The 55,574-nt window shown below is 64.9% G+C and carries 57 protein-coding genes (2 of these 57 cut by a window edge); 24 read left to right on the top strand and 33 right to left on the bottom strand.

All coding sequences use genetic code 11. The features are described 5' to 3' along the window. Positions 1-193 carry the final stretch of a 2OG-Fe(II) oxygenase gene (locus NYR55_RS00535; protein ID WP_260019308.1) on the top strand. It extends 485 nt beyond the left edge of the window, so 193 of the gene's 678 nt are visible here — the last part of the coding sequence; its start codon lies beyond the left edge, outside the window; it ends in the stop codon at positions 191-193. 51 nt (positions 194-244) lie between these two features. Here the strand turns inward: NYR55_RS00535 and NYR55_RS00530 are convergent, their stop codons facing one another. The 6 genes from NYR55_RS00530 to NYR55_RS00505 are packed head-to-tail and all read right to left on the bottom strand — an operon-like array spanning position 245 to position 8,367. Beyond that, a complete protein-coding gene (locus NYR55_RS00530; RefSeq protein WP_260019307.1) occupies positions 245-1,630 on the bottom strand; it encodes a trehalose-6-phosphate synthase in 1,386 nt (461 codons plus the stop codon). Beyond that, positions 1,627-3,429 carry a glycoside hydrolase family 15 protein gene (locus NYR55_RS00525; protein ID WP_260019306.1) on the bottom strand — a complete coding sequence of 601 codons (1,803 nt, stop codon included), beginning with the start codon at positions 3,427-3,429 and terminating at the stop codon, positions 1,627-1,629. Before NYR55_RS00525 ends, NYR55_RS00530 begins: the two co-directional genes overlap by 4 nt. Continuing rightward, positions 3,426-4,196, bottom strand: a complete 771-nt coding sequence (gene otsB / locus NYR55_RS00520) for a trehalose-phosphatase (protein ID WP_260019305.1) — start codon at positions 4,194-4,196, stop codon at positions 3,426-3,428. Before otsB ends, NYR55_RS00525 begins: the two co-directional genes overlap by 4 nt. Before the next feature lie 57 nt (positions 4,197-4,253). Next, on the bottom strand, positions 4,254-5,720 hold the full coding sequence (locus NYR55_RS00515; RefSeq protein ID WP_260019304.1) for an NAD(P)/FAD-dependent oxidoreductase: 1,467 nt from the start codon (positions 5,718-5,720) through the stop codon (positions 4,254-4,256). Positions 5,721-5,774: 54 nt separating this feature from the next. Next, on the bottom strand, positions 5,775-7,871 hold the full coding sequence (locus NYR55_RS00510; RefSeq protein WP_260019303.1) for a malate synthase G: 2,097 nt from the start codon (positions 7,869-7,871) through the stop codon (positions 5,775-5,777). A 43-nt stretch (positions 7,872-7,914) separates the two neighbouring features. Next, a complete protein-coding gene (locus NYR55_RS00505) occupies positions 7,915-8,367 on the bottom strand; it encodes a MarR family transcriptional regulator (RefSeq protein ID WP_260019302.1) in 453 nt (150 codons plus the stop codon). A gap of 56 nt (positions 8,368-8,423) precedes the next feature. Between NYR55_RS00505 and hppD the strand changes: the two genes are divergently transcribed. The 4 genes from hppD to NYR55_RS00485 are packed head-to-tail and all read left to right on the top strand — an operon-like array spanning position 8,424 to position 12,158. Next, positions 8,424-9,485 (top strand): 4-hydroxyphenylpyruvate dioxygenase, encoded by a 1,062-nt coding sequence (hppD, locus tag NYR55_RS00500; RefSeq protein WP_260019301.1) that lies wholly within the window; start codon positions 8,424-8,426, stop codon positions 9,483-9,485. Positions 9,486-9,529: 44 nt separating this feature from the next. After that, positions 9,530-10,816, top strand: a complete 1,287-nt coding sequence (gene hmgA / locus NYR55_RS00495; protein WP_260019300.1) for a homogentisate 1,2-dioxygenase — start codon at positions 9,530-9,532, stop codon at positions 10,814-10,816. A 47-nt stretch (positions 10,817-10,863) separates the two neighbouring features. Further along, positions 10,864-11,553, top strand: a complete 690-nt coding sequence (gene gntA / locus NYR55_RS00490) for a guanitoxin biosynthesis heme-dependent pre-guanitoxin N-hydroxylase GntA (RefSeq protein ID WP_260019299.1) — start codon at positions 10,864-10,866, stop codon at positions 11,551-11,553. Beyond that, entirely contained in the window at positions 11,550-12,158 is a 609-nt protein-coding gene (locus NYR55_RS00485; RefSeq protein WP_260019298.1) for an urea carboxylase-associated family protein, read from the top strand. Before gntA ends, NYR55_RS00485 begins: the two co-directional genes overlap by 4 nt. A 146-nt stretch (positions 12,159-12,304) precedes the next feature. On the opposite strand, the gene NYR55_RS00480 is transcribed toward NYR55_RS00485, so the two are convergent. From NYR55_RS00480 to NYR55_RS00470, 3 genes are read right to left on the bottom strand one after another with little or no spacing between them, the layout of a single operon-like run. Next, positions 12,305-13,720 carry a coniferyl aldehyde dehydrogenase gene (locus tag NYR55_RS00480; RefSeq protein WP_260019297.1) on the bottom strand — a complete coding sequence of 472 codons (1,416 nt, stop codon included), beginning with the start codon at positions 13,718-13,720 and terminating at the stop codon, positions 12,305-12,307. A gap of 33 nt (positions 13,721-13,753) precedes the next feature. After that, positions 13,754-14,512 (bottom strand): A24 family peptidase, encoded by a 759-nt coding sequence (locus tag NYR55_RS00475; RefSeq protein ID WP_260019296.1) that lies wholly within the window; start codon positions 14,510-14,512, stop codon positions 13,754-13,756. Further along, positions 14,499-14,762: a hypothetical protein gene (locus NYR55_RS00470; RefSeq protein ID WP_260019295.1), complete on the bottom strand. Its 264-nt coding sequence runs from the start codon at positions 14,760-14,762 to the stop codon at positions 14,499-14,501. Before NYR55_RS00470 ends, NYR55_RS00475 begins: the two co-directional genes overlap by 14 nt. 121 nt (positions 14,763-14,883) lie before the next feature. Here NYR55_RS00470 and NYR55_RS00465 point away from each other — a divergent pair, with 121 nt between their 5' ends. Further along, positions 14,884-16,071 (top strand): acetyl-CoA C-acyltransferase, encoded by a 1,188-nt coding sequence (locus NYR55_RS00465; protein WP_260019294.1) that lies wholly within the window; start codon positions 14,884-14,886, stop codon positions 16,069-16,071. Between the two features lie 42 nt (positions 16,072-16,113). Here the strand turns inward: NYR55_RS00465 and NYR55_RS00460 are convergent, their stop codons facing one another. From NYR55_RS00460 to NYR55_RS00445, 4 genes are all read right to left on the bottom strand, one after another. Continuing rightward, on the bottom strand, positions 16,114-16,578 hold the full coding sequence (locus NYR55_RS00460) for an SH3 domain-containing protein (protein WP_260019293.1): 465 nt from the start codon (positions 16,576-16,578) through the stop codon (positions 16,114-16,116). Positions 16,579-16,631: 53 nt separating this feature from the next. Continuing rightward, positions 16,632-18,035 carry a nitronate monooxygenase gene (locus tag NYR55_RS00455; protein WP_260019292.1) on the bottom strand — a complete coding sequence of 468 codons (1,404 nt, stop codon included), beginning with the start codon at positions 18,033-18,035 and terminating at the stop codon, positions 16,632-16,634. A 111-nt stretch (positions 18,036-18,146) separates the two neighbouring features. Continuing rightward, on the bottom strand, positions 18,147-19,286 hold the full coding sequence (locus NYR55_RS00450; protein ID WP_260019291.1) for a glycosyltransferase family 4 protein: 1,140 nt from the start codon (positions 19,284-19,286) through the stop codon (positions 18,147-18,149). A gap of 8 nt (positions 19,287-19,294) precedes the next feature. Beyond that, complete coding sequence (locus NYR55_RS00445) at positions 19,295-20,203, bottom strand: alpha/beta hydrolase (protein WP_260019290.1); 909 nt, start codon at positions 20,201-20,203, stop codon at positions 19,295-19,297. A gap of 18 nt (positions 20,204-20,221) precedes the next feature. Here NYR55_RS00445 and NYR55_RS00440 point away from each other — a divergent pair, with 18 nt between their 5' ends. From NYR55_RS00440 to NYR55_RS00410, 7 genes are all read left to right on the top strand, one after another. After that, entirely contained in the window at positions 20,222-21,616 is a 1,395-nt protein-coding gene (locus tag NYR55_RS00440) for a protein adenylyltransferase SelO family protein (RefSeq protein ID WP_260019289.1), read from the top strand. Between the two features lie 85 nt (positions 21,617-21,701). Then, positions 21,702-23,114: a succinylglutamate-semialdehyde dehydrogenase gene (gene astD / locus NYR55_RS00435; RefSeq protein WP_260019288.1), complete on the top strand. Its 1,413-nt coding sequence runs from the start codon at positions 21,702-21,704 to the stop codon at positions 23,112-23,114. A 73-nt stretch (positions 23,115-23,187) separates the two neighbouring features. Beyond that, complete coding sequence (gene cobA, locus NYR55_RS00430) at positions 23,188-23,988, top strand: uroporphyrinogen-III C-methyltransferase (RefSeq protein ID WP_260019287.1); 801 nt, start codon at positions 23,188-23,190, stop codon at positions 23,986-23,988. Then, complete coding sequence (locus NYR55_RS00425; RefSeq protein WP_260019286.1) at positions 23,985-24,278, top strand: DUF2849 domain-containing protein; 294 nt, start codon at positions 23,985-23,987, stop codon at positions 24,276-24,278. Before cobA ends, NYR55_RS00425 begins: the two co-directional genes overlap by 4 nt. 41 nt (positions 24,279-24,319) lie before the next feature. Then, a complete protein-coding gene (locus tag NYR55_RS00420) occupies positions 24,320-25,951 on the top strand; it encodes a nitrite/sulfite reductase (protein ID WP_260019285.1) in 1,632 nt (543 codons plus the stop codon). Then, on the top strand, positions 25,944-26,369 hold the full coding sequence (locus tag NYR55_RS00415) for a DUF934 domain-containing protein (RefSeq protein WP_260019284.1): 426 nt from the start codon (positions 25,944-25,946) through the stop codon (positions 26,367-26,369). Before NYR55_RS00420 ends, NYR55_RS00415 begins: the two co-directional genes overlap by 8 nt. Beyond that, the gene (locus tag NYR55_RS00410) at positions 26,362-27,144 is read left to right on the top strand and encodes a phosphoadenylyl-sulfate reductase (protein ID WP_260019283.1); all 783 of its coding nucleotides are present in this window, start codon (positions 26,362-26,364) and stop codon (positions 27,142-27,144) included. The genes NYR55_RS00415 and NYR55_RS00410 overlap by 8 nt, the downstream gene beginning before the upstream one ends. Before the next feature lie 24 nt (positions 27,145-27,168). Here the strand turns inward: NYR55_RS00410 and NYR55_RS00405 are convergent, their stop codons facing one another. After that, positions 27,169-28,659, bottom strand: coding sequence for a replicative DNA helicase (locus NYR55_RS00405; RefSeq protein WP_260019282.1), 1,491 nt, complete (start codon positions 28,657-28,659; stop codon positions 27,169-27,171). 109 nt (positions 28,660-28,768) lie between these two features. On the opposite strand from NYR55_RS00405, the gene NYR55_RS00400 reads away from it, so the two are divergent. The 4 genes from NYR55_RS00400 to dcd are packed head-to-tail and all read left to right on the top strand — an operon-like array spanning position 28,769 to position 30,979. Then, positions 28,769-29,251, top strand: coding sequence for a UPF0262 family protein (locus tag NYR55_RS00400; RefSeq protein WP_260019281.1), 483 nt, complete (start codon positions 28,769-28,771; stop codon positions 29,249-29,251). 5 nt (positions 29,252-29,256) lie between these two features. Next, positions 29,257-29,949 carry a GH25 family lysozyme gene (locus tag NYR55_RS00395; RefSeq protein WP_260019280.1) on the top strand — a complete coding sequence of 231 codons (693 nt, stop codon included), beginning with the start codon at positions 29,257-29,259 and terminating at the stop codon, positions 29,947-29,949. Between the two features lie 8 nt (positions 29,950-29,957). Beyond that, complete coding sequence (locus tag NYR55_RS00390; protein ID WP_260019279.1) at positions 29,958-30,428, top strand: cytidine deaminase; 471 nt, start codon at positions 29,958-29,960, stop codon at positions 30,426-30,428. Beyond that, the gene (gene dcd, locus NYR55_RS00385) at positions 30,425-30,979 is read left to right on the top strand and encodes a dCTP deaminase (RefSeq protein ID WP_260019278.1); all 555 of its coding nucleotides are present in this window, start codon (positions 30,425-30,427) and stop codon (positions 30,977-30,979) included. Before NYR55_RS00390 ends, dcd begins: the two co-directional genes overlap by 4 nt. 54 nt (positions 30,980-31,033) lie before the next feature. On the opposite strand, the gene NYR55_RS00380 is transcribed toward dcd, so the two are convergent. From NYR55_RS00380 to NYR55_RS00360, 5 genes are all read right to left on the bottom strand, one after another. Then, on the bottom strand, positions 31,034-31,408 hold the full coding sequence (locus NYR55_RS00380; RefSeq protein WP_260019277.1) for a tetratricopeptide repeat protein: 375 nt from the start codon (positions 31,406-31,408) through the stop codon (positions 31,034-31,036). Positions 31,409-31,726: 318 nt separating this feature from the next. Further along, a complete protein-coding gene (locus NYR55_RS00375; RefSeq protein ID WP_260019276.1) occupies positions 31,727-32,158 on the bottom strand; it encodes a biopolymer transporter ExbD in 432 nt (143 codons plus the stop codon). A gap of 12 nt (positions 32,159-32,170) precedes the next feature. Further along, the gene (locus tag NYR55_RS00370; RefSeq protein ID WP_260019275.1) at positions 32,171-32,650 is read right to left on the bottom strand and encodes a biopolymer transporter ExbD; all 480 of its coding nucleotides are present in this window, start codon (positions 32,648-32,650) and stop codon (positions 32,171-32,173) included. 91 nt (positions 32,651-32,741) lie between these two features. Next, a complete protein-coding gene (locus NYR55_RS00365) occupies positions 32,742-33,503 on the bottom strand; it encodes a MotA/TolQ/ExbB proton channel family protein (RefSeq protein ID WP_260019274.1) in 762 nt (253 codons plus the stop codon). 76 nt (positions 33,504-33,579) lie between these two features. Next, the gene (locus NYR55_RS00360) at positions 33,580-34,260 is read right to left on the bottom strand and encodes an energy transducer TonB (RefSeq protein WP_260019273.1); all 681 of its coding nucleotides are present in this window, start codon (positions 34,258-34,260) and stop codon (positions 33,580-33,582) included. A 443-nt stretch (positions 34,261-34,703) separates the two neighbouring features. Here NYR55_RS00360 and NYR55_RS00355 point away from each other — a divergent pair, with 443 nt between their 5' ends. Further along, on the top strand, positions 34,704-35,345 hold the full coding sequence (locus tag NYR55_RS00355) for a hypothetical protein (protein WP_260019272.1): 642 nt from the start codon (positions 34,704-34,706) through the stop codon (positions 35,343-35,345). A gap of 23 nt (positions 35,346-35,368) precedes the next feature. Here NYR55_RS00355 and NYR55_RS00350 read toward each other — a convergent pair whose 3' ends face one another. The 3 genes from NYR55_RS00350 to NYR55_RS00340 all read right to left on the bottom strand — a co-directional run bounded on the left by NYR55_RS00350 (position 35,369) and on the right by NYR55_RS00340 (position 37,219). Beyond that, on the bottom strand, positions 35,369-36,139 hold the full coding sequence (locus NYR55_RS00350) for an SDR family oxidoreductase (protein ID WP_260019271.1): 771 nt from the start codon (positions 36,137-36,139) through the stop codon (positions 35,369-35,371). Then, positions 36,136-36,504 (bottom strand): dihydroneopterin aldolase, encoded by a 369-nt coding sequence (locus tag NYR55_RS00345; RefSeq protein WP_260019270.1) that lies wholly within the window; start codon positions 36,502-36,504, stop codon positions 36,136-36,138. The genes NYR55_RS00350 and NYR55_RS00345 overlap by 4 nt, the downstream gene beginning before the upstream one ends. 82 nt (positions 36,505-36,586) lie before the next feature. Continuing rightward, positions 36,587-37,219, bottom strand: a complete 633-nt coding sequence (locus NYR55_RS00340; protein WP_260019269.1) for a glutathione S-transferase family protein — start codon at positions 37,217-37,219, stop codon at positions 36,587-36,589. Between the two features lie 98 nt (positions 37,220-37,317). Here NYR55_RS00340 and NYR55_RS00335 point away from each other — a divergent pair, with 98 nt between their 5' ends. From NYR55_RS00335 to NYR55_RS00320, 4 genes are read left to right on the top strand one after another with little or no spacing between them, the layout of a single operon-like run. After that, positions 37,318-37,842: an N-acetyltransferase gene (locus NYR55_RS00335; protein ID WP_260019268.1), complete on the top strand. Its 525-nt coding sequence runs from the start codon at positions 37,318-37,320 to the stop codon at positions 37,840-37,842. 39 nt (positions 37,843-37,881) lie between these two features. Further along, a complete protein-coding gene (locus NYR55_RS00330; RefSeq protein ID WP_260019267.1) occupies positions 37,882-38,445 on the top strand; it encodes a DUF1285 domain-containing protein in 564 nt (187 codons plus the stop codon). Then, on the top strand, positions 38,442-39,053 hold the full coding sequence (locus NYR55_RS00325; RefSeq protein ID WP_260019266.1) for a CoA pyrophosphatase: 612 nt from the start codon (positions 38,442-38,444) through the stop codon (positions 39,051-39,053). The genes NYR55_RS00330 and NYR55_RS00325 overlap by 4 nt, the downstream gene beginning before the upstream one ends. After that, the gene (locus tag NYR55_RS00320) at positions 39,050-40,285 is read left to right on the top strand and encodes a CCA tRNA nucleotidyltransferase (RefSeq protein ID WP_260019265.1); all 1,236 of its coding nucleotides are present in this window, start codon (positions 39,050-39,052) and stop codon (positions 40,283-40,285) included. Before NYR55_RS00325 ends, NYR55_RS00320 begins: the two co-directional genes overlap by 4 nt. Here the strand turns inward: NYR55_RS00320 and NYR55_RS00315 are convergent. From NYR55_RS00315 to NYR55_RS00305, 3 genes are all read right to left on the bottom strand, one after another. Further along, positions 40,225-41,802 carry a bifunctional diguanylate cyclase/phosphodiesterase gene (locus NYR55_RS00315; protein WP_260019264.1) on the bottom strand — a complete coding sequence of 526 codons (1,578 nt, stop codon included), beginning with the start codon at positions 41,800-41,802 and terminating at the stop codon, positions 40,225-40,227. The two genes, NYR55_RS00320 and NYR55_RS00315, sit on opposite strands and share 61 nt — an antisense overlap. A gap of 183 nt (positions 41,803-41,985) precedes the next feature. Beyond that, a complete protein-coding gene (gene parC / locus NYR55_RS00310; protein ID WP_260019263.1) occupies positions 41,986-44,220 on the bottom strand; it encodes a DNA topoisomerase IV subunit A in 2,235 nt (744 codons plus the stop codon). 53 nt (positions 44,221-44,273) lie between these two features. After that, positions 44,274-45,485 (bottom strand): bifunctional alpha/beta hydrolase/OsmC family protein, encoded by a 1,212-nt coding sequence (locus tag NYR55_RS00305; protein WP_260019262.1) that lies wholly within the window; start codon positions 45,483-45,485, stop codon positions 44,274-44,276. 249 nt (positions 45,486-45,734) lie between these two features. On the opposite strand from NYR55_RS00305, the gene NYR55_RS00300 reads away from it, so the two are divergent. Beyond that, complete coding sequence (locus NYR55_RS00300; RefSeq protein ID WP_260019261.1) at positions 45,735-45,947, top strand: helix-turn-helix transcriptional regulator; 213 nt, start codon at positions 45,735-45,737, stop codon at positions 45,945-45,947. A gap of 144 nt (positions 45,948-46,091) precedes the next feature. Continuing rightward, positions 46,092-47,012 carry a TraB/GumN family protein gene (locus tag NYR55_RS00295; protein WP_260019260.1) on the top strand — a complete coding sequence of 307 codons (921 nt, stop codon included), beginning with the start codon at positions 46,092-46,094 and terminating at the stop codon, positions 47,010-47,012. A 56-nt stretch (positions 47,013-47,068) separates the two neighbouring features. Here the strand turns inward: NYR55_RS00295 and NYR55_RS00290 are convergent, their stop codons facing one another. From NYR55_RS00290 to NYR55_RS00255, 8 genes are all read right to left on the bottom strand, one after another. Further along, entirely contained in the window at positions 47,069-47,797 is a 729-nt protein-coding gene (locus NYR55_RS00290; protein WP_260019259.1) for a metallophosphoesterase, read from the bottom strand. Continuing rightward, positions 47,794-48,633: a diacylglycerol kinase family protein gene (locus tag NYR55_RS00285; RefSeq protein WP_260019258.1), complete on the bottom strand. Its 840-nt coding sequence runs from the start codon at positions 48,631-48,633 to the stop codon at positions 47,794-47,796. The genes NYR55_RS00290 and NYR55_RS00285 overlap by 4 nt, the downstream gene beginning before the upstream one ends. 51 nt (positions 48,634-48,684) lie before the next feature. Next, on the bottom strand, positions 48,685-49,929 hold the full coding sequence (locus NYR55_RS00280) for an FAD-dependent oxidoreductase (protein ID WP_260019257.1): 1,245 nt from the start codon (positions 49,927-49,929) through the stop codon (positions 48,685-48,687). A 51-nt stretch (positions 49,930-49,980) separates the two neighbouring features. Then, positions 49,981-51,954: an acetyl/propionyl/methylcrotonyl-CoA carboxylase subunit alpha gene (locus tag NYR55_RS00275; RefSeq protein WP_260019256.1), complete on the bottom strand. Its 1,974-nt coding sequence runs from the start codon at positions 51,952-51,954 to the stop codon at positions 49,981-49,983. Between the two features lie 169 nt (positions 51,955-52,123). Further along, positions 52,124-52,603, bottom strand: coding sequence for a DUF559 domain-containing protein (locus tag NYR55_RS00270; protein ID WP_260019255.1), 480 nt, complete (start codon positions 52,601-52,603; stop codon positions 52,124-52,126). Next, positions 52,600-54,219: a carboxyl transferase domain-containing protein gene (locus NYR55_RS00265; protein ID WP_260019254.1), complete on the bottom strand. Its 1,620-nt coding sequence runs from the start codon at positions 54,217-54,219 to the stop codon at positions 52,600-52,602. The genes NYR55_RS00270 and NYR55_RS00265 overlap by 4 nt, the downstream gene beginning before the upstream one ends. After that, positions 54,216-55,325 (bottom strand): acyl-CoA dehydrogenase family protein, encoded by a 1,110-nt coding sequence (locus tag NYR55_RS00260; RefSeq protein WP_279338695.1) that lies wholly within the window; start codon positions 55,323-55,325, stop codon positions 54,216-54,218. Before NYR55_RS00260 ends, NYR55_RS00265 begins: the two co-directional genes overlap by 4 nt. 160 nt (positions 55,326-55,485) lie before the next feature. Then, positions 55,486-55,574 carry the 3' portion of a transglutaminase family protein gene (locus tag NYR55_RS00255; protein WP_260019252.1) on the bottom strand. The gene runs 727 nt beyond the window's last position, so the window shows 89 of its 816 coding nt (coding positions 728-816); its start codon lies off the right edge, out of view; its stop codon occupies positions 55,486-55,488.

The raw sequence follows: 55,574 nt of genomic DNA, 5'->3' as shown, positions 1-55,574 counted from the left end.
GGAAGGGGGCGCGACCTGGTTTCCGCTGGCCGGGGTCAAGTTTCGGCCGAAGCGAGGGTTCCTGCTCGCATGGAACAACATGCTCGCCGATGGCAGTCCCAACTACGACACCCTGCATGAGGGGATGGCGGTGACACAGGGCACCAAATACATCATCACGAAATGGTTTCGCGAAGGGCCGTGGATCCGCTGACCGCGTGATTACGACATCCATCATCGCTTTGCGGTGAAAACCGGACCGGGATCAGGCGACGACCGGTTCCTGGACCAGAGCATCGGTAAACCGCTTGCGCCACCACAGCACATCCTCGCGCTCCACATTGTCCATCATGGACCGCCAGCGCGCCTGACGCTCCTCCAGCGGCATCCGCAGCGCACGCAGCAGCGCGTCCGACATTTCATCCGCGCTGAACGGATTGACCAGCACCGCCCCCTCGCCAAGCTGCGCGGCGGCACCCGCAAAGCGCGACAGGATCAGGACGCCGGGATCGTCGGCGTTCTGGGCTGCGACATATTCCTTCGCCACCAGGTTCATGCCGTCGCGCAGCGGCGTAACCAGCCCGATCCGCGCCGCGCGGTAAATGCCGGCCAGCACGTCGCGGGGATACCCCTGATTGACGTAGCGGATCGGTACCCAGTCCATATCGGCATAGGCCCCATTGATGTGACCGGCCAGCCCCTCCAGCGAGGCTCGTATTTTCCGATAGCTCTCGACCGCACCCCGCGACGGGGGCGCGATCTGCAGCAGGAACACTTCCTTGCGCTCCTCCGGATGGTCGGCAAGGAACCGCTCATAGCCGAGAAACCGTTCCTCCAGCCCCTTGGAATAATCGAGGCGGTCGACCCCGACGATCAGGTCGCGGCCAACGGCGCTGTCCTTCATCCGGCGATAGGTCAGGCGGGCATTGGTCGTCTGCGCGGCCGCAACAAACTCACGCGTGTCGATGCCGATGGGACAGGTCATCACCCGGACGTGCCGGTCGCCAAGGGTCAGCAGGTCCCCGTCCAGTTTCGCGCCAAGATCGCGGACGGCAAAATCGACAAAGCTGTCCAGCCATTCCTCGGTGTGAAAGCCGATCAGGTCATAGGCGAACATCGTCCGGCCCAGATCCGCCGCCTCCGGCATGGTGTTCAACAGGCGGCGGGGCGGCCATGGGATGTGCAGGAAAAAGCCGATCCGGTTGGTACAGCCGCGATCGCGCAGCATCTGGCCCAGCGGGAACAGATGGTAATCCTGAACCCAGACCAAGTCCGATTTGTCGATCAGCGGCCGGACGGTTTCGGCAAATCGATCATTGACCCGCTGATACCCGCCGGCAAAGCCCCGCTCATATTCGGCAAGGTCGATGCGGTAGTGGAACAGCGGCCATAGCGTTCGGTTGGCATAGCCGTTGTAATATTCCTCGATATCCTGCGGCTCCAGGTCCACCGTCGCGCTGGTGACGCCTTGTGCCCGCTGAAAATGGATATGCCCGTTGAAGCTGTCCGTCGTCTCCCCGGACCAGCCGAACCAGATGCCGCCCATTTCGCGCAGCGCCGCCGACAACGCCACCGCCAGACCGCCCTGAGCCCCGTTCTGACCGTCACGCGGCGCCGAAACGCGGTTCGAAATGACGATCAGGCGGCTCATCTTATGGCACTCCATGGTTTGCTGAGCAGAACAGCGCAGTTGATCATGCCGACCAGCGAGTAGGTTTGCGGGTAATTGCCCCACAGTTCGCCAGTTGCCGGATCGATATCCTCGGACAGCAGGCCGGCGGCGGTGCGGCGGCTGAGCATTTCGTCGAACAATGCCCGTGCATCGGCATCGCGGCCGGTGAAGTGCAGCGCCTCGATCAGCCAGAAGGTGCAGACGTTGAACGCCGTTTCGGGCAGGCCGAAATCATCCTCCGTGTCATAGCGCAGCATATGGCTGCCCCGGCGCAGGCCCTGCTCCACGGCGGTCAGCGTGTCCTGAAAGCGGGTATCGTCCGGCGTCAGGAAGCGCAGGTCCAGAAGCTGGATCAGGCTGGCGTCGAGGTCATCGCCGCTGAACGTCGCCGACATGCGCCGCGTGTCCGGACGCCACGCCGCGCCCTCGATCGTTGCGCGCATCGTATCGGCCCGCCCGGCCCAGAAGGCCGCACGATCATCAAGGCCCAGCCGCTCCGCCGCCTTGGCCAGCCGGTCGCACGCCGCCCAGCACATGGCGGCGGAATAGGTGTGGACCGACTGGCGGGTGCGCAGTTCCCACAGGCCCGCATCCGGTTGATCATAGACGGCAAAGGCGCGTTCGCCGACCCGTTCCAGCGCGGCGAAATCTTCCTCGCCCGCCATCCGGAACAGGCGCTGGTCGAAAAATGCCTGCACGTTGGACAGGACGATCTGGCCATAGGCGTCGTGCTGAACCTGTTCATAGGCCTGATTGCCGACGCGCACCGGCCCCATGCCGCGATAGCCGGACAGGCGGGGTGCCTCTGCCTCGATCAGCGTCTTTTCGCCGAGCAGGCCATAGAGCGGCTGGATCGCACCGCCCTTGGCATCATCGACGATGTTGCGCAGATAGCCGAGATACCCCTCCAGCACGTCCAGCGCGCCGACGCGGTTCAGCGCCTGTACCGTGTAATAGGCGTCGCGGATCCAGCAATAGCGATAGTCCCAGTTGCGCTGCGATCCGGCATGTTCCGGGATCGACGTGGTCAGCGCGGCGACGATCGCCCCGGTTTCCTCATATTGGCAGAGCTTCAGCGTGATCGCGGACCGGATGACGACATCCTGCCATTCCAGCGGGGTGGCAAGGCCGCGTGCCCAATGCTGCCAATGATGGGTCGTATAGGCGAGCATTTCGTCCATCGTGGTCGCAATGTCGCCCGAAAAACTCTCATCCGGACCGAGGAAGAAGTGCAACGGGCGCTCGACCCGATACCAGCGTTCCTCCTGCGTCAGCCCAACAGGGGCGTTGGTGGACAGGCGCATCGTCTGTCCGGCCAGCAGGTAGCGGATATGGTTCGATCCGCTGGTCGTGATCACCGCGCTGTCGCCCCAGTCGCGCGTCGGGCGCAGCCGGACGCGGATGCGCGGGCTTCCCGTCAGCGGGCGGACGATGCGGGCAAAGGATACGGGGCGATAAGTCCGCCCCAGCCGTTCGAACCGGGGGCAGAAATCAAGGATTTCGATGGCGTTGCCCGCCTGATCCCGTAACCGGCTGCGCAGGATGGCGGTGTTGCGGACATAAGCCTGTTCGACCTCAGCACAGTCTTCCAAGTCGATGGCCCACAGGCCGATCGCATCGTCCGATGCGGGATCCCGCCCGTCGATCAGGGAACTGAACAGCGGGTCACCGTCAAAGCGCGGCGCACAGCCCCAGACGAGCCGAGCCTGCCGGTCGATCAGCGCGGCGACCTGACAATTACCAATGGGCCACAGGTCCAGCGTTGTCCGATCCATCATTTCGCCTGATCCAGTGCGTCCAGCCAGGCATGGACCGCATCAACATCGGGCAGGCGATAGCTGGCCGAGGTTGGACGCGCCTCTCCGACCAGCACAGCGCCGCCGCCAAGGTCACGGGCGGCGATAAACGCCGGCTCGTCAGTCACGTCATCGCCGACGAACCAGGGAAGCGCGCCGGCAAAGACCGGATCGTCCATGAACCGGCGCAGCGCCGTCCCCTTGTCCGCCCCGCGCGGGCGAAGTTCGAACACCATCTTGCCCCGCTGCACCTTCAGCCGGTGGACAGAGGCAAGGCATTCGACCAGTTGCTCGGCCTCGTCCGCCTGTTCGGGTGCGCCGCGATAATGGATGCCGACGCCGAGCGGCTTGCGCTCGACCAGCATGCCCGGCCGCTGTCCGGCAAAGACCTCAAGCTCGCACAGCGCCTCGTCCAGCGTATCAGGGCGCGTCACCGCCGTGATCGTGCCGTCACTGTTGCGAAGCTCCAGCCCGTGGCTGCCGCTGGCGGCGATCATGCCCAACCCCAACAGCGAATCGATCGTGGCGAGCGAACGCCCGCTGATGATGGCAAGCCGTCCGTCCAGCCGTTCGGCGAGACGGGCCAGCAGCAACGGTAACGCGTCAGGCACAACCACCGCATCCGGCCGATCCGCAATGGGGATCAGCGTACCATCCAGGTCCAGGAACAGCGCAAACGGCCCGTCGGGCGACGGGGGCGGCACGAGGTTGGTAAGATTATGCGCGTTTTCCGCCAAAGGTTCATGCATGCAACGATTGCCTCCCACCCCCCAACGAACAGGGGCTGGTTGCGTTGCACCAAAAGTTCAGGTGGCGGCGGGTGCCGGGACCGGATTGGAAAATTCCATCTCGCGGTCCACCGACCCGTATTTCAGCGCGAGCAGGTCGAGCAGATAATTCTGGTGCAGCCGCCACGGCTTGCGCGTCCCCTGTTTAGGAAACTGCGCCATGGCGCGCTGAACGTAACCGGATGTGAAATCCAGAAATGGCGCCTCGCCCGTCGCCTCTGCCGAGACGCGCGGCGTTGCCTGCCGCATTCCGCGCGCGCGCATGGCATTCAACAGGCGGCAGACATAGGCCGCTGTAAGGTCGGCCTTCAGCGTCCAGCTCGCATTGGTATAGCCGAAACAGATCGCCAGATTGGGCACGTCCGACAGCATCATGCCCTTGTAATTCAGCGTATCGGGCAGGTTCAGCGGCACACCGTCCACGCTGACCGCAATGCCGCCCATCAGCTTCAGTTCCAGCCCCGTTGCCGTCACCACGATATCGGCGGGCAGCATCCGCCCGTCGGTCAGGCGGATGCCATCCGCCGCGAACCGATCGATCCGGCCGGTCACCACCTCTGCCAGCCCCTCGCCCAGCGCCGTGAACAGGTCGGCATCCGGGACCAGACAGACCCGCTGATCCCACGGTTTGTAGCTGGGGGTGAAATGCGTCTCGACATCATAGCCCGCGGGCAGCGCATCGCGGACCATGCCGATCAGCCGGTCGGCAAACTGACGCGGCCGGGCACGGGCCAGCTTGTAGAAAACCTGTTGCAACAGGACGTTGCGCCAGCGGGTGATGCCATAGGCGAGCTTTAGCGGCAGATGATCGCGCATCCAGTTGGCAAGCACATCCTCAGACGGGCGCGACGCCATATAGGTGGGCGATCGCTGCAACATCGTGACATGGCCCGCCTGTTTGGCGAGTTCCGGCACCAGGGTCACTGCGGTTGCCCCGCTGCCGATCACCACGATCCGCTTGCCCGCATAATCCAGTGCCTCCGGCCAGAATTGCGGGTGGATCACCTGTCCAGCAAAGTCCGCCTGTCCCGGAAAATCGGGGGTGTGGCCGCGCGCATAGTCGTAATAGCCCGACCCAAGGAACAGGAAGCTGCATTCGATCAAAGATTGCGCCCCGTCCTGTTCGACGGTCACCCGCCAAAGCGCATCAGGCGTCGACCAGTCGGCGGCCATGACCCGCGTGCCCGTGCGGATATGTCCGTCCAGCCCCTCGTCCCGCACCGTGTCGTGCAGATAGCGCAGAATGGACGGACCATCGGCAATCGCCTTGCTGTCCGTCCATGGGCGAAAGGAATAGCCGAGCGTGAACATGTCGCTGTCCGACCGGATGCCGGGATAGCGGAACAGGTCCCACGTGCCGCCAATCCGATCCCGTCCCTCCAGGATCACGAAGCTGCGATCCGGGCAGCGATGTTTCAGGTGAACGCCAGCGCCGATGCCGGAAATACCGGCACCCACCACGACCACGTCGAACCGCTCGGCCATCGGCACTCCTCTTTCCCGGCATGGAGGCTAGACCATGGCTTACTGACAATCCAGTCAGTAAGCACCTGCCTTGACCCGCAGGCGCCAGGCATGAAGCAGCGGCTCGGTATAGCCATTGGGCTGCGCCATGCCATCAAACACCAGCGCGCGTGCGGCGCGAAAGGCGGCGCTGTCCGGCGTCAGCGGCCGGTACAACGGATCGGCCCCATTCTGGGCATCCACCTTGGCCGCCATGCGGATCAGCGCGGAATCGACCTGATCCGGCGTGGCGACACCGTGGTGCAGCCAGTTCGCCATGTGCTGGGCACTGATGCGCAGGGTCGCCCGGTCCTCCATCAGGCCAATATCGTTGATGTCCGGCACCTTTGAACAGCCAACCCCCTGATCGATCCAGCGAACGACATAGCCAAGGATCCCCTGAGCATTGTTGTCGAGTTCCCGCCCCACTTCCTCGGCCGTCCAGTTGCGCCCCGCAGCGACCGGGATGGTCAACAGCCCGTCCAGGCCGGGGATGGCCTCGCCCGCGATGTCCCGATGCCGCGCAAACACGTCGACCGCATGATAGTGCATGGCGTGCAGCGTGGCGGCGGTGGGCGAAGGGACCCAGGCGGTGTTGGCGCCGCTCATCGGATGGCCGATCTTCTGTTCGATCATGTCCGCCATACGATCGGGCGCGGCCCACATCCCCTTGCCGATCTGCGCCCGGCCCGACAGGCCGCAGGCAAGGCCGATGCGGACATTGCGGTCCTCATACGCCTTGATCCATGCGCTTGCCTTCATCTCCGCCTTGGGGATCATCGCGCTGGCGTGCATCGCGGTGTGCATTTCGTCCCCCGTGCGATCGAGGAACCCGGTGTTGATGAACACGATCCGGTCGCGGACGGCATGGATGCACGCGGCCAGGTTGGCGCTGGTCCGCCGCTCTTCATCCATCACCCCCACCTTGATCGTATGGCGCGGCAGGGCGAGCAGATCCTCGACCGCGTCGAACAGGGCGTTGGTGAACGCACATTCGGCGGGACCGTGCATCTTCGGCTTGACGATATAGACACTGCCCGTGCGGCTGTTGCGATGCTGGCCCAGCCCGCGCAGGTCGAACAGCGCGATGGTGCTGGTGATGATCGCGTCCAGCATCCCCTCCGGCGCCTCGCTGCCATCGGGCAGATGCACGGCGGGCGTCGTCATCAGGTGGCCGACATTGCGCACGAACAGAAGGGCGCGGCCCGGCAGCCGATAGGGCGCACCATCCGGCGCGGCATAATCGCGGTCGGGATGGAGCCGCCGGGTCAGGCTGCGCCCGCCCTTGTCGAACGTTTCCGACAGATCGCCGCGCATCAGGCCCAGCCAGTTGGCATAGCCCAGCCGCTTGTCGGCCGCGTCCACGGCGGCAACCGAATCCTCCAGGTCGATGATCGCAGTCAGCGCCGATTCCAGGACCACATCGGCGATGCGGGCCGGATCGGTCGCGCCGATGGGATGGCCGCGGTCGATCACCACCTCGATATGCAGGCCATGGTGACTGAACAGCAGATTGTCGCCCGCCGACCCGACAAACTGGCCCGGATCGGCCAGCGGCAGCGTGCCGCCCGACCAGTCTGCCCAGCTCAGCCCGGTCAGCGGCACCGCCTGATCCAGCAACGCCTTTGCCCGCGCAATCACTTGCGCGCCGCGGTCCACATCATATCCGCCCGGCCTTGCGCCGCCCGGAACCGCGTCCGTTCCGTAAAGCGCATCGTACAGGCTGCCCCAGCGTGCGTTGGCGGCATTCAGCACGAACCGGGCATTGAGCGCGGGGACGACAAGCTGCGGCCCGGCCATCGTCGCGATTTCTGCGTCCACATTAGTGGTGCCGATGGCAAAGGGGACGGGTTCATCCACCAGATAGCCGATCTGACGCAAGAACGCCTGATAGGCGGCCATGTCGGCAATCGGTCCGGGATGGTTGCGGTGCCATTCGTCCAGAGCGGCCTGAATCCGGTCCCGCTCCGCCAGCAGCGCCCGGTTTTCGGGAACGAACCGGGCAAGGATCGCCGCAACGCCCGACCACCAGCCATCGGCGTCCAGTCCCAAGGGGGCCAGCACCTCGTCCTCCAGAAACCCGGCCAGCGCGGCATCGATCGACAAGCCCGCGCGCACGACGGCATCGGTCATTCGCATTCCCCCATTATCGGGCCGTGATCGGTTCTGGCGGGATTCAGCTGTGGCCCGTGCCGATCCGCTCTGCCGCCTGCTCTAACCGCACCAGATAACCGGTCAATCGCTCGCGTTCGGCATCAGAGAAACCGGCCATCAATTCCGCCTCCATCGCCAGCGCCTTTGGTGCGATCTCGTCGTAAAGCTGCCGGCCGGACGCACTGAGCGACAAAAGCTGCGACCGCTGGTCCGCGGGATTGGCGGTTCGCGTCACCAGCCCGCGTTCGACCAGCGTCAGCGCGGCGCGGCTGACCGTCATCTTGTCCATCCGCGTGCGCACGCCCAGCGCCTGCTGGCTGGCCGCCCCCTCCTCCGCCAGCACGGCGACCAGCCGCCATTCTGGGATTTTAAGGCCGAACAGCGCCTGATACGCCGTCGCAATCGCCCCCGATACGCGGTTCGACGCGATGGACAGGCGATAGGGCAGGAACTGATCGAGACTGAGCCTTGGCATCCGCGCTTGGTTCCGCTATTTAGTAACCGATGTTACCAGTTACACCGGAGAGCGCAATGTCTGATATGCCCAACCCGATGGGTCTCGATGGCTTTGAATTCGTCGAGTTCACCGGCCCCGATCCGCAGGCGCTGGCCGGATTGTTCACCGCAATGGGCTTTACCCATGTCGGCACGCACCGGTCCAAGAATGTGCGTCATTATGCGCAGGGTGACATCAATTTCATCCTGAATATGGAGCCGACCGGCCAGGTCGCCGATTTCCGGGAGCAGCATGGGCCAAGCGCCAATGCCATGGCCTTTCGCGTCAAGGATGCGGCCGCCGCGCTCAAGCTGGCGGTCGAACAGGGCGCCGTGCCTGTGGAGGGCAAGGTCGGCCCGGCCGAGCTGAACATCCCGGCGATCGAGGGGATTGGCGGGGCGAACCTGTATCTGGTCGACCGACGCGGCGCGGCCACCATTTATGACATTGATTTCGAGCCGACCGGCGCCAGCGCGGACGATCATTCGGTCGGTCTGCACACGCTCGACCACCTGACCCACAATCTGAAGCGCGGGCGGATGGATTACTGGGCGGATTATTACGAGCGCATCTTCAACTTTCGCCAGATCCGCTATTTCGACATCGAAGGTCAGGCGACGGGCCTGTTTTCCAAGGCGATGACCGCGCCGGACAACAAGATCCGTATTCCCCTGAACGAAAGCCAGGATGAACACAGCCAGATCGAGGAGTTCATCAAGGACTATAAGGGCGAGGGCATTCAGCACATCGCGCTGGCAACCGACGATATCTTTGCCACGGTCGATGCCCTGCGCGCCCGCGGCATCCGGTTTCAGGACACGCCCGACACCTATTTCGACCTCATCGACAAGCGCCTGCCCGGCCATGCCCATGACGTCGAGGAGATGCGCAAGCGCAAGATCCTGATCGACGGGGCGCCGGAAACCGGCGGGGGCCTGCTGCTGCAGATCTTTACCGAAAACATGGTCGGCCCGATCTTTTTCGAGATCATCCAGCGCAAGGGCAATGACGGCTTTGGCGAGGGGAATTTCAAGGCGCTGTTCGAAAGCATCGAACTGGACCAGATCCGACGCGGCGTCGTGCCCGCAAAGGCTTGATGGACACTTCCCCTCTCCTTCGGGAGAGGGGGCATGGAGCGAGCATGACCGATTATCTGTCCGGTTTCGGCAACCATTTCGCGACGGAGGCGGTGCCCGGTGCGCTGCCCGTCGGCCGCAATTCGCCGCAGCGACCCGCATTCGGCCTGTATGCAGAGCAGTTGTCGGGCACCGCCTTTACCGCGCCCCGGCATGAAAATCGCCGCAGCTGGCTATACCGCCTGCGACCCAGCGCAGCACATGAACCCTTTACGCCCTATGCCGGCGCACCGCTGTTTGTCGCCGATACCGGGAACGCGCCGCTTGCGCCGAACCGGCTGCGCTGGTCACCGCTGACGATCAGCGAAGGGACCGATTGGCTCGACAGCCTGACCACGATGCTGGTTGCCGGATCGCCGGGGGATCAGCATGGCGCTGCGCTCCATATCTGGCGCGCGGACAGGGACATGACCGCCCGCGCGTTCGTGAACGCCGATGCGGAAACGGTGCTGGTGCCGCAACAGGGCGGGATCGCGGTACTGACCGAGCTTGGGCGGATCGAGGCCGCACCGGGCCATATCGTGCTGATCCCGCGCGGGGTGCGGTTTCGCGTGACGCTGACCGATGGTGCCTCGCGCGGCTATGTCTGCGAAAACTTCGGTTCGCCCTTCCGCCTGCCAGACCTCGGGCCGATCGGTGCCAATGGCCTGGCCAACCCGCGCGATTTCGAAACCCCCATCGCGTGGTTCGAGGATGTGGAGGGGCCGTTCGAGCTGATACAGAAATTCGGCGGCACGCTCTGGTCGACTGATCTTGGCCGCAGCCCGCTGGACGTGGTCGCCTGGCACGGCAATTACGCGCCGTGCCGGTATGATCTGTCGCGGTTCAACACGATGAACACGGTCAGTTTCGATCATCCCGATCCGTCGATCTTTACCGTGCTGACCTCACCCAGCGACGTGCCGGGCACGGCCAATGCGGATTTCGTAATCTTTCCGCCGCGCTGGATGGTGGCAGAGGACACGTTCCGCCCGCCCTGGTTCCATCGCAACTTCATGTCGGAGGCGATGGGCCTGATCCACGGCGTGTATGATGCCAAGGAGGGCGAAGGCTTTGGCCCGGGCGCGATTTCGCTGCACAATCAGATGGCCGGGCATGGCCCGGACGTCACCAGCTGGCGCAAGGCGAGCGAGGCGGAGCTGAAGCCCCACAAGATCGAAGGCACCATGGCGTTCATGCTGGAAAGCCGCTGGGTCTATCGCCCCACCCGCTTTGCGCAGGGCCATGCCCAGCCCGACTATGACGCTGCCTGGACGGGATTTCCCAAGGCAAAGCTGCCCGGAACCGTTTGATTTGCCGAAGGTTACCCCCTCCACGGTAAAAGGAGGGGCTGACCGGAATGTTCAATTGGCAACATAGCGCACAGCATGAGCTGGAACAGCGCCTGTTTGCGCATGTCGAGGAACGATCCTTTCCCTGTGTCGGGGCAAAGGCGGCATTGGCACGGGGAACGCTGTGTGTCCTGGCCTGCGACCGGATCGACAGCGCATGGGACGATGTGCGCATTCACGACACGCTGATGGCATTTGTCGAGGCGTATCGCCGCGACCGCGCCTTGTATCGCAGCATGGCAGTGGTCTTCGACGGACCGGCGGAACTCGACGAGTCGGCGTTCGAGGCCGCGCTGTGGCGCCGCGTCCAGTCTCTGTCCGACAAGGATGTCTGGCGTGGCCAGCGCTATGATCCGCGGGTCAGCGCCGATCCCGACAATCCGCATTTCTCGCTGAGTTTCGGCGGAGAAGCGTTCTTCATCGTCGGTCTGCATCCCGGCGCCAGCCGCCCCGCCCGCCGGTTCGCCCGGCCGGCGATGATCTTCAACCTGCATGATCAGTTCGAACGCTTGCGCGCGGATGGCAAATATGAGGGGATGCGCGACAAGATCCTGGCGCGGGACGAAGCGCTGGCGGGCAGCCGCAACCCGATGCTCGCCCGGCATGGAGAGATCAGCGAGGCACGGCAATATTCCGGCCGCGCCGTCGATCCGGAATGGCAATGTCCGTTCAGCTATGCCGGCGAGGAGGCCAAGTGAACGCGACTGCGCGCGAGCCAGTGCTCAACCTGATCCCCGAACGAAGCGGCACCGCATTCGACCTTAAAAAGGGACAGGTGCTGGAGGTCGTCGATCCAAAGGGGGTTCAGGTGTCCGACATGCTGGCGTTCAACGCGCATGACCTGGATGAAGTCATCTCGTCCGGCCGAACGCTGGATTATGCCGAGACGCTGTTCCTGACGACCGGGCACCAGCTGTTTTCCAACCGTTCCAATCCGATGCTGACCATCATTCACGATGATGTCGGCCGTCACGACTTTCTGCTGACCCCCTGCTCCGAGGGGACGTTTCGCCATTTCTATCCCGACCTGCCCGTGCATCGCGGGTGTTTCGGCAATCTGGCCGCGGCGCTTGCGCCCTGGGGCATTTCCCCGGACCGGATCCCGGTCGCGTTCAACATCTTCATGCACGTGGCCGTCGATGCGGAAACCGGCAAGCTGTCCGTTTTGCCGCCGATCAGCCGGGCGGGTGACGCGATCCGGTTCCGCGCTGAAATGGACCTGGTGATCGGCCTGACCGCCTGTTCGGCGCCTGCGTCCAACGGCGGCAGTTTCAAGCCGATCGGCTGGCGCATCCACGAATAGAAACCATGAGTTGCAGAATATGCAATGATAGCGATATCATTTTGCACTTGCGAACAAACGCGCTGCACTGCATATAAACCATGCCTTTCAGGCATCCTCTCCTAAAACTTTTCACAGGCCGCTTCTTCGTGAGGCGGCCTATTTTTTCATCCGAGCTGGCGGCGGATCGTTGCGCGGATCGCCTTTCCATATGGCGGCTTCAGCCCGGCAAGTTTGGCGACGTCCAACCGCGATTGTTTCAGGATGGCGCGGGCGTGGCTGAATGTCCGGAACCCGTCCAGGCCATGATAGGCCCCCATCCCCGATGGCCCGATGCCGCCAAAGGGAAGATCCTCCATCGACACGTGCAACACCACATCGTCCAGCGTCACGCCGCCGGAAATGGTACGATCCAGCACACGCCGCCGCTCCGCATCGTCCGGCCCGAAATAATAAAAGCCCAGCGGCCGGTCGCGCCGGTTCACCTCGGCAATCGCGTCGTCGATGGCGGCATAGGTGCGTACCGGCAGGATCGGACCGAAAATCTCTTCCTGCATCACGGTCATCGCATCGGTTGCGCCGCGTACAATGTGGAGCGGCATCTTGCGGCTGTTGCTGGCCCCGAAATCCTCACTGGCGGGATTGACCGTCTCGATCCGGGCGCCCTTGGCACGGGCATCGTCCAGCCATTCGGTCAGGCGCTGATGGTGCCGGTCGTTGATGATCGCGGTATAATCCGGATTGTCGATCAGGCGGGGATACATGGCACTGGCCGCGGCCTTCAGGCCATCGACTGTGGCCTGTTCCTGATCCTCGCGCACCAACAGGTAATCGGGGGCAAGACAGATCTGTCCCGCGTTCAACATCTTGCCGATCGCAACCCGCTCGGTCGCGCGCGCCATGTCGACACCCTTGCCGAAGATGACCGGCGATTTGCCGCCCAGCTCCAGCGTGACAGGGGTCAGGTTGTCGGCCGCCGCGTGCAGGATGTGGCGGCCGATCCCCGTTGCACCGGTAAAGATCAGATGGTCAAAGGGCAGCGCAGCAAACGCCTTCCCCACATCCGGCCCGCCGGACACGAAGGCCAGCTCCTCTGCTGCGAAATAGCGGGGGCAGACTGCCTCGAACAACGCAGCGGTTGCGGGCGTAAACTCGCTGGTCTTGACCATGGCGCGGTTGCCAGCGGCAAGGATCCCGGCCAGCGGGGCGATGCACAGCTGCACCGGAAAGTTCCAGGGCGAAATGACTCCGACTACGCCCTTGGGCTGATACTCAACCCAAGCGCGCGCACCGAGCAGACCGAGCGGAAACTGCACCTTGCGCCGATCGGGCCGTGCCCAGCGGTCTAGCGATTTCAGCGCATGGCCAAGCGGCGCGATCGATGCGACGATATCGGTCAGCATGGACTGGTCCCGGCTGCGATGTCCGAAATCCTCTGACAGCGCGTCGCAAAACGCGTCGGCATTGTCGCGGATCATGGCGATGGCGCGGGTCAGCCGGTCCTTGCGGACCGCCAGCGATACGGGCAATTCGGCCTGAAATGCCGTGCGCTGGGCCGCCAGCAGTGCCTTCAGGTCGCTCATCGCCAGCCCTCCTCTTTTTTCCGTTTCGATTTGCTATCGGATAGCGTCGATCATCCAGATGGGGAATGCCGAAAGCGCCAGCAATGCCCCAAAGGGCAAGCGGCTGCCCGAATGGACATTCCGCCCGCTGACCAGCATCGCGAGCACGACGATCAGCCCGATGATGCACGCGCCGAGCAGAACCAAGGGCAGCGCTTCCCACCCCAGCCAGAGGCCGATCGCGCCAAACAATTTGGGATCGCCGCCGCCCAGCCCCATGCGGCCGCGCGCCCGCAGATAGGTCTGCGCCACGGCCCATAACGCGACGAAACCGGCAACGCCGCCGATCGCGCGATCGATCAGCGGCGGGTCCAGCCCGGCAAGTCCCGCACACAGCCCAAGCATGGCCAGCGCGCCGGTACCCCAGTCGGGCAGCCAGAAGGCGGCGACATCCAGGCTGGCCAGCAGCAACAGAATCCAGCCGAAGACCGCGCCAGCCGCACCGGCCATCCCCGGTGCCTCCATCCCCGCAATCACGCCGATCAGCATGGCCAGTGCCTCGATCAGCGGATGAACCCGGCTGATCCGCCCGCTGCACCGGCGGCATCGCCCGCGCAGCCACAGGAAACCGATCAGCGGGATCAGTTCGACCGGGCCAAGCGTCGCCGCACAGTGATCGCATGCCGACCGGCCGGCCATGGGCGAGCGTCCGGCGGGCCAGCGGATGGCCGCGGTCGCAATGAAACTGCCGAACACCAGGCCCAGCAATCCCAGTCCGAACGGCCATATCCAGTCCGGTTCAGCCATCGGCATCAGCGGTTTTCCGGATCAGGTACCGATAGACCCCGAAGATGTTGATCGCCAGCAGGACCCCGTTCTGGGTGCCGAGCGCCGGATCGCCAGACAACAGCGACACCGTGATCCAGGCGATGGACGATCCGACGAAAATGACGAACCCCCACCCCGTCACGCGCCGCCCGCTGTCCAGCGACACCATCAACGCGGCGATCACGCCGCTGGCGGTCGCAATCCATTTGATCGCCTCGACAAAGGGGCTGTCCATTGTAATCTCCCTGTCAGCGGCCGCCTTTGCATATCTGCCGCCGCGCGCCTAGTTTGCTGTTTCCGCCATCTGCCCGGCACCTTTTCCTGCCGGGCCGCTACATCAACGCCGGAGCTTACCGATGTCTTCCGATCCGATCGTCATTCTTTCTGCCGCGCGCACGCCGATGGGCAGTTTCCAGGGCAGCCTGTCGGGGGCAAGCGCCACGGCGCTGGGCGCGACGGCCGTCGGTGCGGCGGTGGAGCGTGCCGGCCTGTCGGGCGCGGCGGTGGAGCGCATCTATATGGGCTGTGTCCTGCCCGCAGGCCTTGGCCAGGCACCGGCGCGTCAGGCGGCACTGGGGGCCGGCCTGCCGCTGCATGTCGAGGCGACGACGGTGAACAAGATGTGCGGATCGGGGATGCAGGCCGCGATCATGGCCGCTGAGGCGCTGGCCGCCGGATCGGCCGACGTCATCGTGGCGGGCGGGATGGAGAGCATGACCAACGCCCCCTATCTGTCGATGGCGCATCGTTCGGGCACGCGCATCGGCCATGATGCGATGAAGGATCACATGTTTCTGGACGGGCTGGAGGACGCTTATGAGCCCGGCCGGTTGATGGGCAGCTTTGCCGAGGAGGCAGCGCGCGATTATCAGTTCACGCGCGAGGAACAGGACGCCTATGCCATCGCATCGCTGGAACGCGCGCGGGCGGCTCAGGCATCGGGGGCGTTCCGTGCAGAGATCGTCCCCGTCGAGGTGAGCGGGCGCAAGGGCGTGGTGACCGTCGACACCGACGAACAGCCGCTCAAGGCCGATCCGGCTAAGATCCCGACGCTGAAGCCCGCCTTTGCCCGTGACGGCACGATCACAGCCGCCAATGCCTCGTCCATTTCCGACGGCGCAGCCGCGCTGGTAATGACGCGGGCCAGCGTGGCCGACCGGCTGGGCCTCGACCCCGTCGCCCGGATCGTTTCCCACGCCGCGCACGCCCATGCCCCCGCCCGGTTCACGACCGCTCCCGTGGATGCGATGCGCAAGGCGCTGGACAAGGCGGGATGGCAGGCGGGCGATGTCGACCTGTTCGAAGTGAACGAGGCATTTGCGGTTGTCGCGATGATCGCGATGCGCGATCTGTCGCTGGATCACGCCGTGGTCAATGTCCATGGCGGCGCATGCGCGCTGGGTCATCCCATCGGTGCATCGGGTGCGCGCATCCTGGCCACGCTGATTTCCGCCCTGCGTCGCAACGGTCAGAAGCGCGGCCTGGCATCGCTGTGCATTGGCGGCGGTGAGGCGACGGCGATGGCGGTGGAGCTGATGCACTGATCTGCCGTCGATCAGACCCGGCGCAGACGAATCAGTCGCCCGTCAGAACGTCTCGCCGGGATCGACGCCCCACAGCTTTGCCTGTTCGACAAATCCGCCGCGACCGTTCACATCGAGATAGCACCAGCTGCCGCGGCATTTGCTGACCTTGCCCACGACGCCGCGCTGGGCACGCCATGACACACGGGCGGCAGTGCTGGCCGATGCGCGCAATTCGGCGACATCGGCCGTGACCATGGCGGTCCGGCTGGCGCTCAACAGGGATGAGAATACCCAGCCCTGTGTGCCGCCCGGATCCTCCACCTTTCGCCAGTCCTTGTAGATGGCGACGACGCGGACGGGCAGGTTTCTGCGGACATAGAGCCAGCTGGCCGGGTAATTCTGCCCGGGCCCGGTCCGCATCCGCGCCTCCTGCGCCGCGATGGACGCGTAATAGGGGGTTTCCCGCCGCTGCGCCTGGGCAACGCCGGCTGACAAGGTCAGCGCGGCAACCATGGCTGCGGCCATCCGCCTGTCGATCCGCATTGCTTTCACGCCCCCTCTTCCCGGCAACCGGTCGCTCAGTCGCCTGTCAGGATGCGGTCGACCAGCTGCTTTACCGACGGCACGAAACCGTTGGAGTAAAAGGGGTCGCGCTTGAACTTGTAGGCCGCATGGCCAGCGAACATCAGGTTGCGGTCGGTTTCCCCGCCATGGGCAATGTCCTGCAACGTCTTCTGGATGCAGAAACTGCGCGGATCGGCCAGGCGGCCCGTGGAATTGGTTTCTGTATCGGCCCAGCTGGAAAAGCTGCACTGCGACAGACAGCCCATGCAATCCGCCTGATCCTTGCGGATTTCCTGCTTTTCGGCGGGCGTGACGAACACCAGCGTGTTGTCTGGCGTTTTCAGCGCATCGGTAAAGCCCTGGCCGAACCATTCCCGCGCGCGGAGCAGATCGCCGCGCGTCACCCAGAAATTCTTGCCTTTGACCCCCACGTCCAGCTGGAACGTGTGATCCCCCGCTGCCTGTGTGGAAAACGGGATCTGCCGTTCCGACCGCGCTTCCAGATTGCGCAGGAACGGATTGCGGACGGCCGAGGAATAAAAGCCGGTCGGCGAGAAGCGGTGAAGCAGCACATCGCCCTCCTCGATCTCCATCAGCTTCTGCTTCCAGGCCTCCGGAATGGGGCTTTCCTTGGTCAGCAGCGGGCGCGTCCCGAATTGAAAGGCGATCTGGCCCAGTTCAGGATTGTCGATCCAGTCGTTCCAGTCGCGCAGGTGCCAGACGCCACCAGCCATCACAATCGGCACGTCGTCGGAAATCCCGCCCTCGCGCATCGTTTCGCGCAGCGCCTGCACACGGGGATAGGGATCCTGCGGCGCGCGCGGATCTTCGGCGTTGGACAGACCGTTATGCCCGCCGGCCAGCCAGGGATCTTCATAGACCACAGCCGACAACAGCTCTGCCGCCTTGGAATAGGCCCGCTTCCACAGGGCGCGGAACGCCCGGCCGGACGACACGATCGGCAGGTAGGACACGTTGTAATGCGCGGCGATTTCCGACAGCTTGTACGGCATGCCAGCCCCGCACGTGACCCCGGCCACCATGCCGCGCGTCCGTTCCAGAACGCCGTGCAGCACCCGCTGCGCACCGCCCATTTCCCACAGGACGTTGATGTTGATCGCGCCCCTGCCCCCCGCAAGTTCCCATGCGCGCTGCACCTGTTGAACCGCGCCTTCGATGGCGTATTCGATCAGTTCCTCATGCCGTTCGCGGCGCGTGAGCGCGCGATAGACCTGAGGGATGATGCGCCCTTCGGCGTCATAGCTGTCTGCGTTGACGGCGGAGACGGTGCCGATGCCGCCCGCTGCGGCCCATGCCCCGGCGCTGGCATGATTGGTGGCGGCGACGCCCTTTCCCCCTTCGATCAGCGGCCACACTTCTTGGCCGTTATAGATGATCGGCTTCAAACCCTTGAACACTCTGCCTCCGGTACAGCAAACAACCTTCCCCGCCCCGTCACTAGCGGATGCCGCGCAAGAGGGCGAGCATTTCCTTGACGCGTGCTGCTGGGGCAACACGCATGACCGGCGTCAGCCCAATATTCCGGGCCTGCCCATCGCACCGGCATAGAGCGCGGCATAGGCCGCAATCATGCGGTCCTCATCGAACAACGCCCGCGCCTGCGCCTGATTGGCGGCACCGATCCTGCGGCGCGCATCGGCATCCAGCGCCATCACCTGAATCCGGTCGCGCAGATGCACAGGATTATGGTCGATGCTGATCAGCGGTTCGTTTTCCGGCGCCACCATCCGGGCGATGTCGCCGACCGGTGTCGATACGACCGGCAACCCGGCGGCCATGGCCTCCATCACCGCAATCGGCTGCTGCTCGCTGCGGGAGGACAGGGCGAAAATGTCGAACAGGCCCATATAGCGCCAGGGTTCGGGCAGAAATCCGGGCAGGTGGACCATATCGTCCATGCCGTTCAGTTCCGCCGCATCCATGATTGCCGCGCGTTCCGGCCCCTCCCCGACGATCACCAGCCGGACCCGCGCATGGACGACGCCGGCCACCGCACGGACCAGCATCGGCAAATCCTTGACCGGCCGCATTCCGGCAAGTGTGCCGACCACCACCTCGTCGGCGCGGCGGACGAACCCCGGAATAGCTTTTGCCGAGCACGCCTGTGCATAGCGGGCGACAGGGATGCCGTTGGCGATGCGATGCACCCGCGATGACGGCTGTTTCCAAGTACCGAGCGCGATCTTTTCCAGGATGTGGCTGGGCACCACCAGCGCATGGGCAGCGCCAAGGGCAAAGCGGCGATAGACATTGCGGATTGGATTGAGGCCGCTCGCCTCGTCCTCGTTGAACCCATCCTCATGATGCACCACCGGCGGTGTCCCCTTGGGGAACACGCGCTTGGCCATCACCCCGTCGATCGCACCCCAGTTATAGGTCAGCACCAGGTCGAACCGGCGCATGAAGCGGGCAATGGCTTCATAGCGGGCGACCGAAGGCTTGCCGGTCAGGGGGGGCGGATCCTGAGCAATTTCGTACCGCACGCCTTTGGGGATTGCAGCGCGGGCGCCAAGGGCATCGGGCACGCCCGAAACGATGGTGTGGCGCGCCCGGTCGCCGAATGCGGCCATCAGCCGCACGGCACGCGCCTCCTTACCGCCCAGGTCGAAACTGGAATGGAGATGCAGGATGTGGATCGGCTGGGCCATGCGTGCGGCTAAACGGTGCCGTTGATCCGGGTCAACAGCGCATCGATCGCGGCCACCGCCTCCGGCTCGTCCAGGGTCGGGGTGTGGCCGACATCCGGCACGGTGACGGCGACGGCTCCGGGCAGCCGCTCTGCCATGCGCCGCTGGGCATCGGCGCCCAGAATGTCGGACAGCGCACCCCGCAGCACCAGCACCGGCACATCGCCCAGCGCGTCATAGGCGCCCCACATATCGGGCCCGGCCTCATTCCCCGGCACGCGGAACGGCTCTGCGATCTTCATGTCGTAATCCAGGACGATGCGCCCCTGACTGTTAAGCCGGAACAGGCGTTTGGCCATGGTCAGCCATTGGGGGATGTCATATCGGGGATAGATATCGCGGTTGGCATCGGCCAGCGCGCGGGCCGCGTGCATCCACGTGGGATGCCAGACCGCCCGGCCGACATAGCCGCGAATGCGGGAAAGACCCGCCGCTTCCAATTCCGGCCCGACATCGTTCAACAGCGCGCCGGCGATCCGTCCCCGCTCTGCCGTCGCCAGCAGCATGGTCAGGATGCCGCCCAGCGACGTACCGAACAAGATCATCCGGTCCAGCCCCAGTTCGCCGATCAGCGCATCCAGATCCTGAAGATAGGTCAGCGGGACATAGGTCATCGGATCGCGGGCATAGGCGCTTTCGCCCCGGCCGCGCAGGTCGACGGCGATGATGCGCCATTCCCCCGCCAGCCGCGCGGCCAGCCCCTCAAAATCCCGGGCATTGCGGGTCAGGCCGGGAATACAAAGAATCACCGGCCTGTCGGAACGCCCCGGATAGTCGCGATAATGCAGGCGCAACCCGTCCTTCGACCACCAATAGCCATCGACATAGGCCGGGGCCTGGCCGCCATGTTCCATGACCGGGTTGTTTCGATCCGCCATCTCCCCCCATATCCACGGATGATCATTGCGCCGCAAGCCGCCATCGTGCCGCCCCGCCCGTCCCCCTATCGCCCCGATCCGCAGTTCCTGACGCTGGGCGAAGGATTTGCAGATCCCGTCCATGCCGCTGCCTTTCCCCAAGCCATTGTGCGGTTCAGGAACGATCGATGGGCCGATGCGGTCGGTCTGGCCGGCCTGGACGATGCCGAATGGACCCAGCATTTCGGCCGGTTCCGCCCGTTGCCGGACAATCTGCCGCAGCCGCTGGCCCTGCGGTATCACGGGCATCAGTTCCGCGTGTACAACCCGGAAATCGGCGACGGTCGCGGGTTCCTGTTCGCCCAGCTGCGCGATGGCGCGAACCGGCTGCTCGACCTTGGCACCAAGGGGTCGGGGCGCACACCCTATAGCCGGTTCGGGGACGGGCGGCTGACGCTGAAAGGCGGGGTTCGCGAGGTGCTGGCCACCGAAATGCTGGAGGCGCAGGGCGTCGATACTTCCAAGACCTTTTCCCTGATCGAAACGGGCGAGGCGCTGGAGCGTAATGACGAGCCCTCCCCCACCCGGTCCGCGGTGCTGGTGCGGTTGAGCCACGGGCACATCCGCATCGGGATGTTCCAGCGGCTGGCGCATGAGCGCGATGCCGAACGGATGCTGAAGCTGACCCGATATGTCCTTGCCACCTATTTCGGGGAAGCGCCGGGCGATGCGCCGGCCGCACGCCTGCTGGCGCTGGTCGTGCAGCGGACGGCCCGGATGGCGGCCAGTTTCATGGCGTCGGGATTTGTTCACGGCGTGCTGAATTCGGACAATATCAACGTCACGGGCGAAAGTTTCGATTACGGGCCGTGGCGCTGGACGCCGCAATGGGACCCCGGCTTTACCGCGGCCTATTTCGATCATGCGGGCCTGTACGCCTTTGGCCGCCAGCCAGAGGCGATCCATTGGGACGCCATGCAGCTGGCCGTCGCGCTGCGGACGATCAGCGAGGCACCGCCCCTGATCGAGGCGCTGGAACAGTTTCCTCAAGCCTATCAGGAGGCGATTGCCGCCGGCTTCCTGTGGCGGCTGGGCCTGAAACCCGGCGACCTGTCGGGCGACATTGCGCTGGTCGAAGCGGCCGAGGCGGCGCTGCGCGAAACGGGCATCGGGATCGACCGGTTCTTTTTCGACGGGTTCGGCGGCACCTTGCCGGACAGCTATGCCGCGCCGTTCGATCCGGTCAGGGCTGCGATGGCCGGTCGCGCGCCCCGCAAGCAACGCGATGATCCCTATTGGTCGGACCCTGAACCCTGTTCGATGCTGATCGACGAGGTGGAGGCAATCTGGGCCGCGATTGACCGGGACGGCGACTGGGAACCGTTCAACCGGAAGATAGCGGCGATCCGGCGGATGGGCCAGGCGCTGGCATGACGTCACGAGGCATGAAAGCGAGGTGTGGCGCACGCCGCCGATTTCTGGCAAGCGCAGGGCCGGCAAGGGGTTGGATGCGACACGGATGAGCGCGAAGATCGTTTCTTTTGAGCCAGCGACCGGGGCTGCTCTGTGGGAAGGGGAAATCGGCAGTGCCGATGCCGAAGTCGCTGCCGCGCGGCAGGGCTGGGCCGCCTGGGCTGCGCGTCCCGTCACCTATCGCATCGAAACGCTGCGGCGCTTCGCCAATGTCGTGCGGTCGCGGCACGAGGCGTTTGCCGACCTGATCGCCCGCGAAACGGGCAAGCCCCTGTGGGAAGCGCGGACCGAAGTCGATACGGTCATCGCCAAGGTCGATATTTCCGTCACCGCCTATTCCGACCGGACCGGCCAGCGCCGGGTTGAACAGGCGATGGGCGGCCGGCTGGCGGTGCGGCACAAACCGCATGGCGTGCTTGCGGTGCTTGGCCCGTACAATTTTCCGGCGCATCTGCCGAACGGGCACATCGTTCCTGCGCTGATCGCGGGCAATGCGGTTGTATTCAAGCCATCGGAGAAAACCCCGGCGACCGGCGCATTCCTGATCGACTGCTACCGCGAGGCCGGGGTGCCGGAGGCGTGCGTACGGCTGTTGATCGGCGGGCCGGATGAGGGCCGCGCCCTTTCGGCCCATCCGGATATCGACGGCCTGTTGTTCACCGGATCGGCGCGCACGGGCATTGCGCTGAACCGTCAGTTTGCCGAGCGGCCGGAGAAGATCCTGGCGCTGGAAATGGGCGGCAACAACCCGATCGTCGTGTTCGACACGCCGGACCTGTATTCCGCAGCGGTATTGGTGGTGCAGTCGGCCTTCACCTCCGCCGGGCAGCGGTGCACGGCGGGCCGGCGTCTGATCGTCGATCAGAAGCTCTATGATCCGCTGATGACCGAAATCGACCGGCTTGCCGGACGGCTGATCTTTGGCGAGCCGCATTCCGACCCGCAGCCCTTTATGGGTCCGGTGATCGACAATGACGCCGCCGATATGCTGCAGGAAAGCTTTTTGTCGCTGCTGACGCGCGGCGGAAAGCCGGTTCGCTATCTTGAGCGGCCAATGGACGACCGGCCATTCCTGTCGCCCGCGATCATCGACATGACCGACGCAGCCGACCGACCGGATGTCGAACTGTTCGGCCCGATCCTGCAGGTATCGCGCGCCGACAGTTTCGATGCGGCGATCCGGGAGGCGAACGCAACCCGCTATGGCCTTTCCGCCACGCTGATCAGCCAGAACCCGGCCCTGTACGACCAGTTCTGGGCCAATATCCGGGCGGGCATCATCAACTGGAACCGGCCGACAAACGGCGCATCCTCCGCTGCGCCCTTTGGCGGCATCGGCTGGTCCGGCAATCATCGCCCCAGCGCCTATTATGCCGCGGATTACTGCGCCTATCCGGTGGTGTCGTCAGAGGTGGATCAGGCGCGGGCATCGATCGGCATCGGGCTGCGCGACGGTTAAGGCATAGCTGGGCTAAACCCGGTCAAAGCAACCTTGCGTTGCGGAATGCCTCGCCCAAACGCATCTCGCAGCGATGGAAAGCAACGCTCCCAAGCGGCTGAACCACGATGGTGTCGGCCAGGTGATCCTGGTCGGAGCAGGTCCGGGCGATCCGGACCTGCTGACCATTGCTGCGTATCGCGCGCTGACCACCGCCAGCATCGTTGTGCATGACGGCCTGGTCGGTGGCGGGATCATGGCGTTGATCCCCGAAACGGCGCGCAGGATCAGCGTCGCCAAGCAGCGTTCGCGCCACGCCCTGCCACAGGAGGGGATCAACGCCCTGCTCGTCTCGCTGGCAAAGGACGGTCATGATGTCGTTCGGCTGAAGGGCGGGGACCCGTTCATCTTTGGTCGCGGTGGCGAGGAAGTGGCCGAGCTGGAGGCCGCGGGCGTTCCCGTTAGGGTCATTCCGGGCATTTCGGCGGCCATCGGCGGCGCGGCAGAGGCACTGTTGCCGCTGACGCACCGCGATCACGCCAGCGCCGTTACCTTTGTCGCCGGGCAATGCCGCGGCCTGTCGGATCAGAACTGGTCCGGGCTGGCGGGCAAGGGGCGGACGCTGGTCATCTATATGGGCGTTGCGACCGCCACGGACATTACGGAAAAACTGATTGCTGACGGCGTATCGCCGGGTATTCCCGTTGCGGTGATCGAACGGGCGACACGGCCCGACCGGCGCGTGCTGCGCACGCTGCTGACCGACCTCGGCGACATGATCGTGCGGGAAGGCGTGGCCAGCCCCGCGATCATCGTGGTGGGCGAGGTCGCTGCGCTGGCCCGCGCGACGGACGCACTGCACCAACTGGCCAATCAAGCGGAGACAATTGCGTGAAATTGCTGACCGGAAACGATTTGGCATCGGGCGATGTGATCTGGTGGACCGGATCGGGCTGGTCGCGCCATGTCGCCGACGCGGTGGATGTCGGGACAGAGGGCGAGGCGGTGCTGAACGCCGAACAGAGCGCCCGCCGGGTCAACGCCGCCTATCTGATCGACGCGGTCGAAACGCCGGACGGCCCGCGCCCCGCCCATATCAAGGACCGGATCCGGGCGCTTGGCCCCACGGTGCGCCTTGACCTTAGCCTTTCGCCGGACGCCGATCTGGCGACGGTGGTGAAATGAACATCCGCATTCCGGCACGTGCCGGCGCGACGAGGTAAGCGATGTACAAGTACGACCAGTATGACCAGGCGATCGTCGATGCGCGGGTTGCCGAATTCCGGGATCAGGTGCGCCGCCGCCTGGCCGGAGAGATTACCGAGGACCAGTTCAAGCCGCTGCGCCTGATGAACGGCCTGTATCTTCAGCTTCACGCCTATATGCTGCGCGTCGCCGTCCCCTATGGCACGATGGACAGCCGCCAGATGCGGATGCTGGGCCACATCGCGCGGAAATATGACCGCGGATATGGCCATTTCACCACGCGCCAGAACATCCAGTACAACTGGATCAAGCTGGAGGATGCGCCCGATATCCTCGCCGATCTGGCCAGTGTCGAGATGCACGCCATCCAGACCAGCGGCAATTGCATCCGCAACATTTCGTCCGACCAGTTTGCCGGGGCCGCCGCAGATGAGGTGACGGACCCGCGCCCATGGGCCGAACTGCTCCGCCAATGGAGCACGTTCCACCCCGAATTCAGCTATCTGCCGCGCAAGTTCAAGATCGCGGTCATCGCGTCGCCCACCGACCGGGCAGCAATGCGGCTGCACGATATCGGGATCGAGATTGTCGAGCGGAACGGCGAGCATGGCGCCCGCGTATTCGTGGGCGGCGGCATGGGCCGTACCCCGATGATCGCGCCGGAGATCAAGGATTTCGTGCCGCTGGCCGACCTGCTCAGCTATCTTGAGGCGTGCCTACGCGTCTACAACCGCTATGGCCGGCGCGACAATATCTACAAGGCGCGGATCAAGATCCTGGTCCACGAAATCGGCGCGGACGATTATCGCCGTCAGGTCGAGGAAGAGTTCATCGCGGTAAAGGCGCTGGGGATCGACCCGCCACAGGCCGAGTTTGATCGCATCGCCGCCTATTTCGCCGCGCCCGCGTTCGAGCAGGGGCTGACCGATACGCTGGACCGGACCGATCCCGATTTCGCAGTGTGGGTGGACCAGAATGTCGGCGCGCACAAACAGCCCGGTTATTCTGTCGTCACGATCAGCCTGAAGCCCGCAGGTGGCATCCCGGGCGATGCGACCGCCGATCAGATCGATGTGATTGCCGACCTTGCCGAACGCTACAGCTTTGACGAACTGCGCGTTACGCACAGCCAGAACATCGTGCTGCCGCATGTCCGCAAAAGCGACCTGTACGCCGTGTGGCAGGCGCTGACGGAGGCGGGTCTGGCAGAGCCGAACCTGGACCTGATCAGCGACATCATCGCCTGCCCCGGTCTGGACTACTGCTCGCTGGCCAATGCCCGCTCGATCCCGGTGGCGCAAAAGATCGCGACGCGATTTGCGGATATCGGTCGCCAGCGCGAACTGGGCGAACTGAAGCTGAAGATTTCGGGCTGCATCAACGCCTGTGGGCATCACCATGCCGGGCATATCGGCATTCTGGGCGTCGACCGGAAAGGCGTCGAGAATTACCAGCTGCTGCTGGGCGGATCGGGTGCCGAGGATGTCAGCCTGGCGACGATCACCGGGCCGGGTTTCGACGAGGATGGCATCGTCGATGCGGTTGAAAAGGTGACTGACGTCTATCTGCGCGACCGGGTGGAGGGCGAACGCTTCGTCGACACCTATCGCCGCGTCGGCATGGCCCCGTTCAAGGAAGCGCTTTATGGTTGAGCCCATCCGTTTCCGCGACGACGCGGCCGTGCAGCAGACGCCCGTTCCGCTGGACGCCTTCCTCGGCGAATCCAATGCCAACGCCGTGCGGATCGAGCCGGGTGAGGATGCCCGCGCGCTGATCCCGCATCTTGGCCGCCTGGCGCTTGTCGAGGTGGCGTTTCCCACGTTCCGCGACGGGCGCGGCTATTCGACGGCCCGCATCCTTCGTGAGGCTGGCTATGCCGGTGAATTGCGTGCCGAAGGCGACGTGCTGGTCGATCAGGTCAATTTCATGCGCCGCTGCGGGTTCGACAGCTTTGCCCCGCGCGCACCCATCGACCCCGCCGTGCTCGATCACGCGCTGACCGTCTATCCTGTGGTCTATCAGGCAGCGGCCGACCCGGCCGTGCCAGTGTGGAAACTGCGCCATGGCTAAATCCGTTGCCACCCGCCCCATTGACCGGATCGACACCGCGCCGCGGTTCACGGCGGCGGATGCGCATCGGTTGAACAACCTGTTCCGGGGCACGGACACGCTGGAGATGCTGCGCACCGTGCTGGGTGAGCGGATGCTGGGCGATGCTGCCGTGGTTTCTTCGTTCGGCGCGGAATCGGCCGTGCTGCTGGACCTGATCGCGCGGGTGGATCCCGCCACGCCGGTCATCTTCCTTGAGACGCTGAAGCATTTTCCGGAGACGCTGGCCTATCGCGACACGCTGGTCGCGCACCTTGGCCTGACCGATCTGCGCATCATTCAGCCTGATCCGGAAACGCTGGCAAAAAAGGACGAAAGCGGCCTTCGCTGGTCCTATGACCCGGATGGCTGTTGCGAGATTCGAAAGGTGATCCCGCTGGCCCGGGCGCTGGCTGATTTCGATGCCAGCATCACCGGGCGAAAGGCGTTTCAGGCATCGACGCGAGCGGCCCTGCCCCGGTTCGAGCTTGACGCATCGGATACGCAGGGTCGGATCAAGTTCAACCCGCTGGTCACATGGACGTCGGCGGATCTGCAGGCCTATCTGACCGAACAGGACCTGCCCCGGCATCCGCTGGTCGAGCAGGGCTATCCGTCGATCGGCTGTGCGCCGTGTACCGCGCGCGTCGCACCGGGCGAGGATCCGCGTTCGGGCCGCTGGTCCGGCTGGGACAAGACGGAATGCGGCATCCACCTGCCGGTGCCCGACGGCGACCCGGAACAGCCGAGCTTCTGATCCTCGCGCGGCGGGCGTCGTTCCTTACTCGCCGCCGCCGGAATAGCCGGGGCCGTCATAGTCGCTGAACTTGGTGATGTTCGATTCAAAGCGCAGCATCACGCGCCCGGTCGAACCATGGCGCTGCTTTGCCACGATGAGCTCGGCCAGGCCGTGGACGCGGGCCATATGTTCGGCCCAGGCATTGTGCTTGTCATCGCCCGGTTCGCCCGGTTCGCGCATGGCGACATAATAGTCCTCGCGATAGACGAACCAGACCATGTCCGCATCCTGTTCGATCGAGCCCGATTCGCGCAGGTCCGACAGCTGAGGCCGCTTGTCCTCGCGGCTTTCTACCGCACGGCTCAGCTGGGACAGGGCGATGACCGGCACATTCATTTCCTTGGCCAGCGTCTTGAGGCCGCGGCTGATTTCCGAGATTTCCTGAACCCGGTTGTCGCCCGAATTGCGGCCCGACCCCTGAAGCAGCTGAAGATAGTCGACGACGATCAGACCAAGCTGAAAGTTCAGTTTCGATTGCAACCGGCGCACGCGGGTGTGCAGGCCGGAAATGGTCAGGCCCGCCGTGTCATCGATGTACAGCGGCAGATTGGCCAGATCGACCGACGCATCGGCCAGCTTTGCGAACTCCAGCTTGCCGATATTGCCCATGCGCAGGTCTTCGGAATTGATCCCCGACTGTTCGGCAAGGATACGCATCGCCAGCTGGTCGGCGGACATTTCCAGGCTGAAGAACGCGACCTTTGCCCCGGCCGACTTTGTGGGTGCGATGCCGCGCCGTTCGTCCTCCATCCACCGATGCGCCGCGTTGAACGCGATGTTGGTGGCGAGCGAGGTCTTGCCCATGCCGGGACGGCCGGCAAGGATAATGAGGTCCGACCGCTGAAGCCCACCCGTCCGGGAATTGACCGAATCGAACCCCGTGGTGATGCCGGACAGGCCGCCCCCGGCGTTCCGGGCGCGGGTGATCAGGTCGATGGCCGCATTGCTGGCCGCGCTGAACGATTTCACCGTCTGCAGCGCCGTGCCCTCGCCCGCGACGCCGAACAGGGCGGCCTCGGCCTCCTCGATCTGCTTGCGGGGGTCGACGCTCTCGCTGGTGTCCATTGCGCGATCAACAAGGCCGCGCCCGACCTGAACCAGCGCGCGCAGCATGGCCAGATCCTTGATCTGCTTGGCGAACTGCTTGGCCCCGATCAGCGCCGCGCCGCTACCGGTCAGCTGGGCCAGATAGCCCGGACCACCCAGCTGCGCCATGCCGGGATCATCGGCGAACAGCGGCCGCATCGTCACCGGATTGGCCAGCATGGAATCGCGGCGCAGACCGGCGATCCGTTCAAAGATGCGGGCGTGGACAGGCTCGAAAAAATGCTGCCCCTCCAGCATTTCGATGATGTCGTCGGCCAGACTGTTGTCGATCATCATCGCACCCAGCAGCGCGGCCTCTGCCTCGACATTCTGGGGCAGGCGCGGCGCATCGGCGGCGGGGCGAACGGGGGAATCAATGTCGGCCATGGGATATCCTTTAGACTGCCGCGACGCCGGCTCAAGCACCCTGGCCTGTGGAATACAGGCAAAACCCGCGATTGATTTTGCGCGCCGATCGCGGCACGGACAATGCCCCATGGCGGACCCGCGCATCATCGACATCACGCTGGACGAGCGAACGATCCTGTGGCGCAGTGCCGAGATCGAGCAGGAGCGGCGGATTGCCATGCTCGACCTGATGGAATCGAACCATTTCCGCCCTGCCCGCGCCTATCCCGACGAGTATGCCGGACCGTTCCGGATTGCGCTGCGGGTCGAGGACGGGCGGCTGGCCATCGAAATTCAGCGAACCGACGGGACGATGCTGGAAATGATCCTGCTGGGCCTGGCGCGGTTCCGGCGGATCATCCGCGATTATTTCGCCATCTGCGACAGTTACTACAAGGCGCTGCGCAGCGCGAGCCCGGACCAGATCGAAACCGTCGACATGGCCCGGCGCGGCATCCACAATCAGGGCGCGGAGTTGCTGATCGAACGGCTGACCGACAAGATCGAGATCGATTTCGATACCGCGCGCCGTCTGTTTACGCTGATCTGCGTCCTGCACATCCGGGCATAGCACCGATGACGGGGGGACAGCTTCACTGGCGGCGCTGGGCGCTGATCTTGGCTGTACTGGCAGCGCTGCTGGCGACGATGGTCGTTTGGATCGGCATCGCCCGCTGGCATCCCTCTGCCACGGATTTTCCGGTTCAGGGCATGGCGGTGGACTCATCCAATGGCGAGGTGGACTGGTTCGCCGCGCGCACCGATGACGTCGCCTTTGCCTATGTCCTGGCCACCAGCGGCGCCGGAGAGCGCGACCCGATGTTCGACCGCAACTGGCGCGGCCTGTTCGATGCCGGCATCCGCCGCGGCGCGATCCACCGATTTTCGCTGTGCCAGCCAGCAGCCGAACAGGCAGCGTTGTTCATCAGCACGGTGCCCCGCACCGCGGATCAGCTGCCCGCGATGCTGGTGATCGACAGTTCCGCAGCCTGCCCGGCTCCGGTTGATCGCACCGCGGCGATCGCGGCGATCCGCGAGTTCCTTACCCTGGCCGAGGCGCATGAGGGCACGCCGATGCTGCTCGCGATCAGCCCGGACGCCGAATCCGACTATTCGATCAGTGCGGCGATCGAGCGGCCGCTGGTCGGGCAGCGACTGCTGATTGAGCCGGGCTATCTTTCCCGGCCCTGGCAGATCTGGCAGGCGAGCGACCTGCGCCGGATCGCGGGCGCGAAAGGGACTGTTCGCTGGCTGGTGGTTGCGCCATGACAGTCCCGATGACCAACGCAAGCATTGATCCCGAACTGCTGATTGCGGCCGCCCGGACCGCGGCCGAACACGCCCATGCACCCTATTCCGGCTTTGCCGTGGGCGCGGCGCTGGCGATGACCGACGGGTCGATCGTCACCGGCAGCAACTTTGAAAACGCCAGCTATGGCCTGTCGCTGTGCGCCGAAACCGTTGCGACGGCCAAGGCATCCAGCGAGGGCCGGCTGGGGCAGGTCGTGGCGGTCGGCATTGTCGGCGGCATGATTACCGGCGGCGGCACGGCCCCGATCCGGCCGTGCGGACGATGCCGTCAGGTGCTGAACGAAGCAGCGCAGATGGGCGGGCGCGACCTGGCCGTCTATTGTTCCGGGCTGACCGGCGGCGCGATCGAGCAACACCGGCTGTCCGATCTTCTTCCCCATGCCTTTGGGCCGGCCGATCTGGGGATCGGCCTTGCCCCGACAGCGGAGCAATCATGACCATCCTGTCCGACATCTGGATCCGCGAACAGGCCCAGCGGCACGGCATGATCGAGCCGTTCGTCGAGGGCCAGCGGCGCGAAGGCTGCATCAGCTATGGCCTGTCCAGCTATGGCTATGACGCGCGCGTGGCGGACGAATTCAAGATCTTCACCAATGTGGACAGCGCAGTCGTCGATCCGAAGAATTTCGACGCCAACAGCTTTGTCGATCGCAAGACCGATGTGTGCGTCATTCCGCCCAACAGCTTTGCGCTGGCTCGTACGGTGGAATATTTCCGCGTGCCACGCGACGTGCTGGTCATCTGCCTTGGCAAATCGACCTATGCACGCTGCGGGATCATCGTGAATGTCACGCCGCTGGAACCCGAATGGGAAGGCCATGTGACCCTGGAATTTTCGAACACGACCCCCCTGCCCGCCCGCATCTATGCGAACGAGGGGGCGTGCCAGTTCCTGTTCCTGAAGGGCGATCAGCCCTGCGAGACGAGCTATGCCGACCGCGCGGGCAAATATATGGGACAGCGCGGCGTCACCCTGCCCCGACTGTAAAGGGCGTGCCGCCCCACGGCTGACTCAGCCGGAGGGCGGACCGCTAAGGTCAGGTCAGCGAGAGGCGACGGCCTGTCGCTCCGGCTTGTTCGCCATGGCAATGCCGCGCGCGGCAATGGCGTGCGCCGTGGTAACGCGCCCCCGCGTCAATTCCATATCGGCATTCGGCCCGGCAAGCACGGCATCATACAGCTTGCGGGCTTCGGCATAGCGGCCTGTTTGCACCATGATCGCCGCCAGGTTCAGCTTGATTTCCGGGCTGTCGGGATTGAACTGCGCCTCACGCAGCAGCGCGCGCTCAGCGCCGGCGTAATCACCCTCGATGATGCTGTCATGCGCCGCCGGCACCGGGGCGTTCTGCGCGGCAACCGGCGCGGCCAGCGCCAGCGCGAATAGGGCCGCCGGGGCGAACAATGAACTGCGAACCATGGCCATCCTTCCCGTCATTACGTTTTGATGGCGCGAGCATGACAGTTTGATGACTCCCTGCCAAGTAAAATGTCATCAACGTGTAACATATGCACTTTGAGGGCCGGGCGAATCGCCGGGGAACGGCCAGGTGTCTTCGGTGCGGACAGCGCAGCCGGCGCAGCCTGCTCAGCAAGATCAGCCAGCAGGCGACCCACTCTACCGACCGACATGACGCAAGGCGACGCGCTGGACGCTCGAGCGAACCAATTGCCTTCAGCAGGCAAAAAAAGAGGCGCCCGAAGGCGCCTCTTGATCCGATCTGTCGAGATCAGCCGATCAGAAATCGTTGCGATACTGTTCGTTGCCGACAAAGCCGAGCTTGGTAACATTGGCGCGCTTGATGATCGCCAGCACTTCATCGACCTTTTCATACCGGGCCGAGGCATCCGGCTGGAAATGCAGTTCCGGTTCGGGCTGCATCCCCTTGGTCTGCTCCAGATAGGTCGACAGCGTCGCCTCGTCGATCGGCGTGCCGTTCCACAAGATGGTACCGGCGGGATCGATGACGATCTTGTTCTTCTGCGAATCAATCTGCTCGCGGCGATCATTGGGATCGGGCTGCGGCAGGTCGATCTTCACCGCATGGGTCTGCGGCGGGATCGTGATGATCAGCATGATCAGCAGCACCAGCATGACGTCGATCAGCGGCGTCGTGTTGATCTCCATCATCGGATCGCTGGAACTTGCGTTCCCTGTGCTCATCGCCATGGGATCGTCTCCTTACTGGGCACTGGCGCCGACGGGCGGCTGCGAAATGAAGCCGACCTTCGGGAAACCAGCCGACTGCATGGTGTAGATGGTGCCCCCGATGCAGCGATAGGGCGTATTCACGTCGCCGCGAATGTGCACTTCCGGCAATTCCAGATTCGGATTGCCCTTGCCACCCTGCTTTTCGACCTCGGCCTCCAGCGACTTGACCGCGCGGTCGAGCAATTCCTTGCTGTCGACGCGGGTTTGCAACCAGTAGACCTCGCACCCCGACCCATCGGGCGCACCGCGAACGGCGAGCAGCACGTTTTCCGGCTTGGTCAGTGTCGGCTCAAACGCCGTCTTGGGCAGCTGGAGTTCAACCGACTGGATCGCAACCGGGATCGCGATAAGGAAGATGATGAGGAGCACGAGCATCACGTCCACCAAGGGGGTGGTGTTGATGTCGGACATCGGCGCGCTTTCGTCGCCTCCGCCTACACTCATTGCCATTTAACGTTTCCTATCCTGATCGCATCGGCGCCCGGGCGCCGCAGCGATACCGGGGCAGGCCAGGATCGGCGCTGCCCCGGCGTTTCCGTCATTACGCGGCGGGCTTGGCAGCCGGAGCGACCGGCTTGGCGGCAGGAGCCGGGGCCTTCTTCGCAACTTCGGGGCGCACCGCACCGTCCGAAGCCAGGAAGCCCAGCACGTCGTTCGAGAACGCGCTCAGCTGCTCGGCGATGAACTTGTTGCGACGCTGCAGCCAGTTGTAGGCCATAACCGCGGGAACGGCGACGACCAGACCCAGCGCGGTCATGATCAGCGCTTCACCGACCGGGCCGGCAACGGTGCCGATCGACGCATCGCCTTCTGCACCGATCTTGATCAGGGCGCGGAAGATGCCGACGACGGTGCCGAACAGGCCGATGAACGGCGCGGTCGAACCGACGGTGGCGAGGAACGCCAGACCGGTGCCGAGCTGCGAGTTAATCATGCCTTCCGAACGGGCCAGCGAGCCGTGCAGCCAGTCATGCGCCTCGACCGGGTCGGTCAGCTTCTTGTGCTGTTCCTGAGCGGCGATGCCATCGTCGACGATCTGGCGGAAGGCGGTGTTCTTTTCCAGCTTCGCTGCGCCTTCACGCAGGTTCGAGATGTTGGACCAGAAGGTTCCCTGCACGCGCTTCGCCTGATTGATCACCTTCTGCTGCTCGAACAGCTTGGTGAACATGATGAACAGCGAGAAGAACAGCATCACCGTCAGAATGATGGCGGTGGACCACGAAATCAGGCCCCCTTCGTTCAGCGCATGGAAAACGTCGAAATCGCTGGAGGCGGCGCCCTGCGACAGAATGGTGGTCAGCATGTTCGGTATTCCTCTGAAAAGTCGATCGTGAGAAGCAGGGGCATTGCCCCGGGTTCAATCCGTGAATGGCAAAAGCTTATTGCGGGATCTTCCAGACAACGCGGCGGGACGACGACGACCGGATGGGGTTGCCGTTCTGATCCTTGGCCGGTTCGTAGCGGCCGCGCCGGGTGATGGCCGAGCAGGCCGCCCGATCAAGCGCGGAAGATCCGCTTGAGCTCGTCACGCGGCAGTTTTCCACGCGGCCGGCCTCATTAATGTCCCACGAAATCGCGGTGACGCCTTCTTCACCCGAATCCAGCGAGCGTGCCGGATAATCGTCGGTCGTCACCCACTTGCTCGGATCGCCCTTCGCGCCGGCGGCCTTGCTGACCACGGGCTTGGGAACCGGCGGCGCGACAGGTGCAGCGGGCACCGGCGGCGCAGCGACGGGAACCGGCGCATAATTCGGCGGCGGCGTCGTCACAGACTGGATGATGTTCGGCGGCGGCGTGTTCGTCTGAACAATCGGCGGCGGCGTCACAACCGGCGGCGGCTGGGTTACCTGTTGAGGCTGTTCCGGCGGCGGCGGAGGCACTTCCTCCGGCGGCGGCGGCGGTTCTGCCACTTCGAAGACGTCGAGCTCAGTCGCCGCCTCCTTCACGAATTTGGTGGCCAGGCCGGTAATGAACGCATAGCCAAGTATGGCCATGAGTATGGACACCGTGACGATTGCCACGATCCGGCTGCCACCTGTGTCCCGGTCAGCATATGCCATTCCGCAACCACACTCCCTCTAAACCAGACATAAAAAAGGCGTAAGCCACCGATGCCGGATCGATGTCCCCGCCCCCTGCGCGTCACAAGCCCTGATGGTTCGTTAACGCGACCCCATTTCTCTATCGTGCCGTCCCACATGACGCAAACGCTTTGTCGGACGTAATAATTGTATAAGGTCCGGTTCATTCCCATTCTGACATTTCCCGGCAGTGCCCGGCGTCCATTGAGGTGAAAATGCACGGATTTACAACGTCTTTCGCGGCTGCGTCCCTTGCCCTCGCCTTGCCTGCGGGGGCCGGTGCGCAGCCGGTTCAGACTGTGGCTGAAATGGGGCAGGCGCCGTCGCCCTATCCCGAAATTGTCGACCTTGCCCTGCGGTCACCCGTTGTCGTTGACGCAACGATTCGGTCGCTGGCCCGAATCACCGGCCCAGAAGCGGCCATGGTTCCGCCCGGTTGGCACCGTTATTATGTCACGGTTGATGTAACCGCCCTGCTGCGCGGTGCGGACGGGTCTGTCCTGCCCCGCGTCGGCTATGTCCTGGACGTGCCGCTGGATGCGCGCGGCCGCCCGCCGAAGTTGCGCAAGGCGCGGGTGATGCTGTTTGCGCGCGCGGTGGCGGGGCGGCAGGATCAGATCCAGCTGGTCGGCCTGAATGCGCAACAGCCATGGACGCCGGCCGTCGATGCGGCCACGCGCCAGGCTGTGCGCGAGGTGATCGATCCATCCGCGCCGCCCGCGATCACCGGCATCACCAATATCTTCCATGTGCCCGGCATCCTGCCTGGCGAGGGCGAGACGCAGATCTTCCTTGCGACGGAGACGGGCGCACCGGTGTCGCTGCTGGTTCAGCGGCGTCCCGGAATGGGACGGCGATGGGCCGTCGCGCTGAGCGATATCGTGGATCAGGCCGCCGGGCCGCCGGAGCGTGACACGCTGTTGTGGTACCGGCTGGCGTGCGGCCTGCCTGCTCAGCCCACGGACGAGAACATCGCGACCGACAATCCTGCCGAGGCTCAGGCCGCGAGGGAGGACTATACCCTGATCCGCGAGGCGCTGGGCCCCTGTCCCACCCGCCGCTGACGCTGGATCAGTCAGACGCTGGATCAGTCAGCAGCCATGTGCACGAAATCCCGGTCGAACACAGTCATCGCCGCCCCGCCGTCGACGAACAGGGTTTGACCGGTCACGGCCCGCGCCTGAACCAGGAACAGGACCGCATCTGCGATGTCCTGCGGCGTGGCGAGGCGACCGAGCGGCATCATGGCGCCCAGCCGCTGCATCTGCGCATCGCTGTAATCCCCGGTCGGCAGGGTCAGGCCCGGCGCAACGGCATTGACCCGCACGCGCGGAGCCAGGGTGATGGCCAGCGTCCGGGTCGCCTCGGCCAGCGCCTGTTTGGACAGGGTATAGGCCAGCTGATCCCGCGGCGGATGAGCAATCCGCTGATCCAGGATATTGACGACCGCCGCGCCGCGCTTTGCATCCGCACCGGCCGCCACCGCTTGTGCCAGCAGGACGGGCGCGGCCATGTTGACCGCAACATGGGTCAGAATGTCCCGGTGATCCGCCGTATCCCCGTCATGCGCGGAAAACAGCGATGCGTTGTTGACCAGCACCTCGACCGGCCGCCCGAAATGGTGCGACACCCGATCGATCAGGCCCGCGACATGATCGGCATTGGCCAGATCGGCAGCGAACCAAACATGGCCATGGCCATGACGAGTTAGCACGTCAGCCAGTTCAGGATCGACCGGCCCGTCCCCCTTGCCATGCAGGGCGATCGCATGGCCCGCCGCCGCCAGACGGGCGGCGATCGCCGCGCCCAGCCGCCTTCCGCTGCCGGTGACCAGCGCGACGGGCGGCACGACCGTCACCGGCGATGCCGGACCAGCGTGATGCCGATTGATTCGCCCGCCTCTGCAATGGCGAGTTTGACGATGCGGATTTCCACCCGTCGTACCCGTTCATCCTGGGTGAACAGGGTCTGGGCGATATGATCGGCCACGCCCTCGATCAGTGTAAAATGCACGCCCTGGGGCAGCATGGTCGCCGCCTGTTTCAGGTCAAGATAGCTTTTGGATGCATCCAGCGGCGTATCGGGCGCATAGAAATCCGGACATTCCAGATCGACCGAGATTGAAATGCGCAGCGGCTGGGCCAGATGCGTTTCCTCGGAATAGACGCCCGTCAGGACATCGACCTCCAGGTCCGACACCTGCAACTGCAAACGATCCTGCACCAATACGACCCTTTTACCCAATGAAGCTGTGGTGCGCCCCATAAGCGGCGGCGCGCCCGGCCGCAATGGCGGTGCGGTCGGTTCAGGCGGATGCGCTGGGCCGCGCGCCGACCGCCGCCAGCCAGCGTTGCAGATTGGCGGCCGTATTGGGCACAGGCAGGCGTGCCGGCCTTGCAAAACCGATGGTCACGAATGCGGTGATATCGGCATAGCTGAAGGCCTCGCCCGCAATCCAGGGCGAGCCGGACAACCGCTGATCGAGCAACTCGACAAAGCAGGTCCACATCGCCGCTGCTCGCGCAACCAGTTCCTGAATCTGCGGCATCGTCGGCCACGCACCCGACAGGGCACGATCGGCAAAGGCGGGATTGCCATTGCGAAAGGCATAGACGCAGGCGGCATAGCCTTCCTGCTCGACACGGCGGGTCCAGCATTCGATGCGCGCAATCGAGCGGGCATCGGCGCCGAAAAGCGGCGGTTCGGGATGCAAAGCCTCAAAATACCGGCAGATTGCGGTGGCTTCGGTCAGCACCTCGCCATCATCGAATTGCAGGGCGGGCACGGCTCCGGTGGGATTGATGAGGAGATACTCGCTGCCCAGCTGTTCGCCAATGCGCAGATCGACGGTGCGGGTCGGCACCTCAATCCCCTTTTCCGCCAGAAACATCCGCACCTTTCGCGGACTGGGCGCCCAGGCGGAATCATGCAGCAGCATCGCGTTTATCCTTTGCACCAAGACGCTTTCGTTCGGGACGACGACACGCTAAGGCGCGCCGCCGCCCGCGTCCATGCGGGCCAGCAAAGGCGTTGTTGATGACGGTGTCGGCCCTGTCCCCCCTGTCCGATTTTTCCGATGTTCAGGTCGATGCCCTGCTCGACCGGGCGTTCGGCAGCGATCGGCGCAACCGGACGGCCTATCGCGTCCGACAGGGTTCGCCGGTCATTGAAGCGTTCAGCCTGGGCATTGCCGACGCGGACGGGACGCTGATCGGATCGATCCAGGCTTGGCCGGTGGCGCTTGCGCTGGATGGCGGCGGGAACGTGCCGATGACCATGGTGGGGCCTGTGGCGGTCGATCCGGGCATTCAGGGGCGCGGGCTGGGCCAGCGGCTGATGACCGCGTGCCTTGATGCGGCGGGCCGGTCGGACCTGCCGGGCGCCGATGCGCTGATGCTGATCGGCGATCCCGAATATTATGGCCGGTTTCACGGCTTTTCCGACGAGCGAACCGGCGAATGGCGGCTCCCCGGGCCGTTCGAGCGGCGCCGTCTGCTGGCACGCGGAACAGGCGTGCCGACGGGTGCGGGCATGGTGATCGCGCGGACGGGCATCCGCTGACCCTTTCGCCCGGCCGCCGCAAGCGATAACAGGCAGGTCATGCCGATGCCCCCGCCCCCCGATCTCGACCGGCTGTCGATGCCAGAGATCGCCCGGCTGGTCGCCGAACGCCGCTTGCCACCGGTCGAACAATGGAATCCGCCCCATTGCGGCGACAGCGAAATGCGTATTGCGCGGGACGGCACCTGGTATCACCAGGGCAGCCCGATCGGTCGAGAGGCGATGGTCCGACTGTTTTCCACCCTGTTGCGGCGAGAGGCCGATGGCAGCCACGTCCTTGTGACGCCGGTGGAGAAGCTGACCATCGTCGTCGAGGACGCGCCCTTTGTCGCAACCGGCATGGCGCGTGAGGGGGACGGACCGTCGGCAAAAATTGCGTTTCGCCTGAACACCGGGGATCTGGCGCCGCTGGATGCGGAGCACCCCTTGCGGGTTGCAGATGCCGTGGATGGGCCGCGCCCCTATCTGCATGTCCGGTCGGGGCTGGAGGCATTGATCGCGCGTCCGGTTTATTACGAGCTGGCCGAACTGGCGGTCAGCGGGGATGGCGACATTCCCGGTATCTGGAGCAACGGGGTGCATTTCCCTTTGGTCGCGTCATGACTGCACTGCTTGCCGAACGATTAGGGCGGGCGCTGGCGGAGACGGCCGACGATGTTTTCCCCGGCCCGCATGGCGATGATGCGCCATCGCCGGTGCGCGCACGGGATGCCGTTCCCGCTGCGGTGCTGATCGCGATTACGGATCGGCCGCGTCCCGGCGTGATCCTGACCCAGCGGACGTCGACGCTGAGCCGTCATGCCGGGCAGGTCGCCTTTCCCGGCGGCCGGATCGACCCGGATGACCGCGATGCTGCCGCAGCCGCGCTGCGCGAGGCGCAGGAAGAAATCGCCCTGCCGCCATCAAAGGTGCAGCTGGTGGGCGAACTGTCCCCCTATCGGACGGTCACCGGATACGCGGTCAGCCCGATCATCGGGGTTACCCCGCCCGATCTGCCTCTGATCCCGGCCGAGGCAGAAGTCAGTGACTGGTTCGAAGTGCCCCTCGATATCGCGATCGATCCCGCCCGGCATCGCCGCGCAAGCCGGATGTGGCAGGGCATCGAGCGGCATTATGTCGAGATCGACTGGCCCGATCGCTATATCTGGGGGGCGACTGCCGCCATGTTTGTTGCTCTTTCCCACCGGTTACGGACCTTTCGATTGCCATGACGCCAACCCACCTTCCCCCCGCCCCGTGGCGCGAGCGTTCCGGCCTTGCAGCACTGACGCGCATCATCGGCGCCGAACAGGGCGAGAGCCGATATGTCGGCGGTGCCGTTCGCGACACCATCCTGGGCCTGCCCGTAGCCGATATCGACATTGCCACCCGGCTGCTGCCCGAAGCGGTCATGGCTCGGCTGAAAGAAGCCGATATCCGCGTGGTGCCCACCGGCATCGCCCATGGGACGGTGACGGCCGTGCTCGACAGCGGGCCGATCGAGATCACGACGCTGCGGCGGGACGTGTCCACCGACGGGCGCCATGCCACCATCGCCTACTCCACGGACTGGCGGGAGGACGCGGCGCGGCGCGATTTCACGATCAACGCCCTGTACGCCGATCCGGTATCGGGCGAGATTCACGATTATTTTGGCGGGCTGGACGACCTGGCCGTGCGGCAAGTGCGGTTCATCGGCGATGCGTTGACCCGCATTGCCGAGGATCATTTGCGCATCCTGCGCTTCTTTCGCTTTCTGGCGCGGTTCGGGGATGCGCCGGATGCCGAGGGGCTGGCGGCGTGCGTGGCCCGGGCCAATGACCTGATGGCCCTTTCCCGCGAGCGGGTGGCGGCAGAGATGCTGAAGCTGCTGGTCGCGCCACGCGCGGTAGAAACCATGGCGTTGATGTACGCCAGCGGCATTTTCGCGCCAGTGCTGCCGGAAATCGATGCAAGCGGGATCGCGGCGCTGCCCAGGCTGATCGCGGCAGAGGATGCGGCGGGGGTGGCTCCAGACCCGGTGCGCCGGTTGACGGCGGTGCTGCCCCGCGATGCAAAGGCGGTCGAAGGCGTGGCGGCCCGGCTGCGGCTATCCAATGCTCAGCGCAAGCGCATGGCCAGCGCCATTGTCCCGCTTGACGATGCGCCCCGGCCGTTGGCGTCGCGCATCGGCGTCGAACTGGCGACGGACCGGCTGCTGCTAAACGACGATGCAGAGGGCGCGCGCGCAATCGCGGACTGGATGCCGCCCCGCCTGCCCGTGTCGGGCGGCACGCTGATCGAACTGGGATTGAGCCGGGGGCCGGATGTCGCCGCTGCGCTGAAGCGGACCGAGCGGCGCTGGCTGGACGAAGGCTTTCCTGACGATGAGCGGGCCATGGCCATCGCCCGCGATGTGGTGGATCAATTGTTGCGGGAACGCAGGAACGACAGCGCATCGGCCGGGGGCAGCGGGCGCGAATAATAATAGCCCTGCCCCATGGTGCAGCCCAGCGCTGCCAGCGTCTGTTCGACCTCGCGGTTCTCGATCCCCTCGGCCGTAGTCGTCATGTTGAGCGTCTGAGCCAGCGACAGGATGGCGCGCACGATGGCAACCTTGTCCCGGTCGGTCAGCATGTCGGTGATGAAACTGCGGTCGATTTTGAGCGTGTCGATCGGCAGCCGCTGCAGATAGGCAAGGTTGGAGTAACCGGTGCCGAAATCATCCATCGCCAGTGAAGCGCCCAGCGATTTCAGCCCGTCCAGCGTATCGATCGCCCGGTCCGGGTCAGTGATGATCGCGCTTTCGGTCAGTTCGATGGTCAGGCGGTTGCCCTGCACCCCATGCTGGCTCAGCGCCTGACCGACCAGCGGCACGACCTCGTCCCGGTGGATCTGAATCGCCGACAGGTTGACTGCAACATTTACCCCGGCATCGCGGCCGAGCGTTGAATCCCATTCGGCGATCTGCCGCACCGCCTCGTCGATCGCCCAGCGGCCCAACGGTACGATCAGCCCCGATTCCTCGGCCACCGGTATGAAGTCGGCGGGCGAGATCGGGCGCCCCTCATCGTCCGACCAGCGGGCGAGAGCCTCGAATGAACGGATACGGCCGGTCGCCAGGTCGCAGATCGGCTGGAACGCCAGGGTCAGGCCGCCATGGTCGATCGCACGGCGCAGTGCGGTTTCGATGCTGAATTCCGTGCGCACCACATCGAACGCGCTGGGCGCGTATATCTCGGTCGAGCCCGTCTTTTTCGACCGCTTGACCGCGAACTGGGCGTAGCGGATCAGCGTTTCGCCATCGCCATCGCCCATGTCCCCCATCGCGATCCCGATGGAACACGCCACCCGGATATCGAAATCGGACAGGCGGAACGGAGTCGACAGCGCGCTTTCGATGCGTCCGGCAACCCGCATCGCGTCGGCCGGGCCGTCATCCAGGCGCATCAGGATGGCAAATTCGTCACCACCCGTCCGGGCCAGCACGTCGCCTGCCCTCAACGCGCCCTTGAGCCGCCGGGCGACCGAAATGAGCAGTTCGTCGCCGACAATGCCGCCCATGCAGGCGTTGACGCGGCTGAACCTGTCGAGGTTCAGGCCGAGCACCGCAAAGCGTCCACCCGCCTCGCTCAGCGCCCGCTCGTCAAGCAAATCGGCGAACCCGGCCCGGTTGGGCAGTCCGGTCAGGCTGTCGGTCATCATTTCCCGGCGAAGCGACCGCTCCGTCCGCAATTCGGCGGTCCGGTCGAGCAGGGTTACCAGGCAACGGTCCGCAATGTCCGGCCCCATCCGGGACAGTGTCACCTCATAATGCCGGCTGTCGACGGGATCCCCGGTCTGCCAGTCGAACCGTTCGAACGCCCGCGCGCCATCGAGCAGGCGGTCGAACCGGTGCCGCTGGCTGTCCAGCAGCGAACCGAGCCGCGCCTCATCCGAAAAGACATGCTGGAACAGCGGATTGCGCGCCGTCGCCGACAGCGCGTCCGAATTGCGGAACACGATAGCCGCCGGAACCGGCAGCAGATCGATGAAGCTTGTGGCCGGCAATGGCGCAGGCGACCGGATGGACCCGCCGGCAACAGGTGCCGGGAGATCTGCGGACTTTGCGCCGATCAAGCCAAACAGGTTCATCACCATGCCCTGTTAGCGTTAAATGGTTAAAGCGGCCTGAAGCCCGCCCATTCAGCCAAACCGGTTGTCCCTGGGAAATCCGGTCGGCGGAGAACGACCTGCCGCGCCGCGTGCTGCGCGCCAGGGGCCAAGGTCGGATTCGGTCCGCGTCCGCCCCTGTTCGCCGCCCATCGTCCAGCTGAGGCCCTGTTCAAACCGGAAGGTGCGGGCATCGGCCATCCCGCCGTCCCGGTACCGTTGAAGCTGCACACCCTGCCCCCGCGTCATTTCGGCGAGTTCGGACAGGGGAAAGACCAGCAACCGGCGATTATCACCCATCACCGCGACATAATCGTCATCCGGCCCGACAGGCCGCACGACCACAAGGGTGGCACCGGCACGCGGAGTCACCACCTGCTTGCCCTTGCGCGTTTCGGCCAGCACCTCGGCCGAACGCACGACGAAACCGCGGCCATCGCTGGCGGCCAGCAGCAATCGTTCGCCCGCGCTGGCCGGCAGCAGCGCCGCAATCTCGCCCTCCAGATCGATCATCAGCCGCACCGGCTCGCCAAAGCCCCGGCCACCGGGCAGCTTGTCCGCCGCCAGCGTGTAGAACCGGCCCCGATCGGATGCGAGCAGCAGCTTGTCCGTTGTCTGAGCATGAAACGCCAGACGGGGGCCGTCGCCTTCCTTGAACTTCAGCGCGTCGGACGAGCCGAGATCGACATGGCCCTTCATCGCCCGGATCCAGCCGCGCTGCGACAGGATGACGGTAATCGGCTCGCGCTCGATCATCGCCTCCAGCGGGATTTCGCGCGCCGCGGCCGCTTCCTCGATCACGGTACGGCGGCGGCCAAGCTCGGTGTCGGGGCCATAACGTCCGCGGATCGCAGCCATGTCCCGCTTCATCCGGGTCCGCTGCCGAGCCTCGCTGCCGAGTAGCAGGTTCAGCTCCGCCTGTTCCTTTTCCAGCGCCTCCCGCTCGCGGCGCAGCTCCATCTCCTCCAGCTTTCGCAAGGAACGAAGCCGCATGTTCAGGATCGCCTCGGCCTGACGATCGGTCAGGTCGAACTCGGCCATCATGACCGGCTTTGGCTCATCTTCGGTCCGAATGATCTCGATCACGCGGTCAAGATTGAGGAAGGCGATGATGTACCCGGAAACCAGTTCCATCCGGTCGGCAATCCGCGTCAGCCGATGTTCGGTCCGGCGGCGCAGCACCACGAACTGATGATCGACCCAGGCCCGGATCGCCTGAGCCAGGCTCATCACGCGCGGCGTGCGATCCTTGTCCAGCACATTGAGGTTGAGCGGAAACCGGCTTTCCAGATCGGTCAGCCGGAATAGGCCATCCATCATCATCGCAGCATCGACCGTCCGGCTGCGCGGTTCCAGCACGATGCGGATATCCTCGGCGCTTTCGTCGCGCACATCGGCCAGGATCGGGAATTTGCGGTCGTTGATCAGCGCCGCAATCTGTTCGATCAACTTGCCCTTCTGCACGCCGTACGGGATTTCGGTGACGATCGCGACCCAGGTGCCCCGGCCCAGTTCCTCCACCGACCAGCGCGCCCGCACGCGAAAGCCGCCGCGACCGGTGGCATATGCCTCGGCGATCATCGCCGGACTGTCCACGATCTGGCCGCCCGTGGGCAGATCGGGGCCGCGCACATGGTCCAGCACATCGGCGTCGGGATTGTCGATCAGCGCAATGGCGGCGTCCAGGATTTCGGCAGCATTATGGGGCGGGATGCTGGTCGCCATGCCGACCGCGATGCCGGCCGCACCATTGGCCAGCAGATTGGGGAACAGGCCAGGGAACAGTTCGGGCTCCTGTTCCTCGCCATTATAGGTGGGGCGGAAATCGGCCGCATCCTCGTCCAGCCCCGCCATCAGGTCGATGGCGACCTGCGTCAGCCGCGCCTCGGTATAGCGATAGGCGGCGGCATTATCGCCGTCGATGTTGCCAAAATTGCCCTGCCCGTCGACCAGCGGATATCGAAGCGCGAAATCCTGCGCCAGGCGCACCATGGCGTCATAGACCGACTGGTCGCCATGCGGGTGATATTTGCCGATTACGTCGCCAACGACGCGGGCCGATTTCTTGTACGCCTGATTGGGATCGAGGCGGAGCTGACGCATCGCCCAGAGCAGGCGCCGATGCACCGGTTTCAACCCGTCGCGCACATCCGGCAGGGAGCGCGCCGTGATCGTCGACAACGCATAGACCAGATAGCGTTCGGACAGCGCACTGTCGAACGGATGGTCGATAATGTGATTGAAGGGATCGGTCAGGTCACTCGGCATCGTACCGCAGCCCTAGCAGGCGATGAAGCGATGCGCGAGGGGGCGCTGGCGGCTCAGTCCGCGATATCGGTGTGGATATGCAGTTCGCCGGTCAGCGTTCGGTGCACCGGGCATTTGTCGGCAACCTCGATCAGCCGCTGGCGCTGCTCCCTGGTCATCGTGCCGTGCAGCGACAGGGTGCGCCAGATCGCCTGCATCCGCGCGGATGGATCGGCCGGTGCCATTTCGCTGTCATGTTCATGGTTGCGCTCGTGCCGCAACCGGACCGTCACCTGTTCAAGCGGGATCCCCTCGCGATCCGCGATCAGCTTGACCGTCATGCTGGTACACGCGCCCAATGCGCCGAGCAGCAGGTCATAGGGACCCGGCGCTGCGTTTTCGCCCCCCACCGCCTCCGGCTCGTCGGCCAGCCAGTGGTGGTCGCGCGTCCGGATGCTGGTGCCAAAGCGGCCATCGCCATTGCCGACCAGCACCTCGCCCGGTTCAAGATCGACCGGATCTGCCTGAACGGGCAGGTAGCGCATCGCCCAGGCGGCGATGATCGTTGCGACGTACGCGGCATCCACCCGGTCGGTCAGCAGATGATCGGCCCGGTCGAGCGTCACGAAGCTTTTGGGATGGCGCGCGGCCTCATAAATCTGCCGGGCATTGTCGATGCCGACCAGTTCGTCCGTCGGGCTGTGCAGCACAAGCAGTGCACGCCCCAGTGCAGCGATGCTTGCCGCCGGATCGGTATCCCGCACCCCATGGATGAACTTGCGGCTGATCGTGAACTGCCTGCCCGCGATCGTCACCGGCCCCGCCCCGTCCCGCTCAATCGCGGCAAGATCGCCGTCGATCCGGTGCAGGACATGCGCCGGATCAAAGGGCGCGGCGATGGTTGCGACCGCCAGCACCGACGGAATCCGTGCCGCCGCCGCCAGCACCGCCGCGCCGCCAAGCGAATGGCCGATCAGAATGGAAGGCGCGCCCAGCGTTTCATCAAGATAGTCTGCCGCCGCGACCAGATCCTCGACATCCGCAGCGAACCCAGCCTCGGCCAGTGTCCCCTCGCTGCCACCCAGTCCCGTGAAGTCGAACCGCATCGTGGCAATGCCTTGTGCGGCCAGTGCGGTTGAAATGCGGGTTGCGGCATGGCTGCGCATCGTGCAGGTAAAACAATGTGCGAACAGCGCGATCGCTCGCACCGGGCCAATCGGCATTTCGATGGAAGCCGCCAGCATTGCCCCGCTGGCGCCCGCGAATCGCACTGTCCTGGTTGCCATCGACCCTGCACCCCGATTGCTTCGCCCTCGCAAATATGCAGGGCACTATTGCCACCATCGACCGGTTTGCCGGTCACGCGCAATCCCCGATTTCTCAACGCGTTGGACAAACCGGCCATGCCCGGGTGTCGCCTTTCCATGGCAATATGTCATGGGTTGTTGACATGGACATGGCTCGCTGTCATTTAGTCAGCGTCACCTGACATATGGTCAGGGGATAACGACACCGGAAGGATCGTTGAGGGGTGAATGAAAAATCGGCTGAAAGTCCTGCGCGCCGAACGCGACTGGAGCCAGGCGGAACTGGGCAGTCGGCTGGGCGTGTCGCGTCAGGCCGTGAACGCGATCGAAACCGGGAAATACGACCCTTCCCTGCCGCTGGCATTCCGGATCGGCCGTCTGTTCGACATGCGGATCGAGGAGATTTTCGAGGATGAGGGGGATGCCGCACATGGCGACTGACCGCATCGATCCGGCACCGGGCGTCGGTGAACTGGCCCAGCGTGCCCGCCAGCGCCGCCTGAGCTGGACCTGGCGATCTCTGAAAGAAGTTCCGCCCCTGACGGGTGCGGCCGTGATAACAAACCGTAAGACTGGAGAATGACGATGCTTCGTACGCTGCTGAACACCGGCGTCGCCCTGACGCTTGCCTACTGCCCGCCCGCCATCGCCCAGCAGGCCGCGCCTGCCGCTCCCGCCGCAGCCACGCAGGACGCGGACCCCGCCCTGTGGGTGGTCAAGGACGAGGATACGACCATCTATCTGTTCGGCACCGTCCATGCGCTGAAGCCGGGCCTGTCCTGGTTTGACGAAGCGGTGAAATCCGCGTTCGACAAATCGGATGAGCTGGTCCTCGAAATCGTCATGCCCGGACCGGAAGACGCTCAGAAGCTTCAGCAGATCGTAATGGAAAAGGGCGTCAACATGACCGGCCCGTCGCTGACCGAAAAGCTGCCGGCCGAAAAGCGCGCAGCCTATGCCGAAATGCTGAAGGAGCTGGGCTTGCCGGCCGAGGCGCTGGACCGTCTGGACCCCTGGTTCGCGTCCATGTCGATCATGCAGATCATGATGCCAAAGATCGGGTTCAGCCCGGAAAATGGCGCCGAGGCCACGCTGACTGCCGCGGCCAAGTCGGCATCCAAGCCGATCAGCGGCGTCGAGACTGTCGAACAGCAGTTCGGATTTTTCGACGGCATGAGCGAAAAGGCGCAGATGGACATGCTGGTCGGCCTGATCGACGAGCGGAACAAGACGCAGGAAGTGCTGGAACAGATGCTCGCCCTGTGGAAGGCGGGCAAGCCCGACGAACTGGCGGCGCTGATCGAACAATTCGATGCCGAATCGCCCGAGATGCACAAGGTGATCTTTGCCGATCGCAACGCGCGCTGGGCGGACTGGATCAAGGGGCGGATGGCCAAGCCGGGGACGGTGTTCATGGCGGTGGGCGCAGGCCATCTGGCCGGGGACGACAGCGTTCAGGCGATGCTGAAGCCCATGAAGATCGAGGCGACCCGGATCGCTTACTGATCCACCGATCCAAGCTGACAGAGAGGCGCCGGGAACGAAACTTCCCGGCGCCTTTTTTACGTCATCCGGCGGATTTGGCTCTGGATTTCGCCGCGGTCGATGCGCAGTTCGTTGAAGCTGGGCGGTTCGCTGCGCAGCCGCTCCGACAGGGTACCTGCGCCGATCAGGCGAATGGTCCGCCCCTCCAGCCGGTACGGAATGTCGAACGGGTCGTGGACATGGCCGGTCAGCACCGCATCGGCGCCGGCACGGGCCAGCGCGGCCAGCGCCTCCGGCCCGCGGCGGGTGCGCGCGTTCATCACCGTCCCAGCTTCGACCAGCGGATGATGGGCGGTGACCAGCGACACCGCGCCCTGCGGTCGTGTGCCGAGATGCGCGACCGCCTGCGCCAGGTGACGGCGCGACACATGACCCTTTGCCCAGTTCAGTCGCCACTGGAACCGGGCGGTCGTGCGCAGGGGGACGATGGCCACCCCCTCGATCTGCAGTGGCCGCTCGATCAGCCGCTCAAGCTTGAGGAAGCGGCGGTAGGGCATGGTCATCCGCGCCACCGGGTTCAGCATCGGCAGGTCGTGATTGCCCACCTCTACCGTGACGGGCACGCCCAGCCCCTCAAGCCATTCCGTGGCCGCGGCAAATTCGCGTGACCGGGCGGACTGAGTGAGGTCGCCGGTCATGACGACGGCATCGGGCGCCTCTGCCGCGACCGCGCGGGCGAACCAGTCCAGCGCCACCCGATCCTCTCGCCCGAAATGGAGGTCGCTGACGTGGAACAGGCGGATCATCCTGCGGCCCCGGCGTCTTTGGTGGACAGGAACCGTTCGGTGCTGATCGCCCATCGGATCGGGGCGCCGGCGGGCAGGGAAACCGGCTCGCCATCGAACAGGGCAAGAGCCGGGCGGCGGCCCGCCACGCGCATTTCTCGCACGATCTGCTGCGTCACCGGACGGGCGGCGACCCATTCGCCGGTCAGCCAGTTCCAGCCAAGGTCGATGATCGAGCGCCAGTCGCGCGCGTCGATCGCGGCAACGTCGAGCCCCTCCATGTCCGGCCGGACGAACACCGCCTGATAGCTGTCGTCCATGCCCGGCACACCGCGCACCCGGATGCCCCGACCAAAGGTGCGACGCCAGGCATAGCGGATGGCGGCGAACATCTGACCGAAGCGGCGATGCCGTGCCCCCTCCCGCGCCCGATACCATTGCGCCGCCGGGCCAAGGATCAGGCCGACAAAGGCGCGACCGGCATCGGTATCGACCCAGGGCAGTGCAACCTTGCGCGCCCCCTCATGCGCGGCATGGATGATGGCCGCGGGGTCAAGGCTGTCGTGCAGCCCCTTTGCCAGCAGATTCATCGTGCCGCCGGGCAGGATCAGGAAGCCGCCATCCCAGTCATGCAGGGCACAAAGTGCGGTGTTGATGGTGCCGTCACCGGCGAACAGGACGATCGTGTCGATGCCATCGCGTTCCAGATCGTCCGGCGTCGGCATGGCCTGTTCCGGAAAATCGGTGCGCCCGGCAAGCGTCAGGCCGCGTTCCGCGAAGACCGCCACGATCGCCTCGCACTTTTCGGCGCTGGTCGTGCCCGATCCGGGATTGGTGATGAACCAAAGTCGTTTCATGTCGGCCCAACGCATATTGGCACAGCTGGTCGCATCACGATCGAAACAATCCTATTCTGCCGCGATCACCTCCTTCAGAGGGATATCGGCATCTGCCAGCCGATCGGGCGGAACGACGGCCCCGGTTTCGACGAGCTTGCGCCCCTGAACATAGTCCTTCGTCATGTTGACGCAGTCGAGTGCGATCACCCGACCTTGTCGCAGATAGATCAGGGAGAAGCGCCCGCCGGCCGGATCACCACGGGTGACCGTTGTGTCATGGCCCGTGGAGAGGCCCACTGTCTGCAGCTTCAGGTCATATTGGTTCGACCAGAACCAGGGGACGGCATCGTAGGAAAGCCCCGTATCCCCGGTCAGCAGGCGGGCGACCAGATTGGCATGATCATGCGCGTTCTGAACCGATTCCAGCCGGATCGGCGCTTCGCCCGCGGCAAAGCGGTTCACATGGGCGGCGCAGTCGCCGATCGCAAAGATGTCGGGCAGGCTGGTGCGGCATTCGCCATCCACCAGCACGCCCCCCGCTCCGCCCTGCGCCCCGGCGGCCAGAAGCGGTTCGACGGCCGGCACGATGCCGATGCCGACGACGATCATCTGCGCCGGGATGATTTCCCCATCGGCCAGCCGGACGCCCGTCGCCCGGCCATCCGTCCCCTCGATGCAGGCAACGGCGCTGTTCAGGCGGAGGTCGACCCCGTGGGCGCGGTGGGCATCCTCGAAAAAGCGCGAAAGCGGTTCGCCAGCGACGCGGGCGAGCACGCGGTCCAGCGCCTCTATCAGGACGACGCGGCGACCCAGCTTGGTCAGTACTGCCGCCGCCTCCAGACCGATATAGCCCCCGCCGATCACCACGACCTGCTCCACCCCCGGCAGGGCGGCGATCATCGTATCGGCATCGGCGCGGGTGCGGACGGTGAACACGCCCGACAGATCGGCCCCGTCGCAGGCGAGCCGTCGGGGCGCACCGCCCGTCGCCCAGACAAGCTGGCCATAGCCGATGGATGCGCCATCAGCGGTCGCCAGCTGCTTCGTGATTGGATCGACCGAGACAACGCGGCGGCCGGTCAGCATCGCGATCTGCCGTTCCTCCCAGAACGCGGGCTGGCGGATCAGCATCCGTTCCCAGGGCTTGTCACCGGACAGATATTCCTTGCTGAGCGGCGGGCGCTCATAGGGCAGTTCCGGTTCCTCCCCGATCAGGGCGATGGTCCCGTCATATCCGCGCTGGCGCAGCGTAATGGCGAGTTGGGCGCCGCCATGGCCCGCCCCGACGATGGCGATGTCGTAATGGTCCTGCATGACGCTCGCCTAGCCAGACTTGGTGGTTCGTGTCGAGATTTGAACCAGCGCCTATTCCCCTGCCCGTTCCACGCGGACCAGCACGGCCCCCTCCGTCACCTGACCGTTTTCGGCGACGTTGAGTTCGGCCACCGTCCCGTCGAACGGCGCGGTCAGCGCGTGTTCCATCTTCATCGCCTCCAGCGTCAGCAGGCGCTGGCCCTTGGCGACGGACTGGCCGGCGGTAACTTCGACGGCGGTGATCCGGCCCGGCATGGGAGCTAGGATGGCACCGTCTGCGGTTGTTCCAATCCCGGCAGCATCATGGTCGGCGCCGAATCGAACCTCATAGGCGTCGCCACCGTCGAATATCATGACCGGACCGCAAGGGTTGTCTTCTGCCGACGGTCCATACGTTGTCGGCAGTGTCTCCGCTTTGAGATCGATTCTGCCATCAATTGTAAGCGCCCATTCCCAATCCGCGCGGGTACGGGTTGGCAGTGCGTAAGCAACGTGATGCGCCCCGTTCATGGTGAATGGCAGATGCGCGGGCGCTCGCGGCCGGTTGAGCCGAAAGCCGAACAATGCTTCCGGCGCCATCGCAATATCACCCGCTGCTTCGGCAGCCATGTAGGTCTCAAGCCGCCAACTCAACGCAGCCAGCAGCACGGCGTCTGACACAGGCTGTTCCGTAATGACCTCACCGATCCGTGAGATCAGCCCGGTATCGATTGCGCCGCTGACGAACTCGGGCAGACTTAACAGTCGTCTCAGAAAGCCAGCATTCGTCTTAACCGGAAAAACCTGAACATCATTGAGAACGGCCGTTAGCCCCGTGCGTGCGGCATGCCGGGTTTTGCCGTGGCAGATCAACTTTGCCACCATCGGATCGTAAAAGGATGAAATGGCGTCGCCTTGCTCGACGCCAGTTTCGACACGTCCAGACTTGCCTAAATCCAGATAATCCAGACGCCCGACACTCGGCAGGAAGCCCTTGGCCGGGTCCTCCGCATAGAGCCGTGCTTCGATGGCGTGGCCGTTGATCGACAGGTCTTGCTGCCGCTTTGGGAGCGGTTCACCGCTGGCGACACGGAGTTGCCATTCGACCAGATCGACGCCGGTGATCTCCTCGGTCACCGGATGTTCGACCTGAAGCCGGGTGTTCATTTCCATGAACCAGGTGCGGTCGGCGCGCAGACCGTCGCTGGCGTCGGCAATGAACTCGATGGTGCCCGCCCCGACATAGTCCACCGCCTGGGCCGCACGGACGGCGGCGGCGCAGATCGCGTCGCGCGCTTCGGCGCTCATCCCCGGTGCGGGGGCCTCCTCGATCACCTTCTGGTGGCGGCGCTGGAGCGAGCAATCCCGCTCGAACAGGTGGACGACATTGCCATGGGTGTCGCCGAACACCTGCACCTCGATATGGCGGGGCGACAGGATGTATTTTTCGATGATGACGCGGTCGTCGCCAAAGCTGGACGCGGCCTCTCGCTTGCAGCTGGCCAGCGCATCGGGGAAGTCGGCGCTCGCCTCTACCCTACGCATCCCCTTGCCGCCGCCGCCGGCCACCGCCTTGATCAGCACGGGATAGCCGATGGCGTCGGCTTCGGCATGCAGGCGTTCGGGCGACTGGTCCTCGCCCAGATAGCCGGGGGTGACGGGGACGCCAGCGGCCGCCATCAGCCGCTTCGCCGCGTCCTTCAGGCCCATGGCGCGGATCGAATGGGGTGTCGCCCCGACCCAGATCAGCCCGGCGGCGGTCACCGCCTCTGCAAACTCGGCATTTTCGGACAGGAAGCCATAGCCGGGGTGGATCGCCTCTGCGCCGGTCGCCTTTGCAGCGGCGATGATCTTGTCACCCACCAGATAGCTTTCGCGGGCGGGCGACGGGCCGATATGCACCGCCTGATCCGCCTGACGGACATGGAGCGCATTGGCATCGGCATCGGAATAGACCGCGACGGTGCGGATGCCCATGGCCCGTGCGGTGCGGATGATCCGGCAGGCGATCTCGCCCCGGTTGGCGATGAGGAGGGATTGGATCATGGGTTGGCCCCGATGAGATTTGACAGTTTTGACACAAATGGCCCGGTTTGTGGGCGCGGTTGACGGTGGTTGGGCGGGCGCGGCGTGGTTGGGTTATCCCGATGCATCAAAGGGTTGGCGGTCATTGGCCGCAGATTACCGTGCAGGGCGCGTGTAGGACAGGGCATCCCTAAACCTCCCCGGCACGGGGAGGGGGACCATCCGCCATCGGCGGATGGTGGAGGGGTCCAGCGGCCTGGCACGCAGTAACGATGGCGACCACGACGTCGTCCACCGTTTGCATCACATCGCGCGCCGGGATGCGAAGGGTGCGAAACCCGTGAGCCATCAGCGCCGTGTCGCGCACCTGATCTTTGTCGGGAGCATCGCCGCGACCATGCGCTTCGCCGTCGATTTCAATGGCAAGCCGGGCGCTGAGACAGGCGAAATCGAGACTGTAGGGACCAATCGGATGTTGCCGCCGGAACTTGAAGCCCCCCGGCCTGAGTTTCAGCGCGCGCCAAAGCAGTATTTCGGGCGGGTTGCCGGATCGGCGCTCGCGGCGCGCCATGCGGATGGTTTCGCGCGTGGTGGCGAAGACCCCTCCACCATGCTGCGCATGGTCCCCCTCCCCGTTCCGGGGAGGTTTATTGTCGTCGATCCCGATCACATTCGGAAGATGCCGAAGCCGGTGTCGGCGACCGGGGCTTCGCGCGTTGCGGCGAGGGCGAGGCCCAGCACGTCGCGGGTCTGGACGGGATCGATGATGCCGTCGTCCCAAAGGCGGCTGGTCGCGTGCCAGGGATTGCCCTCATCCTCGTACCGCTGGCGGATCGGGGCCTTGAACGCCTCGGCTTGCTCGGGCGTCCAGTTATCCGCGTCGCGGTGGACGGTGGCGAGCACGCTGGCGGCCTGTTCCCCGCCCATCACGCTGATCCGGGCATTGGGCCAGGTGAACAGGAAGCGGGGCGAATAGGCCCGGCCGCACATGCCGTAATTGCCCGCGCCGAAGCTGCCGCCGATCAGCACCGTGATCTTTGGCACCGTGGCGGTGGCGACGGCGGTGACCAGCTTTGCCCCGTGCTTGGCAATCCCCTCTGCCTCATACTTCCCGCCAACCATGAAGCCGGAGATGTTTTGCAGGAACAGGAGGGGGATGCCGCGTTGCTGCGCAAGCTGAATGAAATGCGCGCCCTTGACCGCGGCCTCGCTGAACAGCACGCCGTTGTTCGCCAGGATGGCGACCGGAATCCCCCAGATATGGGCAAAGCCGCAGACAAGCGTGGTGCCATAGAGCGCCTTGAACTCGTGAAACTCTGACGCGTCGACCAGCCGGGCGATGACTTCGCGCACGTCATAGGGCGCGCGGACATCCTGGGGGATAATGCCGTACAGATCGTCCGCCGCGTATTTCGGCGCGCGGGGGGATTTTACCCCTCCACCATGCTGCGCATGGTCCCCCTCCCCGTTCCGGGGAGGTTGGAGGTAGGAGACGATATCGCGGACGATGGTGAGGGCGTGTTCGTCATTTTCCGCGACATGATCGACCACGCCCGATTTTCGGCCGTGCAGGTCGCCGCCGCCCAGATCCTCGGCACTGATTTCCTCGCCCGTCGCGGCTTTCACCAGCGGGGGGCCGGCGAGGAAGATCGTCCCCTGATTGCGGACGATGACGGTTTCGTCGGACATGGCGGGCACATAGGCGCCGCCCGCCGTGCAGCTGCCCATCACACAGGCGATCTGCGGGATGCCGCGCGCGCTCATGTTCGCCTGATTGAAGAAGATGCGGCCGAAATGGTCGCGGTCGGGGAACACGTCCGCCTGATGCGGCAGGTTCGCGCCGCCGCTGTCGACAAGGTAGATGCAGGGCAGCCGGTTCTCCAGCGCAATCTCCTGCGCGCGGAGATGCTTTTTGACGGTCATCGGGAAATAGGTCCCGCCCTTCACCGTCGCATCATTGGCGAGGATCATCACCTGACGCCCCGAAACGCGGCCGATGCCGGCGATGACGCCGGCGCCGGGCACTTCGCCGTCATAAAGGTCAAAGGCCGCAAGCTGACCGATTTCCAGGAAGGGCGAGCCGGGATCGAGCAGCCGTTCCACCCGGTCGCGGGGCAGCAGCTTGCCGCGGGCGCTGTGCTTGGCCCGTGCGGACTCGCTGCCGCCAAGCGCGGCACGGGCAACGTCGGCGCGGAGTTTTTCCGCCAGCGCACGGTTGTGCGCGGTGTTCGCGCGGAACCCCTCGCTGTCGGGCTGAACGGCGGTGGGCAGGACGGGGGCGGTCATGCGCCGATCAGTTCCCGGCCGATCAGCATCCGGCGGATTTCGTTGGTGCCGGCGCCGATGTCGAGCAGCTTGGCATCGCGCAGATAGCGTTCGACGGGCCAATCCTTGGTATACCCGGCCCCGCCCAGCGCCTGAACCGCCTCTCCCGCCACCTTGAAGGCGTTTTCGGATGCCAGCAGGATCGCGCCGGCCGCGTCGAAGCGCGTGGTGCGGCCGGCATCGCAGGCCCGGGCGACGGCATAGACATAGGCGCGGGCGGAATTGAGCGCGACATACATGTCGGCGACCTTGGCCTGAATCAGCTGGAAATTGCCGATGGGGGTGCCGAACTGCTTGCGTTCGCGGACATAGGGCAGGACGGTGTCGAGGCACGCCTGCATGATCCCCAGCTGAATCCCCGCAAGCACCGCGCGTTCATAGTCGAGGCCGCTCATCAGCACGCCGACACCGCCATTGGGCGGGCCCATGACCTGTGATTCGGGGACGAAACAGTCGTCGAACACCAGTTCCGCCGTCGGCGAGCCGCGCATCCCCATCTTGTCGATTTTCTGCCCCACCGAAAACCCGGCCATGCCGCGTTCGATCAGGAAGGTGGTGATACCGCGCGACCCCTCCCCCGTCCTGGCATAGACGACCAGCGTGTCGGCATAGGTGGCGTTGGTGATCCAGAATTTGGTGCCGTTCAGCACATAGCCGCCATCGACCGCCTCAGCCTTGAGCCGCATGCCGACGACATCGCTGCCCGCACCGGATTCCGACATGGCGAGCGAGCCGACATGTTCGCCCGAAATCAGCTTGGGCAGATATTTCGCCTTTTGCTCGGGCGAGGCCCAGCGCGCGATCTGATTGACGCAGAGGTTGGAGTGCGCGCCATAGGAGAGGCCAACGGAGGCGGACGCCCGGCTGATCTCCTCACACGCGATGACATGTTCCAGATAGCCGAGGCCAAGGCCGCCATCCGCCTCTGCCACCGTGATGCCATGGAGGCCGAGTTCGCCCATCGCCGGCCAGAGTTCCTGACGCGGGAACCAGTCCTCTGCATCGACGCGGACTGCCAGCGGCGCGATGCGATCAGCGGCGAAACGCTGAACACTCTCGCGGATCATGTCGGCATTCTCGCCAAGCGCGAAATCGAACTCGGGCAGGCTCAACGCAACTCTCCTGTGGTTCGTCCGCACGGACGGCGCCGGGCGGATCGTATCAGATGTTACGATGTCCCTTAATCGAGAACAGGGCGGCCTCGCAACCGTCCGATCGCCCGGTCGATCAGCCTTCCCCGCCCAGCCGGTCGACATGGACGTCGACGTCCAGCACTTCCTGACCATGGCCGATGCGCATCCCGGCGATGGGGGTGG

The organism is Sphingomonas sp. BGYR3, from assembly GCF_025153455.1.
In the GTDB taxonomy this organism is placed as follows: Bacteria; Pseudomonadota; Alphaproteobacteria; order Sphingomonadales; family Sphingomonadaceae; genus Sphingomonas.
Note: the sequence above shows the minus strand (reverse complement) of the source record. Positions and strands in the feature narration are given on the sequence as shown.

Coding starts and splice junctions, on each gene's coding strand:
- NYR55_RS00505 (WP_260019302.1), bottom strand. CDS start 8,367: ATGCCAAGGCTCAGTCTCGATCAGTTCCTGCCCTATCGCCTGTCCATC.
- NYR55_RS00360 (WP_260019273.1), bottom strand. CDS start 34,260: ATGGCATATGCTGACCGGGACACAGGTGGCAGCCGGATCGTGGCAATC.
- hmgA (WP_260019300.1), top strand. CDS start 9,530: ATGACCGATTATCTGTCCGGTTTCGGCAACCATTTCGCGACGGAGGCG.
- otsB (WP_260019305.1), bottom strand. CDS start 4,196: ATGCATGAACCTTTGGCGGAAAACGCGCATAATCTTACCAACCTCGTG.
- NYR55_RS00370 (WP_260019275.1), bottom strand. CDS start 32,650: ATGGCAATGAGTGTAGGCGGAGGCGACGAAAGCGCGCCGATGTCCGAC.
- NYR55_RS00510 (WP_260019303.1), bottom strand. CDS start 7,871: ATGACCGATGCCGTCGTGCGCGCGGGCTTGTCGATCGATGCCGCGCTG.
- cobA (WP_260019287.1), top strand. CDS start 23,188: ATGGAAAGCAACGCTCCCAAGCGGCTGAACCACGATGGTGTCGGCCAG.
- NYR55_RS00265 (WP_260019254.1), bottom strand. CDS start 54,219: ATGACCGCCCCCGTCCTGCCCACCGCCGTTCAGCCCGACAGCGAGGGG.
- NYR55_RS00525 (WP_260019306.1), bottom strand. CDS start 3,429: ATGATGGATCGGACAACGCTGGACCTGTGGCCCATTGGTAATTGTCAG.
- NYR55_RS00290 (WP_260019259.1), bottom strand. CDS start 47,797: ATGATCCGCCTGTTCCACGTCAGCGACCTCCATTTCGGGCGAGAGGAT.
- NYR55_RS00515 (WP_260019304.1), bottom strand. CDS start 5,720: ATGGCCGAGCGGTTCGACGTGGTCGTGGTGGGTGCCGGTATTTCCGGC.
- NYR55_RS00380 (WP_260019277.1), bottom strand. CDS start 31,408: ATGGTTCGCAGTTCATTGTTCGCCCCGGCGGCCCTATTCGCGCTGGCG.
- NYR55_RS00285 (WP_260019258.1), bottom strand. CDS start 48,633: ATGAAACGACTTTGGTTCATCACCAATCCCGGATCGGGCACGACCAGC.
- NYR55_RS00330 (WP_260019267.1), top strand. CDS start 37,882: ATGCCGATGCCCCCGCCCCCCGATCTCGACCGGCTGTCGATGCCAGAG.
- NYR55_RS00395 (WP_260019280.1), top strand. CDS start 29,257: ATGACGGGGGGACAGCTTCACTGGCGGCGCTGGGCGCTGATCTTGGCT.
- dcd (WP_260019278.1), top strand. CDS start 30,425: ATGACCATCCTGTCCGACATCTGGATCCGCGAACAGGCCCAGCGGCAC.
- NYR55_RS00530 (WP_260019307.1), bottom strand. CDS start 1,630: ATGAGCCGCCTGATCGTCATTTCGAACCGCGTTTCGGCGCCGCGTGAC.
- NYR55_RS00405 (WP_260019282.1), bottom strand. CDS start 28,659: ATGGCCGACATTGATTCCCCCGTTCGCCCCGCCGCCGATGCGCCGCGC.
- parC (WP_260019263.1), bottom strand. CDS start 44,220: ATGCCGAGTGACCTGACCGATCCCTTCAATCACATTATCGACCATCCG.
- astD (WP_260019288.1), top strand. CDS start 21,702: ATGAGCGCGAAGATCGTTTCTTTTGAGCCAGCGACCGGGGCTGCTCTG.
- NYR55_RS00460 (WP_260019293.1), bottom strand. CDS start 16,578: ATGGCCGCAGCCATGGTTGCCGCGCTGACCTTGTCAGCCGGCGTTGCC.
- NYR55_RS00320 (WP_260019265.1), top strand. CDS start 39,050: ATGACGCCAACCCACCTTCCCCCCGCCCCGTGGCGCGAGCGTTCCGGC.
- gntA (WP_260019299.1), top strand. CDS start 10,864: ATGTTCAATTGGCAACATAGCGCACAGCATGAGCTGGAACAGCGCCTG.
- NYR55_RS00440 (WP_260019289.1), top strand. CDS start 20,222: ATGATCATTGCGCCGCAAGCCGCCATCGTGCCGCCCCGCCCGTCCCCC.
- NYR55_RS00415 (WP_260019284.1), top strand. CDS start 25,944: ATGGTTGAGCCCATCCGTTTCCGCGACGACGCGGCCGTGCAGCAGACG.
- NYR55_RS00340 (WP_260019269.1), bottom strand. CDS start 37,219: ATGCTGCTGCATGATTCCGCCTGGGCGCCCAGTCCGCGAAAGGTGCGG.
- NYR55_RS00280 (WP_260019257.1), bottom strand. CDS start 49,929: ATGCAGGACCATTACGACATCGCCATCGTCGGGGCGGGCCATGGCGGC.
- NYR55_RS00445 (WP_260019290.1), bottom strand. CDS start 20,203: ATGGCGGATCGAAACAACCCGGTCATGGAACATGGCGGCCAGGCCCCG.
- NYR55_RS00335 (WP_260019268.1), top strand. CDS start 37,318: ATGACGGTGTCGGCCCTGTCCCCCCTGTCCGATTTTTCCGATGTTCAG.
- NYR55_RS00325 (WP_260019266.1), top strand. CDS start 38,442: ATGACTGCACTGCTTGCCGAACGATTAGGGCGGGCGCTGGCGGAGACG.
- NYR55_RS00410 (WP_260019283.1), top strand. CDS start 26,362: ATGGCTAAATCCGTTGCCACCCGCCCCATTGACCGGATCGACACCGCG.
- NYR55_RS00375 (WP_260019276.1), bottom strand. CDS start 32,158: ATGGCGATGAGCACAGGGAACGCAAGTTCCAGCGATCCGATGATGGAG.
- NYR55_RS00295 (WP_260019260.1), top strand. CDS start 46,092: ATGCTTCGTACGCTGCTGAACACCGGCGTCGCCCTGACGCTTGCCTAC.
- NYR55_RS00420 (WP_260019285.1), top strand. CDS start 24,320: ATGTACAAGTACGACCAGTATGACCAGGCGATCGTCGATGCGCGGGTT.
- NYR55_RS00305 (WP_260019262.1), bottom strand. CDS start 45,485: ATGGCAACCAGGACAGTGCGATTCGCGGGCGCCAGCGGGGCAATGCTG.
- NYR55_RS00475 (WP_260019296.1), bottom strand. CDS start 14,512: ATGCCGATGGCTGAACCGGACTGGATATGGCCGTTCGGACTGGGATTG.
- NYR55_RS00390 (WP_260019279.1), top strand. CDS start 29,958: ATGACCAACGCAAGCATTGATCCCGAACTGCTGATTGCGGCCGCCCGG.
- hppD (WP_260019301.1), top strand. CDS start 8,424: ATGTCTGATATGCCCAACCCGATGGGTCTCGATGGCTTTGAATTCGTC.
- NYR55_RS00400 (WP_260019281.1), top strand. CDS start 28,769: ATGGCGGACCCGCGCATCATCGACATCACGCTGGACGAGCGAACGATC.
- NYR55_RS00470 (WP_260019295.1), bottom strand. CDS start 14,762: ATGGACAGCCCCTTTGTCGAGGCGATCAAATGGATTGCGACCGCCAGC.
- NYR55_RS00300 (WP_260019261.1), top strand. CDS start 45,735: ATGAAAAATCGGCTGAAAGTCCTGCGCGCCGAACGCGACTGGAGCCAG.
- NYR55_RS00365 (WP_260019274.1), bottom strand. CDS start 33,503: ATGCTGACCACCATTCTGTCGCAGGGCGCCGCCTCCAGCGATTTCGAC.
- NYR55_RS00275 (WP_260019256.1), bottom strand. CDS start 51,954: ATGATCCAATCCCTCCTCATCGCCAACCGGGGCGAGATCGCCTGCCGG.
- NYR55_RS00260 (WP_279338695.1), bottom strand. CDS start 55,325: ATGATCCGCGAGAGTGTTCAGCGTTTCGCCGCTGATCGCATCGCGCCG.
- NYR55_RS00450 (WP_260019291.1), bottom strand. CDS start 19,286: ATGGCCCAGCCGATCCACATCCTGCATCTCCATTCCAGTTTCGACCTG.
- NYR55_RS00465 (WP_260019294.1), top strand. CDS start 14,884: ATGTCTTCCGATCCGATCGTCATTCTTTCTGCCGCGCGCACGCCGATG.
- NYR55_RS00480 (WP_260019297.1), bottom strand. CDS start 13,720: ATGAGCGACCTGAAGGCACTGCTGGCGGCCCAGCGCACGGCATTTCAG.
- NYR55_RS00355 (WP_260019272.1), top strand. CDS start 34,704: ATGGTTCCGCCCGGTTGGCACCGTTATTATGTCACGGTTGATGTAACC.